Genomic DNA, 56,839 nt, shown 5'->3' with positions numbered 1-56,839 from the left:
CATTGGCCGAGGTCGGCGGAGCATCCTCTGCGAATTCCTGACTCGCTCCACGTTCGTGCGATCGATTCTGCGTGCGAATTGCCATGCGACAGCGTTTCGAACCGTTTCGCGGTATTGTCCTTTATGGACATAATGGGCCGGGTGGCGGGGAAGAGTGCCGGAACCGAGCAGCTTCCTACAAAATCGCGGCGTCTCGTCGACGCCCTGTCGTCAGCGCGGTGCACCGCCGGTTACCGATCGCGGGCCTCCTATCCCGGAGACGGCGCAGAAGTACCTCACCGTCGAAACGCTGGCCACCCTGAAAGGGCATTTGCACCAGCGATATCAGCGACTGCTGGAGTTTCAGTTCGAAACCGGGCTGCGACCGGAGGAGCTGATCGCGATGCACGCCGACCAGATCGACGGCGCGTGGCTGACCGTGTCGAACGTCTACCCCGCACGCCGGCGGAAAGGCGTGCCGCAGCGTGATCGTTTTTCCGTCGCCGCGCGCGCACTTTGCGACGCCGCGCGCGGACGAGCTTGCGCTGTGGAAGCGCTTCCGCGAGGGCCGGCCTGGAGTCGATGAGCCCATCCACAGCACGGCGCGGCTTCGCGACGCACGCGGCGGATCGCGGCGTCCACCCATTCGTGATCCAGGCGATCATGGGGCCACAAGAAGCTCAGCCAGACGTCCGACCACTTCCAGCGGTCCGACGCGTCCCGGCGTCAGTTCCTTGCGGCAATGGGCGATCCTGCGCCGCCGGCGGGCGTGGGGCAAGCCGGCGGGCGTGGGGCAGACCGTGGGGCAGAAGTCGCCGGGACGACCCTGGACGGCACTGGATCAACCGGGACCGAAACGGCCCCCGTGACCTCGCGAAACGCTGAATGACACTGGTCCGGCGTGGACGCTGCCGGACCAACGAAAGTCGCAGGTCAGCGGAGTTATCCTACAACGATGAGGTTGTTCTCCCCGCGCCGTTTCGGCGTCGTGCTGGCCGTCGCGGCCGCACTCGTCCCCCTCGGCAGCACCGGCGCCGGTGCGGCGCCGCCCTCCGGCACCGGCACGGACCTCCGCGCCGCCGCGAGCACGCTGTCCGTGCCCGACATCGACGACGTCCGCGGCAATCTGACGCTGCCGGCGAACGGCCCGGACGGCACGAACGTCGCCTGGACGTCGTCCGCGCCTTCGGTGATCACCCCGACCGGTGAAGTCACGCGGCCGCCGGCCGGCGCCGCGCCCGCGAGGGTCGTCTTGACCGCGAAGGTCAGCCTCGGCCGCGAGAGCACCGCGCGGCGGTTCACCGCCACCGTGGTCCCCAAGCCGGCCCCGCAACCCCTGGCCGGCTACAGCTTCTTCTACTTCACCGGCGAAGGCACCTCCAACGGCGAGCAGATCTACTCGGCGCTCAGCAAGGGCAACGACCCGCTGAACTGGGACGAGCTCAACAACGGCCAGCCGGTGCTCAAGTCGAGCCTCGGCGAACTGGGCGTGCGCGACCCGTTCATCCTGCGCTCCCCCGACGGCGACAAGTTCTACCTGCTGGCCACCGACCTGCGGATCTACGCCGGCCGGGGCTGGGACGCCGCCCAGCGCAGCGGCAGCCGGGCGATCATGGTCTGGGAGTCCACCGACCTGGCGCACTGGTCGCGCCAGCGCAGCGTCCAGGTGTCCCCGCCGACCGCGGGCAACACGTGGGCGCCGGAAGCCTCCTGGGACGCCAAGCGCGGGACGTACGTCGTCTACTGGGCGTCGAAGCTCTACGCGGAGAACGACCCGAACCACACCGGGGACAGCTACAACCGGATGATGTACGCGACGACGCGCGACTTCGTCACCTTCAGCGCGCCCCGGGTGTGGAACGACCCGGGCTACTCGGTGATCGACTCGACGGTCATCAAGAACCAGGACACCTACTACCGCTTCACCAAGGACGAGCGCGACAACACCTCGTCGACGCCGTGCAGCAAGTTCATCACCGAGCAGAAGGCCACCGATCTGCTCGACCCGCACTACGGCTTCGTCGCCGACTGCATCGGCAAGGCCACGGCGACCAGCCCCGGCCTGTCCGCGGGCGAAGGGCCGACCGGGTTCAAGTCCAACACCGAGAACAAGTGGTACCTGTTCATCGACGAATTCGGCGGCCGCGGCTACGTCCCGTTCGAGTCCACCGACCTGAACTCGGGCAAGTGGACGATGTCGACCGGCGCGCACCTGCCCGCGTCGCCGCGGCACGGCACCGTCCTGCCGGTCACGCAGGCCGAGATGAACCGGCTCAGCGCTCCCCCGGCGCCGGTCAAGTCCGACGCGAAGGGCCTGGTCGCGCACTGGCCGCTCGACGCGAAGGCGGGCACGGTCGCCACCGACACCACCGGGCACGGCTACGACGGCGCCCTCGCCGGTGACGTCTCCTGGGCCGGCGGCGCGCTGGCCTTCGGCGGCAAGAACGGGCACGTCCAGCTGCCGAACAACCTGCTCACCGGCGCGGCCGCGGCCACCGTGTCGGCCGACGTCCTGGTCGATCCGAACCAGCAGACGCCGTACTTCCTGTGGGGCCTGGGCAACACGGCCAAGGACGGGACCGGCAACGGCTACCTCTTCACCACCGGCGGCACCGCGAGCGGCGGGTTCCGCGGCGCCATCGCGACCGGCAACTGGACCACCGAACAGGCGGCGGACTCCGGCGGCGGGCTGCCGCGCGGGGTGTGGAAGAACGTGACGCTCACGGTCGGCAACGGCGTCGAGGTGCTCTACCTGGACGGCGTCGAAGTGGGCCGCAACGCGAACGCCACCATCAAGCCGTCGGACCTCGGCGGCGGTGTCACGGCGGCGAACTACCTCGGCCGGTCCGTGTACGCGAGCGACAAGACCTTCACCGGCAAGATGAAGGACGTGCGGCTCTACGACCGGGCGCTGTCCGGGCTCGACGTCGCCACGCTCCCGTCGAACAGCACCGCGATCCGGTCGGTGCAGCTCGACGCGCTGAAGACGCCGGCCGTCATCGACTCCGGGGCCGGGACGGTCGTGCTGCCGGTCAAGCCGGGGACCGATCTGCGCCGGCTGGCGCCGCAGTTCGGCCTGGCGCCGGGCGCCACCATCAAGCCGGACAACGGCAGGCCGGTCGACCTGACCCGGCCGCGGCAGTTCACGGTGACCGGCGCCGGCGGCGAGCGTCGCGTGTGGACGGTCGAGGCGCACGAGGTGCGCAGCCCGGTCCTGCCGGGCTACAACGCCGACCCGAACATCGTCGCGTTCGGCGACACGTACTACCTGTACCCGACCACCGACGGCTTCGACGGGTGGAGCGGCACGAAGTTCTCGGCGTGGTCGTCGAAGAACCTCGTCGACTGGAAGGACGAGGGGGTCATCCTCGACCTCGGCAAGGACGTCGGCTGGGCCCACAAGAACGCCTGGGCGCCGACGATCGCGAAGCGCAACGGGAAGTACTACTTCTACTTCTGCGCCGAGGCCAAGATCGGCGTCGCGGTGAGCGACTCGCCGACCGGCCCGTTCGTCGACTCCGGCAAGCCGCTGATCGCGAAGAACCCCGACGGCGGCCAGGCGATCGACCCGGCCGTGTTCGTCGACCACACCGGAAAGCCGTACCTGTACTGGGGCAACGGCAACGCCTACGTCGTCCCGCTGAACGACGACATGGTGTCCTACGACCCGGCGAAGATCACCCGCTTGGACGGCCTGACCGACTTCCGCGAAGGCCTGTTCATGGTGGAGCGGAAGGGCACGTACTACCTCAGCTGGTCCATCGACGACACCCGCAGCCCGGACTACCGCGTCGGCTACGCCACGGCGCCGAGCCCCACCGGGCCGTTCACCAACCGCGGCGTGATCCTGAGCAAGGACGCCCACCTGGGTGTCCTCGGCACCGGGCACAGCTCGATGCTGCAGGTCCCGGGCACCGACGACTGGTACCTGGCCTACCACCGCTTCGGCATCCCGGGCGGCGACGGCACCCACCGCGAGACGACGATCGACAAGCTGACGTTCCGCCGCGACGGCACGATCGCCCCGGTCGTCCCGACGCTGGAGAGCGTGCGGCCGCAGCGGATCCCGTGGCACTGCGGGGCCGTCCGGGCGAGCTGACCCGGAAGCCGATCACTCGAACCGGTGAGACGGAGATCACGAGCGGTGGCGTTTACCCCGGCCTGACCGGGGTAAACGTCCACCGTTCGGTTGCTTCAGCCGCGTCCGCCCCAGGAGTCGTTTGATGACCAGTGTCCTGACCGACAGTCTCGGGAATTCGCGTCGGCTCCCCCGGCCGCGCCCCCGTCCGGTCACGGCCGACACGCTCGCGGAGCTCGCCGGCCTCGCCTCGCTTGCCGAGCTCGCCCGGCGCTCCTCGCCGTCCCTCATGCACCGCGCGATCCTCGCCGGTACCGCCCCCGCCACGGTCGCGGCGGCCGCGAAGCTCGACGTGGCCGAAGCCCACATCCGCTGGCACGAATGGGCCGACACGGCGGTCGGCCGCGACGAGTACCTCCGGGTGCACACCGCGTTCGCCGAGGCCGTGATCGCGGGGCACGACGCCCTGGAGGAGGAACTGTGACAACCGGCGAAACGACCCTGGCCGACCTCGCCGCACTCGGCGACGCGGCTTCCGCGCTGCTGGCGGAGCTCACCGAGCAACTGGCGACGGCTGCGTCACGGCGCTAGGCACGCCTCCGGCGCTATCGTTCGAATTTGAACACCGGGTACCGTGGTGGCATGGGTCGTCCGCGGTGGCTGAGCGCCGAGGAGAAGCGCGCCTGGACCGCGTTCCGCACCACCGCCACCCTGCTCCACCAGCGGATGGACCAGCAGCTCAAGCGGGACGCGGGCCTGTCCCACCTGCAGTACGAGATCCTCGCCCGGCTCAGCGGGGCCCCGGACGGCGAACTGCGGATGGCCGAACTCGCCTGCGCCGTGTCGAACTCCAAGAGCGGCCTGACCTACCAGATCGGCCAGCTCGAGCAGGCCGGACTGGTGCGCCGCCGCGCGTGCGAGAGCGATCCCCGTGCCGTCTACGCCGTCCTCACCGACGAGGGCACCGCCCTGCTTGAGGGAGCCGCACCCGGGCACGTCGCCCTCGTCCGCGAGCTGCTGATCGACGTCCTCACCCCGGAACAGCTGCGGGCGCTGGCCGACGGGCTCGGCGAGGCGAGCCGCCGGATGCTCGCCGACGGGGACACTTCCGCCGGCTGCCTCTGAGGACCGCCGCGGGTGCGCAAGTGGTCCGCCCGGCGCGACGACGACCGCGACCAGCGTCCGCCACCCGAAGGAGAGTGACCTGCGTCACTTTCGTCGTCGATCACCGGTGATCCCGGAACCCGCCGGGCGCCGCCCGGGAACAGCAGACGACACTGGCTGACCCGAAAGGCGGGCGATGACCCCGGACGACACCGACACCGACGACGACGCGAGCGTGATCGCGCGGTCGCGGCGCGAGCCGAGCCTGTTCGCGGTCATCTTCGACCGCCACTCGCGGCACATCCACCGCTACCTGGTTCGGCGCCTCGGCCCCACGGCCGCGGACGACGTCCTGGCGGACACGTTCCTGATCGCCTTCGACAAGCGGGCGAAGTTCGATCCGGCCCGGCCCGACGCCCGGCCGTGGCTGTACGGCATCGCCACGAACCTCGTCTCGCGGCAGCGCCGGACGGAAGTGCGCGAACTGAAACTCCGGCTGGCCGTCGGCCCGCCGCCCGCCGAAGAAGGGCACGCCGACCGGGTCGCCGACCAGGTCAGCGCCCAGGCCCTCGTCGCGCGGCTGGACCGGGCGCTGGCCGCGCTGCGTCCCCGCGAACGGGACGTCCTGCTGCTCGTCGCCGCGGAAGGCCTCGGCTACCAGGAAGTCGCCGAAGCACTCGACATCCCCGTCGGCACCGTCAAATCGCGGCTCAGCCGGGCCCGCGGCCGCGTCCGCGCCGAACTCGGCGCCCTCGACTACGTGAAGGAGACCTCCGCTCATGGATGAACTGGACCTGATCCGCGACCGCGCGGAAACCGTCGGCTTCGCGCCGGCCGGTCACCTCGCCCCGGCCCGCGAGCGGCTGCTGGCCGCCGCGCGCGGCGAACGGCGGCACCGGCCGCACCGCTGGTTCTGGATCGCCGGCGCCTCGATCGGCCTGGCCGCGGCGATCACCGCCGTCGTCGCGCTCGCCCCCGCCGACCAGGTCGGCATCGGGACCGGCGTGGCGCACGCCGATCCGGTCAAGGTGCTGACCGCGGCGGCGAGCGCGGTCCTCAAGGAACCGGTCAAGCCGCCGCGCCCCGACCAGTTCCTGTACGTGAAGACGGAGTCACCCGACCACCACGTCCGCGAGGTCTGGTTCTCGGTCGACGGCACCCGCGACGGCCTGATCGGCACCACCAAGATCGGTGGCTGCCGCGACGGCAAGGCGCCGAACTACGGCACCAACGACCCGCGCAAGGAAGGGATGCTCGAGGACTGCGCACCCAGGCCGGTCTACCGCACGGACCTGCCGACGACGGCCGACGGGATGCTGGCCTACCTCAACGCCCGGGTCAGCGACCGGAAGGGCGAGGTCAACTCCATCAGCAAGGACGTGTACAGCCTCGCCGACGAGCAGGTCCTCCAGCCCGCGTCCTACGCGGCGCTGTTCGCGGCGGCGGCGAAGGTGCCCGGGGCCCAGGCCCTGGACCACGTCACCGACGGCGCCGGCCGCCCGGGCGTCGGGATCACGTGGCGGGATTTCCCGGGTTCGACACCCGGCTCGAAGCCGTTCGTGCTCGTCTTCGACGCCACCACGTACCAGTTCCTGGGCACGCCGGACAGCGCGGTGACGGTGAAGACCTACGTCGACCAGGTGGGGCAGCGCCCCTGACGGGCGCGGCCCGCCGGGACTCGGTGTGCGTCCCGGCGGGCCGTCCGTTACGGCCATGATCCGTAACGCACCGACAAGGCTGCACCCATGGCGGCAGCAGGCGAAGCGGCGAACGAAAAGGCCCGTCCGCGGCCCGGTGGCCGTCCCCGCGACGCCGCGCTCGACGAAGCGATCATCCTGGCGACGCGCGAGCGCCTGGTCCGCGACGGCTACTCGCTCATGACCATCGGCGACATCGCGGCGGAAGCCAAGGTCAGCCGCCCGACGCTGTACCGGCGGTGGCGCACCAAGTTCGAGCTGGTCTCATGGGCAACTTCGCCGGCGAAGCGATCCGCACGCCCGAGCTGCTCGGCATCCTCCGGGAGCACGCCGTCGAACCGCGGGTCACGCTGGTCGAGAACGTCCTGACGCAGCTGCAGGACAGCGGTGCGGTCCAGGACGGCATCGACAAGCACACGATCGCGACGCTCTGCTTCGGCAGCTACTTCGCCGCCTTCCACCGGGGCGAGAGCCGGGACGCCATCCCGGAAGCGGTCGTGTCGGTGCTGTGGCCGGCGATCGCCGCGGAGAAGCCGGGCCGCCGGCGCCGGTGACCTTCCCCGGCGACCGGGACTTTCGCCGCGCTGACCAGCGCGGACGCGTCCAGGCGCCGATGACCGGCGTCAGCACGCAACCAATCCGGGCTTTCACCCGTGCATTAATAGTGTGAGGACCTCTTCGGAACGACGACGACGGCTCTTCCGGTTGCGGGCGATGGGGGTGGCGGTGCTGGCCGGAGCCGGTCTCGCGTTCGCCCACGCCGCGACCGGGGCCACCGTCGCGGGACCCGTCATGGCCGCGGCGGCCGGCGGGCACAGCCTGCCCGACCCCGCGGCCCCGGCCCTGGCACCGGTGACCACGTCCGCGCGGCCGGCGCCCACCCCGATCCTGCCGTTCAACGCGAAGCTGACGTCCGACGACATCCCCGTGCCGGGCGGCGGCGTGCGCAACGGCGCCTGCAGCGGCGCGCTGGTCGCGCCGCAGTGGATCGTCACCGCCGGGCACTGCTTCCACGACCTGAAGGACAACCGGATCGGCGGGCGGCCGCCGTACACGATGACGGTGACCGTCGGACGGCTGAAGGACACCGATCCCGGCGGGTACACGACCGAGGTCGTCGACGTCCGGCAGTCGCCGGTGAACGACCTGGCGGTGGCGAAGCTCGCGGGCCCGATCGGCGACATCGTCCCGGTGGCGCTGGCTTCGGCCCGGCCCCCGATCGGGAAGCAGCTCCAGTTCGCCGGCTGGGGTTCGCACTCGGCGACCGTGCTCGGGCCGTCCGACCACCTCAAACGCGGGCGGTTCCGGGTCTCGGGCATCGGCCAGGCGACCCTGGAAGCCCAGCCGGTCGGCACGCGCACGGTGGAGAACGGCCCGTGCCCCGAGGACTCGGGCGGCCCGTTCTTCGTCTCGGACGACGACCGGACCGGGACCCTGGTGGCCATCGTCAACACCGGGCCGCCGTGCCCGCAGCCCGGCGCCGAGACGATCGCGCGGGTGGACGTCGTGGCGGACTGGATCCGCGAACAGACCGGCTGACCCGGCCGGGTCTCACCGCCTCCGCAGGGCAGCCAGTTCTTCGGCGATCAGCAGGTCCGGGTCGAATTTCATGCCGCCGAAGTGCCCGGCCAGCTCGAGCGAGAGCACGCCGTGCAGGCGGGTCCAGAAGGACAGGGCCCGGTGCAGGGCCGCGGCCGGCGCGGGATGGCCGTCGGCCCACTCGCGGTGCGCCTCGAGGTGCACGTCGAACGGAGTCGGCGGCTCGTCATCCGGCTCCTCGGCACAGGCGTCGATCAGCACGGCCATGATCTCGCCCGAGATCGCGGTGGTGTCGCCCGGTGCGTGGTAGCCGGGCACGGGCGTGCCGTAGACGAGGAAGTACCGCTGGGGGTCGCTGCGGGCCCAGTCGCGGATGGCGTCCGCCAGCCCGGGCAGCCCGGCCCCGGCGCCGCGGGCGGCCCGGACGGAGTCGGCGAGGCTGCGGTAGGCGTCGCGGATGAGCGCGGTGATCAGCTCATCACGGCCGGCGAAGTACCGGTACAGCGCCGGGCCGCTCATGCCCACCTGCTTGGCGATCGCGTTGAGCGAAAGCGCGGGCACCCCGGCCGCGGCGATCTGTTCCCACGCGTGGCGCTTGATCTCCTCGCGCACCTGGGCTCGATAGCGCTCCCGCGGGCTCTCACTCATGGTTAGAAGGTATCACGTTTCCTATTGACACTCACAGCAGCGTTGTTATACCTTCTAACTATCACAACAAGCAGTAACCACGAGGAGGACACCTTGACCCCCACCCGGCTGCGTTCCGCACTGCTCGCGGTTTCCCTCACCGCGGGCCTCCTCGGCACCGCCACCCCGGCCGGCGCCACCCCGGCGCCGTCGCTGACCTGCCAGGGCGTGGGCGTCGACCCCGGCCCGATCCACTACCGCACCGAGACACTGATCAAGGCGCCACCCGGCGCGGTCTGGCAGCTGCACACCGACGTGGCGGGCTGGCCCGCGTGGCAGCAGGCCGTCACCAGCGCGAGCCGGCTCGACCCCGGGCCGCTGCGGCCGGGCTCGCGGTTCCGCTGGACCACACCGGCGCCGCCGACGCCCACGACGCCCGGGACCACCCTCGCGATCACTTCGACGGTCGAGCAGAGCCGGCCCGGCCGGTGCGTCCGCTGGACCGGGCCGGCGATCGGCGACGGGCTGCGCATCGACCGCGGGGTGCACGTCTGGACCTTCACCCCAGTGCCGGCCGGCGTGTTCGTCCGCACCGAGGAGAGCTGGCGCGGCGAGCAGATCGAGACCGACCCCGCTACCGCCAACCGCTACCTGGCCGCCGGCCTCGACGCCTGGGTGGCCGCCCTCAAGACCACCGCCGAAGCCCGCTCGTGCGACCGCTGAACCACCCGAACCGATCCGAGGAGAAGACGATGACCCTCACCGCCCCGCACCCGCACCGCACCTCGACAGCCTTGGTCGTCGCGGCCTGGAGCGTCCCGGTCATGGTGGCCGGCCAGTTCGCCCTGCTGGCCGGCGTGCCCATCGTCGTCATGCTGGTCAGCACCCTGCGCCGGCGCGCACACCGCCGGTGGGCCGTCGCCCTCACCGCGGTGTACGCCGCCGCGCTGGTGCTGTGGCGGGCCGGGCCCGACAGCGCGCCGAGCCTGTCGAAGTCCCTGAGCCCCGCCGCCACCGCGCTCTTCGCCGCGGCCGGCGTCGTGGTCGCGGTCGCGGTCAGCCGGCGTGCTCGATGACGAACGCCGTCAGGAAGCCGATGGTGGCGAGCAGGCCGGTGTAGAGCTCGGTGCGTTCGAACGCCTCGGGGATCATGGTGTCGGCGATCATGGCGAGGATCGCCCCGGCGGCCACCGCCGTGATCGCGGCGACGGTCGCGGGGGACGCCGTCCGCAGCAGGAGGTTCCCGAAGAGGGCCGCGGCCCCGCTGGCGACCGCGATGCCGCTCCAGACGCCGAAGACGTACCGGGCACTGCGTCCGGCGGCCTTCATGCCGGCGGCGCTGGACAGGCCCTCCGGGACGTTCGAGATGAACACCGCCGCGAGCACGGTGACCCCGATCCCCCCGCCGCCGAGCAGGGAAACGCCGAGCACCACCGATTCCGGAATCCCGTCGAGCAGTGCGCCGACCGCGATGGCCGCCCCGCTGCCCGCGGTGTCCTGTTCGGACGGTTGCTGGTCGCCGGAACGCTTGCGGTGCCGGGCACCCCGGCGCGCGAGGAGCACGTTGATCGCGACGTACACGACGGCGCCGCCGAGGAAGCCGCCCGCGGTCGGCCCGAGCCCGCCCGACCGCTGCGCCTCGTCGACGAGGTCGAAGGCCAGCGCGGAGATCAGCACGCCGGCCCCGAAGGCCATGATCCCGGCCACCACCCGCCGGGACACCCGCACCCACCACGCGACGGCGGCGCCGAGCACCAGCGCCACCCCGCCGACGAGGCCCCACAGCCCCGCCTCCACCCATTGCGGCACGAGAGCCACCTTCCGCAGACACCGAGATCATCGATGAGGGGACTACCCACTACCGCCGGTGCGGACACCACGCCTTGTCGTCCGGGTGGCCCCGGTCGCACACCGGGCCACCCGCGCGGCCGGGGTTCGGGGGTCGGGCTCGGCCCGAACGGCGGTGTGGCGCGCGTCACGGAATGCCCGGTGGTCCCGGGCGCTACAACGAGGAGAACGTTCGTCCACAAGGGAGGGCCATGTCCGCCACCACCACTCCGGAAGAGTCCGTCGCCGTGCCCGAGCTGGAGGACTTCGACTTCCCGCTCACCGACGGTGCCGCCTGCCGCATCGACGACCCGGACTGCGAAGCCTGCCAGTGAAATCAGGCTCCGGCCACGGCGCGGTCCGCGCGTGGCCGGAGCCTGAAGGCTGTGGGGCGCTCAAGGGGCGCTAAAGGTGCATGGCCAGCCACAACGCCATCCAGGCGACGCACGCCAGCGCACCACCGACCCCGAAGGCGAGCAGCACCCGGCGCAGCCCCGCGACGACCCCGGCCCGGCCTGACATTTCGGTGATTCCCGCTTCGACCATGGTCTGGAAGTGCCCGCCTCCGGCACCGCCAAACATCGGGCTCCTCACGACTCGCCCATCACCAGGCCCTCGATCGTGTGCTTCTGGGTGATGGGCGACAGGACGTCGACGACCGGGCAGTGCAGGTGCGCGCGCAGCGATTCCGGGAGTGCCGCCCAGAACTCCCGGGTCACCGCGGTGTCGTGCCGGGCGTCGTTGCCGGCCCCCGGCGCGTCGAGGCCCAGCACCAGGACCGGGCGGGCCTTGGCCGAGTGGTTGGCGGTGCCGCGGTGGACCGTCAGCGCCGAGCGGATCGAGATGTCGCCCATGGCGGGGAACTTGCGCTTCGCGAGCTCGCGGTAGCGCGGATAGGCCGCTCGCGGCGGGAACATGCCGTGGTCGAAGGCGCCGCCGTCGTCCCAGTGCGTGCCGGGCGCGATCTCGAACGGCCCCATGTCCGGCTCCGTGTCGACGGCGGTCACGTTCACGGCCAGCGACGTCAGCTTGCGGTCGCGCGCGGTTTCGGCGGGCATCGGGAAGTCCCGGTGCCACGGCTGGTCGACCGCGCCGGCGAGCGGGACGTCGAAACCCACCTCGACGATCCGGTACTCCGGCCCCAGCACCGCCTCGGCGACGGCCGTGATCCACGGGTGGCCGGCCAGGTCGGCGAAGCCGCGCAGCTGTTCCGGGTGGATCTCGACGTAGAAGCGGTTCGGGCCGCGGCCGACGGCGCCGCCCGGCCGGGCGCGAGCCTCCGCGAACGCCGTGTCGATGTCTTCGCCGAGCTGCCGGACCCACTCGCGGGGGAACGCCCGGGGCAGGCCGACGATGCCGTCGGAGTACAGGCGATCGGTGAGCGCCGCGAGTTCGGCCGCGGGCAGCGGGGCGGGGACGGTCTGGTGCGCGGTCATCCTGGCCTCCTGAAGGGCACGACGGCGTGGCAGCTCAGTTTGCAACGTGGCATGCCACGTTGCAAGAGGTACGCTGCGCCGGTGAACCCGAAACTGCGTGACGTGGCCGAGCACGCCGGCGTGTCGGTGCGCACGGTGTCCAACGTGGTCAACGGGTTCCGCTACGTGGCCCCGGCGACCCGGGAGCGCGTGCAGGCGAGCATCGACGCACTCGGCTACCGGCCCAACCTGGCCGCCCGCACGCTGCGGCGTGGCCGGACCGGGCTGGTGGCACTGGTGATCCCGGAAATCGACTCGCCGTACTTCGCCGAGCTCGCCGCCCGGACCGTGCGCATCGCCGGCACCCGGGGCCTGACGGTGCTCATCGACCAGACCGACGGCGACGCCGAGCGGGAAACCGAACTGCTGCACGGCCGGCGCAGCCAGCTCGTCGACGGCGTCCTGTTCAGCCCGTGGGCAGTGGCGCCCGCGGAGCTGGCCGCACGCACCGACACCGTCCCGCTGGTGCTGCTCGGCGAGCACGACGGCACCGCCGGCGTCGACCACGTCGCCATCGACAACGTCGCGGCCGCCCGCGAGGCCACCCGGCACCTGCTGGCTTCGGGGCGCCGTCGCGTCGCGGCGCTGGGCATCCAGCCGAGTTCGCTGAACGCGACCGCGCGCCAGCGCCTCGCCGGGTACCGGCAGGCGCTGGCCGAGGCGGGCCTGCCGGCCGACCCGGAGCTCGAAGTGCCGGTGCGGCGCCTGCACCGGGCCGACGGCCACCGGGCGATGCTGCGGCTGCTGGAGCTGGACCGGCCCCCCGACGCCGTCTTCTGCTTCACCGACGAGCTGGCGCTGGGCGCGGTGCGGGCCGCCGCCGACCGCGGCGTCGCCGTGCCGGAATCCCTGGCCCTGGTCGGGTTCGACGACATCGAAGACGGCCGGTACAGCGTGCCGGCCCTCACCACGGTGTCCCCCGACAAGGACCGCATCGCCGAACTCGCCCTCGACCGCCTGGCGCGGCAGGCGGTCGACCCGGAACCACCGCGGTCCATCGTCGCGCCGCACCACCTGGAAGTGCGCGAGACGAGCTGAGCGCGGCGGCGGCCGCCGCTGCTACGCAGAGCGTTGCCCCGGACGTTCACGACAGCGCCCACCATCGCCCTTCACCGTCGCCATCTCCGGGCGGCGGTTGGACCGCGGCCGGCGGGGTAGCCGGGACGGCATGCAGAGAGCCCATCGTGATGAGGACCCGGCCCCGCCGCACCGCGCGTTGACGGCCGTCGAAGAGGCGGGGGTGCTCGACGCTCCGGCCACCGCGCTCGCGCACCGGCTGCGCGGCGCGGCGGCGAGCGTGCCCGGCCGGGTGCTGCGCGGCCGCTGGCTGGGCCACCCGCTGCACCCGCTCGTGGTCACCGTGCCGATCGGCGCGTGGGTGTGCTCGGCGCTGTTCGACCTGCTGCCCGGCCAGGAGGAGGCGGCCCGCCGGCTGGTCGCCACCGGCCTCGCGGCCGCGCCGGTGGCGGTGGTCCTGGGGCTGTTCGACTACGCCGACCTCGACGAGCGGCAACGCCGCGTCGGGCTGGCCCACGCCGCGGGCAACACGGTGGCGATCGCCCTCTTCGGCGCGTCCTACGCCGCCCGCGGCCGGGGCCGGGTGGCCCGCGGCCGGATCCTGGGCGCGCTCGGCCTGGCCGTGACGAGCGCCGGCGGCGCGCTCGGCGGGCACCTGGCCTACGCACAGGGCGCCGGGTTCTTCCGCTGGCAGCGGGCGCGATGAGCGGCTACCTGGCCAGCTGACTGCGGGACCAGCCGGCCCTCGACGTCACCTGGCGAGAGCCGGCCCGCCGCGCCCGCGACCGCGTCGCCGAGGACGTGCGGCGGCTCGAGGTCCGGCCGAACCCGGCGAAGGTCGCCGCGGCGGTTGCCGCCGAACGCGGCGAGGAGGCTTTCCGCTCCTGACCACGGCTCGATGCGGTGGTCGCCGGGTTCGTGAGTGTCGACTGCCGCGGCGCTGCTCAGCACGGCGGCCCGGACCTACACTCTCCGCATGGGTGCCCGTTCCCGCCGAAGCGCCGGAAATCTGCCGGCGGAGCTGACCAGCTTCGTCGGCAGGCGGCATGAGCTCGGCGAAGCGAAACGCCTGCTCACCACGGCCAGGCTGGTCACGCTGACCGGCGCGGGCGGCGTCGGCAAGACGCGGCTGGCGCTCCGGATCGCCGCCGACGTGCGCCGGGCGTTCCCGGACGGCGTGTGGCTGGTCGAGCTCGCCGACCTGGGCGATCCGCACCTGGTGCCGATCACCGTGGCGACGGTGTTCGGCCTGCGCGGCACCAGCGACCAGGCCACCGGGCTCGCCGAGCACCTCGAAGACAAGCAGCTGCTCCTGGTGCTGGACAACTGCGAACACGTCGCGAACGAGTGCGCGATGCTGGTCGCGAAACTGCTCGCGGTCTCCGGCGGTCTCCGGGTACTGGCCACCAGCCGGCACACGCTGCACGTGGAGGGCGAGCACATCCTGCCCGTCGAGCCGCTGCCCATCCCGCCTGCCGACGACCCCGGCGCCGGCCCGGTCGAGGCGGTCACGCTCTTCACCGACCGGGCGGCCGCGGTCTCCCCCGGCTTCGAGCTCACGCCGGACAACCGGGCGACGGTGGTCCGGATCTGCCGTCGGCTGGAGGGTATCCCGCTGGCCATCGAGCTGGCCGCCGTCCGCCTCCGCGTGCTCTCGGCCGACCAGCTCCTCGAGCGGCTCGACGACCGGCTCGGCCTGCTCGCTTCGCGCCCGCTCGCCGCCCAGCCCCGCCGGCGCACCCTCGAGGCGGCGATCGACTGGAGCTTCGAGCTGTGCACACCGGGCGAACAGCGCCTGTGGGCGCAGGCGTCGGTGTTTCCCGGCGGGTTCGACCTCGACGCCGCCGAGCAGGTCTGCGCGTCCGGGGAGGCCGACAGCGGCAGCGCGCTGGACGTCGTCACGGGGCTGGTGGACAAGTCGGTCCTCAGCCGCCGGAACGGCACCTTCGGGCGGCACGCCTGGTACCGCATGCTGGAGGCCGTCCGCGACTACGGCGGTGCCAAGCTGGCCGCGGAGGGCGACGAGGCAGGCGTCCGGGCTCGGCAGGCCGAGTACTACGTGGACCTCGCGCGGCGCTACCGGGCCGAGGGGTTCGGCTCGCGGCAGTCGGAGTGGCTCGGCCGCCTCCGGCGCGAGCACGCCAATCTCCGGACTGTGCTGGACCACTGCCTGTCCGCCCCCGGACGAGCGAGCCAGGCGCTGGACATCGCGGCTTCGCTGTGGAACTTCTGGTACGGCGGCGGCCTCGTGCCGGAGGGGTGCGGCTACCTGCGGCGCGGGCTCGATCTGTGCGGTGACCGCACGCTGACCCGGGCCCGGGCGTTGTACGCGATGGCGTTCCTCGCGATCCAGACCGGCGCGCCGCACGCCGAACTGCTGGCGGAGCTGGCCGAACTCGCCGAAGAGTTCGACGACGAACGGCTCCGGGCGGGCCACGCGGAGTGCGCCGGCATGGCCACGTTCTTCACCGGCGATCTGACCGGCGGTGCCGAACTGCTCGAGCGGGCCTTGGCCGGGTACCGCACGGCCGGTGACGCGCTGCTGGTGTTCGACACGCTGATCCTGCTCGCCGCCGCGCGCTTCTTCCTCGGCGATCCGCGCGGCGCGGCCGCCGCGGAGGAGGCGCTCGCCCTGGCCGACCGGCACGAGGCACGCTGGTCCCGTGGCTACGCGTTGTGGGCGGTCGCGATCCACCGCTGGCGGGCGGGCGCGCCCCGGGAGGCAGCGGATCTGCTGCACGAGGCCATCGCCCTGCGGCTGCCCGACCGCACGCTGCTCGCGTTCCTCGTCGAGGCCCGGGCGTGGTGCCATTCCGCCGAAGGGGCGCACGACCGGGTGGCCCGCTTGCTCGGGGGCGCCGGCGCGGTCTGGCGGCTCAGCGGCGCACGTGTCGGCGAAATGAGTCCCTACCAGGGCGTTGACGAGCAGTGCGCCGCGCTGGCCCGCAAGGCACTCGGCGACGAGCCATTCGACGCGGCCTTCGCCGAGGCGGCGGCCTTGGGCCTCGACGAGATCATCCGGTACGCGCTGCGTGAGAAGCCCGCTGCGGAAGCGGCCGGCAAGGCAGCCGAGCCCGGCGGGCTGACCCGGCGGCAGCGGGAGATCGCCGAGCTGGTGGCGCGGGGCATGAGCAACAAGGAGATCGCGGCCACCCTCGTCCTCAGCGGACGGACCGTGGAGGGGCACGTCGAGAACATCCTGGTGCGGCTCGGTCTCACCTCACGCACCCAGGTGGCGTCGTGGCTGGTGGGGCAACCCGGGCGGCCCGCGTAGCCATCCGGGTAGTTTCCCCGGTGCCCGACGGCGGCATCCGGACGATCCTTTCTCCCACGACCGCATACCGCGTGGAGGAGGAGGACGAGGTGTCCATCGATTCGGCGCCACAGACCTGTCCCGCCTGCCGGCGGCCGACGGTCCTCGTGTCCCACGCCTGGGGACGCCAATGGGTGCACGTCGGCACCTGGCGTCCGCAGTGCGGTGTCCCGTCCTGGGCGGCGCAACCAGGGGAAAGCCGACCCCGGCCGGTGCCCGACCCCGCCGCGTAGGCCACTCGAACCAGCCGGGTCGCAGTCACCACTTCGCGTGGCCCGGCCGAGCGTGGTGGGGCCGGGCGATCCCCTCCCCCCAAGATCCCCCGGTCCCACCACGCTCACTCCATTTCTTCGCCACGCGGCCCGGTCCGCCACGCAGCTCCTTTTCCGGAAACCCGCCGCCGCGTTCCCGGGCTCGGCTTCGAAGCCGAAACCCGTTGTGACGCGCGGGAACCGGTCCTAAACTGGAGAACTGCGATTCAACCTCGAGCCCTCCCCTGTCACCGCTTCGCGGGAGGGTGGTTCGCGACCATGCCTTCGGCCGATCGCCCGCTTCCGGGCCGGCTGATCGTGTCGCGGTCCCACGGCGACCCCGCCGTCGTCTCGCTGGACGGCGAACTCGACAGCCGAACCGTGCTGATCATGGCGCGTGCCGTCGCGCAGAGCGTGGCGCAGGATCCCGTGCCCGAAGTCGTCGTGCTCGACCTCGCCGGGCTCACCGCGCTGACCGCCGCCGGGCTGCGGGTCGTGCTGCACGCCCGCGATCACGTCGCCCGCTGCGGGAGCACGCTGCGGATCACCACGCCCCGGCACCCGGGTCCGCGCCGGACGCTGCAGTCGTCACGGCCGTACGCCACCTTCGACGTCTACGCCGATCGCCGGGCCGCTCTCAACGCGGGTGACCGGCGCTCGTTCCTGGAGTTCGTCCACCGGATGTGGGCGCCCGGCGACTGAGCCCTGTTTACCAAAGGTAACTTCTGCCGCCTCCTTGACTTTACCAATGGTCACGAGGAAGGTACTGGCCACCTGATTCGTCTAGACCAATCGGCGCTCCCCGGTACAGCACCCCCAGGAGGCGACCCATGTCCCGCACCACCCGGACCACCACAGCAGCCTTGACGAGCATCGCGATCGCGGCCGCGACGGCTCTGATCCTGTCCGGCGGCGCCGACGCCAGTGCGGCGCCCACGGCGGCGGCCGGCTGCGGCGTGCTCTTCGACGACTTCCACTACACCGCACCGACCGACGCGGCGTTCGGCAGTGCCGGCTGGACCACGCGCAACGACGTCGGCAGTCCCGGCGTCCCCGGCGCGCGGTGGCTCACCGGCAACATCACCTTCCCGTCGGTGAACGGCGAGCGCGTCGCCCAGCTCGCCGCGACCACGGACGGCAGCGCGGCCGGCACGACCCACGCGGAGCTGTACCAGAACCAGTTGCGGTTCTTCGAAGGCACGTACGCCAGCCGCGTCCGCTTCACCGACGCGCCGGACAGCGGGCCCGACGGCGACCACGTCAACGAAACCTACTTCACGATTTCCCCGCTGCGCCACGACCGCGACCCGCTCTACAGCGAGCTCGACTTTTCCGAGTACCTGCCCAACGGCGGCTGGGGCGGCTCGACGGCGAACTACCAGACCAGCTGGTACACCTACTGGAACAACCCGACGTGGGACGGGCTGCGCACGTCCACCGCGCAGAACCGCAGCTTCGCCGGCTGGCACGACGTCGTCACCCAGGTTTCCGGCGGGCACGTGAAGTACTACATCGACGGCGTGCTCACCGCGGACCACACGACCGACGCCCAGGGCAACCCGGTGTACCCGCGCACGCCGATGTCGATCAACTACAACATGTGGTTCATCGACACCGCCGGGCACACGAGCGGCACCAGCGCCTACACCGAGCAGGTGGACTGGACGTACTACGCGGGCAACCAGGTCGTCTCGCCCGCCGACGCCGTCGCGAAGGCCGGGCAGTACCGGTCCGGCGGAACGTCCCATGTGGACACCGTCGGCGGCTGCACGTCCCCGACGACCCCGCCGCCGACCACGCCCACCACCCCGACGACGTCTTCTCAGCCCGCCGACTGCTCGACGGCGCCGGAATGGGACTGGGGCACGGTGTACCTCGGCGGGCAGCGGGTGCAGCACACCGCCCACCTCTGGCAGGCGAACTGGTGGACCCAGGGCTCCGAACCCGGGCTCACCGCCCAGTGGGCCGACCTCGGCCACTGCTGAACCGTTGCGCCGCGGCCCGTCCCCCAGCGGGCCGCGGCCCGCCGCCTTCCCAGGAGTTCCCGCACCCTCGCCACCGCACTGGCCGTCGCCGCCGTCGCCGCCGTGACCGCCACCAGCCCGGCCGCCCGGGACCGCGCCGCGCGGCCCGGGCTGCGCACCACCGCCGAACTCCACCCGTGGTTCCTCGGCGAGCTGCACCGCGTGTCGCCGGGCAAGCGGTGTGCTGGGACGAGACCGGCCACGCCGCGGGCCGGCTCCCCGCGGAGGTGGTGGTCACCGCCTGGCGCGACGCCGCCCACGGCGCGCTCGCCGTCGCCCGCGGCCACCAGGTCGTCATGGCGCCGCACACCGCGACCTACTTCGACTACCGGCAGAGCGAGGACCCCGGCGAGCCACCGCGCGGGCCCGTGACGACCCTGGAAGACGTCTACCGCTTCGACCCACTGGCGGGCGGGCTCCCGGTCGCCGCCGGTACCGGGCCGGGCGTCCTCGGCACCCAGGCCCAGCTGTGGACCGAGCACGCACCGACCCCCGGCCACGTGCGGTACCTGGCGTTCCCGCGGTTGTGCGCGCCGGCCGAGCGGGCGTGGTCGCCGCCGGGCCGCGGTTATGCTGACTTCCACCAGCGCCTGACCGGGCACCTCGACCGGCTCCGGGCGCTGCACGCCCTGCCGAAGGAGCGCATCCGGTTCGCCGGCGCGCTCGGAGTATCCGGGAAGACGGTGCCTTGACCGCTGCGCCATCCGGGGCCGCACCCCAGCCCGGGGGCTCCACCACCCGGAGCTCCCGCAAAGAAGCGGTGACATCCGGGGCTCCGCCCCAAGCCGGGGGCTCCGCCACCCGCAACCCCCACAAAGAAGCGGTGACATCCGGGGCTCCGCCCCAAGCCGGGGGCTCCGCCACCCGCAACCCCCGCAAAGAAGCGGACGAGCCGGCGGACCGGCCGCCCACCGTGAAGCGCGACCGGGTCCGGCGGCACCTGCTGAAGGTGATCGAGACCGCCGGCCCCGGCACCGGGCTGGCCTCCGAACGCGACCTGGCCGCGGAGCTGGGCGTCTCCCGCCCGACCGTGCGCGCGGCCATCGACGAGCTGACCCGCACCGGGCTGCTGGTGCGCCAGCGCGGCCGCGGTACGTTCACCAGCCCGGAGAAGGTCACCCAGGAACTGGCGACGGGACTCGCGGTGCCGCCGGCGGAAGGCCACTGGACCAGCCGGGTGGTCGCATTCGCCACCGCGCCGGCGGCGCGGTCCCTGGCCGCCGGGCTGGACCTCGAACCGGGGACGCCGGTGCTGCGCGTCACCCGGGTCCGGCACGTCGACGACGAACCGATCGCGATCGAACGCCTGGCGCTGCCCGCTTCCCTGGTCCCCGGGCTGCGGCCGGCGGACCTCGAAACGGGCAACTTCTACCGGTTGCTGCGGGACCGCTTCGGGATCGCCGTGCAGGACGCGGTGCAGACGATCGAGCCCGCGGTCACCGATCCGGACCAGGCCGAGCTGCTGGAAATCGCCGTGTACGCCCCGGTTCTGCACATCGAACGGCGCACCCGCGACACCACGGGCCGGATCGTCGAACTGACCCGGTCGGTCTACCGCGGCGACCGCTACCGCATCACGTCGAAACTCCGCTTCGACGACGAATCCGGTTAAATAGAGGACAATAGATCTTCATCGGCCCGAAATCGGGCGGATTGGGCGACCACGCGTTACCCGATCGAGTGACCCGCGCGCAGCATCCGGGTGACAGATGGCCATAAAACCCCTCGTCACACCAGATACCAATCAGCTTTCCCGGCCGGGAATTGCGCTGTTCGACTCGCCTTTTCGGCGCCCGGGTGAGAGCACTACAACACACTGCCGAGGCGGCATAGGATTTTCCCTCGGCCGGGAAAACGATTCCCGCGCTTTTCCGTCGAAAAGAATCGAGGACCATTCATGCGAAGACGCATGCTGGGGGCGCTGCTGCCCCTGGTGCTCGCCGCGGCCACGGCTGTCCCGTTGCCCGCGGCCGCCGACCCGGCGGCGGTCTCGGCGCTGACGAAGTCCGTGCAGGGCACCGGTTCGCCCGCCGCGCACGGCGCGACCGCGAACTGGGTCGTCGGCTACGAAGACCACGCCACCACGACCGGATCCGCGACCATCACCGACGCCGTCGGCGCGGGCCAGACCTACCAGCCCGGCTCGCTGCACGCGCCGCCCGGCTGGACGCCGGAGTGGTCGACCGACGGCAGCACGTTCGCCGGCAGCGAACCGGCCTCCGGGGTGACCGCCGTCCGCGCGGCGAACCCCATCGCCGGTCCCGACGCGACCCAGCTGTCCGGTGCCCTCACCCCGCCCGTGCAGGCGGTCACCACCGCCACCGGCGGTGACGGCTTCTCGCCGATCCTGTACCGCACGCCCAGTGGCGCGCTGCAGGCCTGGAACATCTACCACCACCTGGGGGCCACCTCGCCGAAGGTCGTCTGCACCGACCTCGCCACCGGCACGCGGTGCCCGGGCGGCCCGTGGCCGAAGGTGCTCAACACCGCACCCGGCCCGCTGGGCACGCTGGGGGCCGGGGACATCGCCACCACCATGGTCGAGCAGTACGTGCGCGACCCCGCGACGCCGGCGAAGGTCTACTACCCCGCCGTCACGGCGGCTTCCGTCGGCGTCGCGTGCCTCGACATGGCCGCCTCGGCCAACTGCGGGTACTGGGCGCTGGCCGCCACCGGCGGATCGCCCGCGGTGAACAGCATCACCGGGCTCGTGGAAACCGGCGGCAACCTGTACGGCCTGATCAGCAGCGGCGCGGTGGTCTGCTGGACCATTGCCACGCAGAGCGCCTGCGGCGGCCAGCCGTACGCGCCGATCGCACCTCCCATCAGCGGTAACCCGTACGTCTACGGCGCGCTGGACGTGGTGGCGGGCAAGGTGTTCGCGGCGTCGTCGAACCCCAACACCGGGCAGCAGCCGTCGCTGGGCTGTTTCGACCCGGCGACGGCCACGCCGTGCGCGAACTGGGCGTCCTGGCGGCCGACCGGACCGGCGGGGAACTTCACCTACAACGCCTACACGGCGTTCAGCACGGCCGGCGCCCCGATCGGGGTGTGCTCGTCGACGACCGGCGGCACCAACGTCACGACGTGCTACGCCCTCGACGGCTCGGCGCTGCCCGCACCGCCGGGCGCGGCCGCGCTGCCGAACGGGACGTACGTCTTCAACCCGGAGGTCGTCACCGACCCCGGCGGCCACGTGCGCAGCTACATCCCGGTCTGGAACGGCGGTATCGCCGGTGCGGCGCTGTGCCACGACTGGACGACGGGAGCGGCGTGCGCGGGGCTGCCCGCCCGGATCACCCACCCGTCGGTGAACGGCGGCGCCACGCGGGACTACGGCTACACGTACGACCCGCCGTCGGGCTGCCTGATCGGCCTCGGCGACGCGGGTGTGCTGTTCTCGATGGACCCGGCCACCGGCGCGACGCCGTGCGTCCGCTCCGGCGGGCAGGTGACGCTGAAACCCGGTGACTTCTACTGCGACGGAGGTTCGCACGTCCAGGGCTACACGGCGGCGCGGCTGACGGGCGTCGACCCGGCGAACGTCGACTTCGCGGCGTCCCGGGTGACGGTGGTCGACCAGGACGGCGCCGTGGTGCCGACACCGGGCTTCGCCCCGGACGGCTCGGTCGACCTGACCGGCGTCTCGGTGGCGGCGCATCCGTCGATCACCGTGACGACGGCGCTGGTCCTGCACAGCGCGGCGGGCTTCAGCGGCTCGCTGGTGGTCGACTTCGCGGGTGACGCACCGCAGCTGTGCTTCCGCACGACGCTCGCCACGGACTGCGCGGTGACGTCGGTGGCGAACACGGCCACCGGCACCGACACGACGGGCACGTTCTCGTCCAACACGGTGACGCTCCCGGTGGCCCCGGGCACGTCGTGCACCCCGAAGGTGACCGTGGAGAAGGAGATCTGCACGGCGGTCCACCCGGCCCAGTGCGGCCCGGGCGGCGCCGGACCTTGGGCGAAACAAGCCCCGGTGGGCCTGCTCGGGGTGCTGGCCGCTTCGGCGTACTGGCGGATCACGGTGACGAACCAGGGTCCGGTGGGGATCACGTCCGCGCAGGTGGTGGACACCGTGGAGCCGTCGTGCCAGACGGGTCCCTTCACGCTCCAGGCGGGCCAGACCAAGCAGGTGTACTGCGCGACGTACGCGTTGCTGAACCTGTTCCCGATCACCAACAAGGCGAAGGTGAGCTACATGCCGGTGAACGTCCCGCCGGGGACGCCGCCGTCCACAACGGACTGGTCGTCGGCCAAGGCGTGTTCGCTGCTGTGCGGTCAGTAGGGAGGTGAGATCGGCGGCCCGCGGTTTCCCGCGAGCCGCCGTCACGCCGGGACGGCGTCTGCCGTGACCGGCTCCGGCTCGGCAGCCTTCGGCGAAACCGCCGGCGCCAGCAGGACCGCGCACAGCGGCACCGCCATCGCGATCGCCGCCAGCACGAACACCGGGAACAGGAACGAGAACACCTCCGCGCCCGCCGGATCCGGGGCGTTCACGTCCATGGTCATCCGGACCGCCGCCATGCCGGTGTAGTGCATGCCCGTCACCGCCGCGCCCATCACGAAACCCGCGAGCAGCCGCAGCGAGAGCCGGTCGAGGAACACCGCGAACCACAGCGCCGCCGTCGCCGCGACCACCGCGATCACCACCGACAGTGCCACCAGGCCGCCCTGGTAGCCGAAGTCGCCCTTCACCCGCAGCGCCGACATTCCCGTGTAGTGCATGACGTTCACCGCCAGGCCGGTGAGCACACCGCCGGCGGCGAGGCGCCACCAGCCGAACTTCGCGCGGCCACCCACCACCACGAGCCCCGCGAACACCGCCGTCACCGAGAGGACCGCCGACAGGATCGTGCGGAAGATGTCGTAGCGGACGGGCATCCCGGGGGTGCTGAAGCCGAGCATCGCCACGAAGTGCATCAGCCAGATGCCGACGCCGCCGATCGAGATCGCCGCCAGCACCAGCCACCGCCTGCGGTGCCGGGGATCCGCCGCGTGGCGGGCCTGGACCGCGCACGCCAGCCCGAGCGCGCAGCCGACCACCGACGTCAGGTACGCGAGCACGAGCAGCCAGTGCCCCAGTGCGAAATGCTCCATGGCGAGTCCTCTCTACAGGTCGCGCAGCCCGTGCAGCACGCGTTCCATCAGGTCGTGGCGTTCGTCCCAGCTGGAGGTGTCCGACAGCGTGTCGCGGACGATCACCAGGTCGTTCTCCATCAGGTCCGACACGAGCACGCGGACCACGCCGAGCGGCAACGCCAGCAGCGCGGCGATCTCCATCAGCGACCGCGGCCGGACGCACAGCTCGCTGACCTCCGCCAGCGCGCTCGACGTCTGGTAGGCGGCTTCGGCCCGGCCCGCCGCCGTGGTCTCGACCAGCGCTTCGATGGCGATCTCCACCGACGGCGCCGTCCGGCCTTCCGTCCACGCGTAGGGGCGGGCGAGCGCCGGGCTGCGGCGCGGCTCGTCCCCGTACGGGGCGGACGGCGGGTCGTCGATCACCGGTGGTCCTGGGCCACCGGCATCTCGCGCGCGGGCACGTCGACCTTCTGCCCCACCCGCTCGACCAGCATGGTCATCTCGTAGCCGACCAGCCCGATGTCGCAGCCGGTCGAGGCGAGCACGACGAGGTTCGAGCCGTCGCCCACGCTCATCAGCAGCAGGAACCCCTGCTCCATCTCGATCACCGACTGCACCACCCGCCCGGCGGTGAACAGTTCCGCGGTGCCCAGCGACAGGCTGGACAGCCCGGCCGCGATCGCGGCGAGCTGATCGGCGCGCTCGCGGGGCAGGGCGTCGTCGGCGGCCACGAGCAGCCCGTCGGCCGAGACCAGCACGGCGTGCGCGATCCCGGAGACGTCCTGGACGAACCCGTTGACCAGCCAGTTGAGCGTCGCCGTCCGTTCGGGCGGCACGGCGGAACCGGGGACGGCCAGTGTCCCGCGGAGGGACCGGGCCGTCGGTTCGGCGCCCGGGCGCCGAGGGTGCAGTTCCGTCATCGCGGATCCACTTCGTCCTTTCCGGATTCTTCGGCGCGCGCCGCGGTTTCCTGCCGGGCAGCGCGCATGCCCTGGTAGTGACGGGAGAGGCTGCTGCGCACGGCGGCGGCGTCACGGAACGCCCCACCGGCCTGCGGCTCGCGCCCGCGCGGCACGACCGCACCGGGGGCGAGCTGGGCCCCGGGCCGCCGGGTCGGCAGACCGGCCTCGGTGAGCCGTTGCGCGGCGGCGGGCTTGAGAGCGCTTTCGGCGGCGTGCCGCATGCGGTCGGCCGGGGTGTCCCACTCGCCCACGACAGCGCTGCCGGGCCGGGCGGCGGGCTTTTCGGCCGGGGCGGGCCAGTCGTGGGTGTGGAGCGCGAAGTCGGCGGGCACCGCCGACGCGGTGAGGTGCTCGGCCGGGACGGTGTCGGGCCGAGCGATTTCGGCTCGAGCGCCGTCGGCTCGGGCGGCTCGGTGTGCGGCGGGGGTCTCGGCGCGGCCGGGCCAGCCCGCTGCTTCGGCGAGACCGGGCGAGTCCGCAGACTCGGCCGCGGCAGCTCGGTGCGCAACAGGCGCTTCGGCTCGCCCGGGCCGGCTCCCTTCGGCGAGACCGGCCGGATCCACCGCGGTGCCCTGGTGCGTCGCCGGGGTTTCCGTGGGCGAGCCGGGGTCCGGATCCGCCGGCTCCATCGGCTCGGCCCGCTCCCCCGCCGCCGGCCACTCCGCCGGTGCGCCGTTCCGGCGGGCCACCGGCTTCGCTGTCGGCTCGGTGAACCAGCTCGTCACGACCTGCTCGAAGATCGGCGTCGACGCCTGCGCCGGCACCACCGGGGGCCGGGGGTGACCGTTGCGGCTCGCGCCCGAGGGTGTCAGGCGGCCCGCGCCGATCGGGCGGGCCAGGTCCGCGAGCACCAGTGCGCCGGGGACGTGGACGCTCGCCGTCACTCCCGCGTGGCGCGCCGCCGTTCCGGTCGCGCGCAACCGGACCGTCACCCCGTGCAGCGCCGCGAGCCTGCCGACCACGAACAGCCCCATCCGGCGGGTCGTCTCCGGGCCGACCGTCCCGGCCGCCGCGAGGCGGTCGTTCACCGTCGTGAGCTCGGCCGGGGTCAGGCCCAGCCCCTGGTCGACGACCTCGATGAGCAGCCCGCCGTCGGCGCCGCGGTCGGCCGTCAGCGCCACCTTGTGCTCCGGCGGGGAGAACCGCGTCGCGTTCTCCAGCAGTTCGGCGAGGATGTGCACCACGTCCGCCGCCGCCTCGGACTGCACCGAGCTGCGCGGCGCGTTGCCCAGCGCCACCCGCCGGTAGTCCTTGACCTCCGACGTCGCCGCGCGCAGCAGGTCGCGCGTCGGCACCGGTTCGCGGCCGTGCCGGACCGGGCGGCCGCCCGCCAGGACGTGCAGGTTCTCGCCGTTGCGGCGGAGCCGGGTCGCGATGTGGTCGATCCGGAACAGCTCGTCGAGGCGGCGCGGGTCCTCTTCCCCCGCTTCGAGGTCCTCGATGATCGACAGCTGCTGCTCGACCAGCGACTGGCTCCGCCGCGACAGCGTCATGAACATTTCGCTGACCTGCTTGCGCAGTTCGGCCTGTTCGACGGCGAGCCGGACGGCCTGGCGGTGCATGTCGTCGAACGCGCGGGCCAGCTGCCCGATCTCCTCCTCCGTCCGGATACCGGAGCCGGGCACCGCGCGCCAGTCGACGTCGCGGCCCTCCCGGACCTGCCGGACGGTCTCCGGGAGCTGTTCGTTCGCCGCGCGCAGGGCGGCCGCGCGCAGCCGGCGCACCGGCGTGACCAGCGACCGCACCACCAGCAACGCGATCGCGAGCGCGCCGAGCAGCGAACCGAGGACCAGCGCCGTGTCGCGCAGCGAGTCCGCCCTGGCCCGGTCGGCCGCGCCCGAGACGTCGCCGGCCAGCTTCGCCGCGACGTTGTTCAGCACGGCCGTCACGCCGGTGGTCTCGGCGGCGATCGAGGGGGCGAACGACGCGAGCAGCGCGCCGCCGGTCCCGGACTCCTCCAGTGCGTCGATGCGGGCGTCGGCGGAGCTCGTCGCCGTCTTGAACCGGGCCAGGAGATCGCCCGTGAGCTGGTGTTCCGCCTGCTCGCCGAGCACCTCCTGCTCGGCGGCGGCCTGCACGACGGCCGGGCGCAGCGAAGCGTCGTCCGGGCTGTTCCGGGCCGCCCGCGCGTAGGTCTCCTCGGTGGCCAGCTCGGCCCGCAGGTGCACCAGCAGCCGGGCCGTTTCCGCGCCGGCCGCGGTTTCACCGCCGGCGTCGGCCGGGACGAACGCGGGCACGAGGTCGCCGAGGGTGGCGATGATGTCGTTGTAGCCGGCGGCTTTCGCGCGGACGTCGCCACCACCGGCACCGGCCGCGCGGATCCCGGCGAGCTTGCCCAGCGCGGTGTTCAGCGCCCGGCCGGTGTCGGCGGGCAGCGGCGAAAAGCCGGCGTCGCGCTGGATCGCGGCCACCTTCGCGTCGACGGCGGCGGTCAGCGTGTCCGGCGCGCCGGCCGGGACCGCGACCGCGGCGACCATCTCCTCGCCCAGTGACGCGGTCAGGTCGATCGTGTCGTGCAGCACCGGCAACCGGTCGCGGGCCGCACTGAGCGCGGTGGCCCGGTCGAGTTCGCCCTGGATCCGGATTTCCGCGAGCGCCACCGCGACCAGGACCGGCAGCAGGAGGACGACGCTGATCTTGGTGCGGACGCTCCAGTGCGCCGGCCACCACGCGGAGTCCGCCGGACGGCGGGGCGTGGATCTGCTTTCGTGCATGGCGGAACCGCTCGATTCCCAGCCGCGCGCACGGCTGACGTCGAACTCGGACAGGACGAGGGGGCCCCAGGGCCGACCACGGACGCCGGTGTGCGGACCGGAACCCGGCTCCCGGACCGGGGAAGGCGTGGCGTTGATCGAACCGACCAGCAGGCAACCCCACGCCCGGCACCCTTGTCAACCCTGTGCCGCGGCGTTTCGGAAGGCCGCGATCGAATTGATTCTGATTCGCACCGCCGGTTCACGCATAGTGTTCCCGCGGTCGCTGCTTGCACAACGTACAAGCGCGTTCACGCAGCTCCACGGGGCTACCGGCCGACGAAGGGGCCGCGCGTCGACCTGGCGGCAGAATTACCGACAGCAGTCACCGGACGAATTCGTGGCGAAGCCCGGCATTGTTCGAATGGTGTGTTATTAATTCCCACCTCGGCCGGGTGAGTGTCCCGGGCGCCGGGTGCGGCAGAATCCGCGCGGTGATCGATGTGGACGAAGACGCCGGTGCCGCGGCCGCGCGCGGCAAGCGGGTCGGCTGGGTGGAGCTGTACTTCGACCTCGTGTTCGTGTTCGCGGTGGGCCAGGTGTCGCACGGCATCGTGGCCGACCCGCACTGGGCGCGGATCGTCGCCGCACTCGGGCTCTTCGCCACGCTGTGGTGGACGTGGATCGGGTTCGCCGTGCTCTACAACCGCCGCGGGGACGACAGCCGCGCGGCCGACCGGCTGTTCGTGCTCGCCGGCACCATCCCGTGCGCCATCGCCGCCACCCAGATGCACCACGTCTTCGAAGGCCACGCCGCGATCTTCGCGGCGGCCATGGCCGCCGTCCGCGTGATCCTGGCGGCCGCCCACCGCTGGCCGGCCCGGCCCGGGCTGGACCAGCGCCGGATCAGCACGGGCTACGCGGCTTCGGCGGCCCTGTTCGCGGTCTCGGCCGTGCTCCCCACGAGCTGGTGGCTCTGGACGTTGGCACTGGTGCAGGAGGCCGGCTTCCTGCTGCTGGGCGGCCGGCGCCGGCCCCGCCGCGGTGAGCGGCGGGAGCGGCCGACGCGGGAGACGCGGCTGCGGGACCTGCTCGACCGGCCCCGCGACCCGAGCCTGGCGGTCGACTCCGCCCACCTCGCCGAACGCTTCGGGCTCTTCATGATCCTGCTGCTCGGCGAGCTGGTGATCACGATCGGCACCGCGGCGCTCGAACGCCCCGCCGACGACGTCGCCTACTGGTCGGCCACGACCGGCGGGCTGGTGCTCGCCGGCGCACTGTGGTGGATGTACTTCACCTCGGCCGCGGAGATCTACGAGCGCCTGCTCGGTCTCTCCGGCGGCAACCCCGGGCTGGCCTATTCGCTGTACGCCGGCGGCCACCTCGCGCCGGCCTTCGCGCTGCTGCTGATGGCGGCCGGGGTGGACCTCTCGCTGCACGAGCCCTCGCCGCCCGCGTCTGCGTGGCTCCTCACCGCGGGCCTGGCGATCTACATCGCCGGCACCCGGGTGTCCGCGGGTGCCTCCGCCCGCTGGTACCAGGGCGCGGCCCGGGTCGCGTCGCTCGTCGTGACGGTGAACCTCGCGTACCTGGGCCGGATCCTCCCGGCGCCCGCGGTGGTCGTGGTGGTCGCCGTCTGGGGGGTCGGCATGACCGCGGTCAGCACCGTCGTGCGGCGCCGGGACGTCGAGCGACTCGGCGACGACCCCCTGGCGTTCCTGCTGCGAGGCGGTGACGCGGCCGGGCGGTGAACGCTCAGCGCGGGCCGCGCCGGTCCAGCGGCCCCCACTCCCGGGAACCCTGCTCGTCCACCAGGCTGCGGGCTTCCCGCAACACCTCGTCCGCCACCCACGCCAGCGGCTCCACGTCCACGACCAGCGGCTCGTTGTCCGGCCCGCGGGCGATCTCGCGGCCGCGCAGCACCCACGGCCGCACGCCGGGGCCGCGCAGGTCCTGCAGGTGCTCGTAGTCGTAGAGGCGGCGCGCCAGCCACAGCCGCAGCGACCGGTCGTGCCACCACGGCTCCAGCCGCAGGGAATTCGCCGACAGCCCGGGCAGCGAAATCCCGGTCAGCCCGTCGCGGCTCGTGCGAGAATCCGCCAGGTCGATCTCCGGGCCGCGGGACCAGCGGACGTACAGGTCGTCGCCGCGGTCCGCTTCGAAGAGCCGGGTCAGCTCGGCCAGGTCCTTCACCGTGGGCAGCATGATCACGCGGTACCCGGGCGGCGATCGCCTAATCTAGCTGGTCAGGATCTGCGGCGAGAGCACCTTCAGCATCGCGTTGGTCCACTTCAGCTGCCTCAGCGTCCGCGGGTGGCACCGGCTCGCCAGGTCCCGCAGCTCGGTGTCCCTGGCCGCCTGCGCCGCCTGCGCGAGCAGCTCCCAGTCGAGCGACACGCCCGCCGCGCGGCGGTGCAGGCGCCGCAGGTCCGCCAGCAGGAGCACGCCCGGTTCCGGACGGCGGCCGCTCAGCTCGGACAGTGCCGTCCGCAGCGGCTCCAGGGGGCCGGGGCCGGGGACGTGCTCGCCGAGGTCGAGGCCGTGGGCCCGGCCGGCGCGGGCGAGATCGCGGACGTGCGCCGCCGACCAGCCGGCGAGGTCGCGGGCGAGGTGGTGGATCTCGTGTTCCGCGTGGTGCCGTTCGGACGTCTTCCGCAAGTCCCTGGCCAGCGCCGTCTCCGCGCGGTGCAGTTCCCGCAGGACGAGGTCGAGCTTCATCGGACGACCTCCTCGTCGACGGCCGCGGGCACCGGCTCGGCGACCGGGGCCGCCACGGCGCCGACCCGGCGCAGCGCGGCCGCGGCCGTCTTGAACAGCGGCTGCTTGGACACCGGGTCCCAGTCGGTGAAGGTGAGCTCGTTGGCCGCGCGATCGCCGTCCTTGCCCGCCGGGTGGTCGACGTCCCAGTAGCCGTAGTGGAACGGCAGGAACAGCACGCCGTCGCGGATGCCGCCGACGCGGACCCGGGCACGGACGGCACCGCGCGGGGTCGAGACCTCCGCGAGGTCGCCTTCGGCAAGCCCGGCGGCGGCCGCGTCCCGCTCGGACACCTCGAGCCACACCTCCGGCGCGGCCGCCCGCAGCTGTGGGGCGCGGCCGGTCTTCGTGCGGGTGTGGAAGTGGTAGAGGGTCCGGCCGTTGATCAGGTGGAACGGGTGGTCGTCGTCCGGCGTCTCGTGCGGCGGGAAGTACTCGGCGGCCTTGAGCATGGCCTTGCCGCCGGGGTTCATCGCCTGGTACTCGACCGGGTCCAGGGGTGTTCCGGTGATCAGGTCCCGGCCGTAGTCCTCGCAGTAGTCCGGCCGCGCCGGGAACTTGCCGTCGGTGTAGAGCCGTTCCGTCCCGTTCGGACGGTCGGCGGTGCAGGGCCACTGGATGCCGCCGGCTTCGCGCAGCTTCGCGTAGCTGAGGCCGCTGTAGTCGCACGGCCGCCCGGCCGACGCGCGTTTCCACCCCTCGAACGCGGTTTCGGGGTCGTGCCACTGCGGGAACGGTTCGCCGTCCTTGTCCCGGAAGTCCATTCGCCGCGCGTAGTCCAGGAAGATGTCGAGGTCCGCCCGCGCCTGCCCGGGCGGCTCGACCGCCTTCTCGGACAGGTGCACCGTGCGGTCGGCGTTGGTGAACGTGCCGGTCTTCTCGCCCCAGATGGCCGCCGGCAGCACGACGTCGGCGAGCTCGGCGGTCTCGGTGCGGAAAGCGTCCTGCACGACCAGGAACAGCCGCGGGGAGTCCAAAATGGACCGGATGCGGTGCAGCTCGGGCAACGAGACCGCGGGGTTCGTGGCCGACACCCAGAGGAACCGGATGGAGCCGGTCTCCGCGTAGCGCAGCATCTGCATCAGGTGCGTCGGCGGCGCGAAGTGCGGGACCCGGTCGACGTCGACGTTCCACACCGACGCCAGCTCGGCCACGTGCGTGTCGTTCGCCCAGTTGCGGAACCCGGTCAGGTCGCCGTCGGCGCCGCACTCGCGGGTGTTCTCCGCCGTGGGCTGGCCGTTCATCTGCAGCACGCCGGCGCCGGGCTTGCCCAGCATGCCGCGCAGCAGCACGAGGTTGTTGACCTGGACGGCGGCCGCGGACGCCTGGTGCGACTGGTAGAAACCCTGCAGGACCGTGCACAGCAGCCGCTCCGCCGTGCCCAGCAGCCGAGCGGCTGCCCGGATGTCCGCGGCGTCGAGACCGCAGATCTCCGCGGCGCGCTCGGGCGGGTACTCCGCGGCCATCGCCGCGACGTCGTCGTAGCCGATCGTGCAGCGCTCGACGTATTCGCGGTCGGCCCACCCGTGCTCGATGATCTCGTGCAGGATCCCGTTCATCAGCGCGACGTTGGTCCCGGGCAGCGGCGCCAGGTGCAGCGTCGCCGCCCGGGCGACCGGGGTGTCGCGCGGGTCGACGCAGAGCACCGCCGGCGGGTTGGGCCCGGCGAGCCGGTCGAGGACGCGCGACCACAGGACGGCCTGCGTTTCGGCCATGTTGTGGCCGAAGAGGGCGATGACGTCGGCGTGATCGACGTCGGTGTAGGACGACGGCTGGCCGTCGCAGCCGAACGACTCCTTCAGCGCCGCGGCCGCGGTCGCCGTGCAGAGCCGGGTGTTGCCGTCGAGGTGGTTCGTGCCGAGGCCGCCGCGGGCGATCGCGGCGAGCGTGTGGTACTCCTCGGCGAACAGCTGGCCGCTGGTGTAGAACCCGAGCGCGCCGGGCCCCTGCTCGTCGAGCAGTTCCTTGCTGCGCCGGACGATCAGCTCCATCGCCTCGTCCCAGCTCGCCTCGGCGAGCTCCCCGTTCTTGCGCACCAGCGGCGTGGTCAGGCGGTCCGGCGAGGAGTTGGCCTGCCAGCCGAAGAGGTCCTTCGGGTCGAGGCGGCCGTGGTTGACGCGGTCGCCGGCCCGGCCGCGGACGCCGGCGATCCGGCCGTCCTTCACCGCGATGTCGAGACCGTCGCCGTTGGAGTGCAGCACCGCGGCACTGCGGACCCAGCGGTCGACGTCGTCCGGCCGCAGGCCGTCGGCGAGGTGGCTGTCCACCCGGACCGGCCACGGCTCCCCCGGCCCGTAGGGCGTCCTGGTCCCCCAGGGCTCGGTGATTCCGTCGCGCTTCCCCACTGCAAGGACCTCCGATCACGACTTGAGCGGCGCTTGGGTACCCGCTCTCCACGCGCGCAAACCTTTTTGCCGCGAATCTAAGTTGCGTGACGCAAAAGTGAACGCGAATCCGATTCGTCCGCTTCGACCGCTCCGGCAAACCGCTTCAAAGCGGTGATCGCGGCCACGCGCGCCGCGGGGTCGAGCCGGTGCAGGACGCCCGCCAGCACCCGGCGGCGGTCGCGGTCGACGCGGTCGACCAGCTGACGCCCCGGTGCGGTCGGCGCGAGCAGCGTCTCCCGCCGGTTCAGCGGGTTGGGGGCCTTTTCCAGCAGGTTCAGCGCGACCAGCCGATCACACGCCCGGGTGACCGAAGACGGGTTCATGGCCAGCTCGCGCGCCACCCGGCCCATGGTGACCGGCGTCCGGTCGACCACCACCCGCAGCGCGCGGAACTGGGTCAGCGTCAGCTGCTCGGTGTTCCGTTCGACGGTCGAATCGGCGATCGTCACCATCGCGCGCAGCACCGCCAAGGCCGCGTCGATGCCCTCTTGCTCCACCCACGTTTGCGTCACGCAAGTATGATAGACGGTCAAAGCGGGTACAGCGCATCGTGAGCGCCCATGGCGACCACGGAAGGAGGCGTCCGCGCCGGTGAAACCGGATCCCGGGCACGCCGAGGCGGCGGCCCTGCGCGACTACGTCGAGACCGTCGCCGAGCTGCTGCGCGTCGAGCCGGCCGCGTCGTGGAGCGAACCCGGCAGCCCGTCGGCCGCCTACATCGCCCTGGCCGACCGGCACGCGGGCCGGTTGCTGATGCTGCAGTGGGCCGCCGACAGCGGGTGGTGCCTGGCTGTGGAACCGGACGGCGCGGAAGAGCCGTCGGTCCTGGTCCGGTGGCCCGAACCGGCGCGGCCACCGGCCGCCGTGGTGGCTCGCCGGGTCCACCAGGCGCTCACCGAAGCGGCACCGTACGGCAAAGGGAGTATTCATGAGCCAGACAGTCGGTGACTACCTGCTCCAGCGCCTCCGCGAGTGGGGCGTGGACCAGGTCTTCGCCTATCCGGGCGACGGCATCAACGGGATCGTCGCCTCCTTCGGCAAAGCGGACGACCAGCCCCGGTTCGTGCAGGCGCGGCACGAGGAAATGGCCGCGTTCTCGGCCGTCGGCTACGCCAAGTTCAGCGGCAAGGTCGGCGTCTGCATGGCCACCTCGGGCCCCGGCGCCATCCACCTGCTCAACGGGCTCTACGACGCGAAGCTCGACCACGTCCCGGTGGTCGCGATCGTCGGGCAGACAGCGCGCAGCGCGATGGGCGGCAGCTACCAGCAGGAGGTGGACCTGCAGGCGCTCTACAAGGACGTCGCGAGCGAATACCTCGTCGAGGTCAACGTCGCCGAGCAGCTGCCGAACGCGCTCGACCGGGCGATCCGGACGGCCGAGTCGTCCCGCTGCCCGACGGCCCTGATCATCCCCGCGGACCTGCAGGAGGAGGAGTACACCCCGCCGCAGCACGCGTTCAAGCAGGTGCCGTCCAGCCCGCCGGGCACGGCGTGGTCGCGGCCGGTCCCCGCGGAGCAGGACATCGAGGCGGCGGCCGAGGTGCTCAACGCCGGCGAGAAGGTCGCCATCCTCGTCGGGCAGGGCGCGCGCGGCGCGGCGGAGGAGGTCCGCCAGGTCGCCGAGGTCACCGGTGCCGGCGTGGCGAAGGCGTTGCTGGGCAAGGACGTCCTGCCCGACGACCTGCCGTGGGTGACCGGCTCGATCGGGTTGCTCGGCACCCGGCCGAGCTACGAGCTGATGCGCGACTGCGACACGCTGCTGATCGTCGGCTCGAACTTCCCGTACAGCCAGTTCCTGCCGGACTTCGGCCAGGCCCGCGCGGTGCAGATCGACCTCGACGGCCGGTTCATCGGGATGCGCTACCCGACCGAGGTCAACCTCGTCGGCGACAGCGCGGCCACCCTGCGCGCGCTGCTGCCGAAGCTGGCGAGCAAGCCGGACCGCTCGTGGCGCGAGACGATCGAGAAGAACGTGGCTTCCTGGTGGGAGACCGTCGAGAAGGAAGCCGCCGTCGACGCCGACCCGGTGAACCCGATGGCCATCGTGTCGGAGCTGTCGAAGCGGATTCCGGAGAACGCCATCGTCACCGCGGATTCCGGCTCCTCCACCAACTGGTACGCGCGCAATCTCCGGATGCGCGGGGAGATGCGCGGCTCGCTGTCGGGCACGCTGGCGACGATGGGCCCGGGCGTGCCGTACGCCATCGGGGCCAAGTTCGCCCACCCCGACCGGCCGGTGATCGCCCTCGTCGGCGACGGCGCCATGCAGATGAACGGCCTCGCCGAGCTGATCACCATCGCTCGCTACCAACACCTGTGGAGCGACCCGACCTGCGTGATCTGCGTCTTCCACAACAACGACCTCAACCAGGTCACGTGGGAGCTGCGGGCGATGGGCGGCGCGCCGAAGTTCGAGGAGTCCCAGACGCTGCCGGACATCGATTACGCGAGTTTCGCCCTGTCCCTCGGGCTGGCCGCCGTCACGGTCGACAAGCCGGACCAGCTGGCCTCGGCCTGGGACACCGCGCTGACGGCGGGCAAGCCGGCGGTGCTGGACGTCCGCTGCGACCCGGACGTGCCGCCGATCCCGCCGCACGCCACCTTCGAGCAGGTCAAGTCCGCCGCCCAGGCCGTGCTGAAGGGCGACCCCGACGCGCTGCACCTCGTCGCCCAGGGCGTCAAGACGAAGCTGCAGGAGTTCCTGCCGGGCGGGAAGCACTGATGACCCGGCAGCCGCCACGGGTCGAGCGGGTCGGCGCCCGGGCCTACCGGGTGCCGACCCCCGGCCCCGAGGCCGACGGCACGCTGACCTGGGACGCGACCACGATCGTCGTGGTGCACGTCGAAGGCGGCGGGGTCACCGGGCTCGGCTGGACCTACGCCGACGCGGCGTGCGTCCCGCTGATCGAAGGAAAACTGGCCCCGGTGGTCACCGGCCGCCCGCTGAGCGACGTGCCGGCGGCGTGGACGGCGATGCAGCGGGAGATCCGGAACCTGGGGCGGGCCGGGCTCGTGTCGTGCGCGCTGTCCGCCGTCGACATCGCCCTGTGGGACGCCGCCGCCCGGTGGCTCGACGTACCGGTGAGCCGCCTGCTCGGGCGGGTGCACGAGAGCGCGGACGTCTACGGCAGCGGCGGGTTCACCACGCTGTCCGGCGACGAACTCGCCGCGCAGCTGAGCCGCTGGGTGCACGAACTGGGCATCCCGCGGGTGAAGATCAAGATCGGCGAGTCGTGGGGCGGCGAGACCGGCCGCGACCTCGACCGGGTGGCGGACGCGCGCAAGGTGATCGGCGACAGGGCCGCGTTGTACGTGGACGCCAACGGCGCCTACTCGGCCGGGCAGGCCCGCCGCATCGCCGAGCGGCTCCTGGAGTGGGACGTGACCTGGTTCGAGGAACCCGTCTCCAGCGACGACCTCGCCGGGCTCGCGGCCGTCCGCTTCCCGGGTGGCCCCGACGTCGCCGCCGGGGAGTACGGCTACGACCTGCCGTGCTTCGCGCGGCTGCTGCCGGTCGTCGACTGCCTGCAGATCGACGTCACCCGCTGCGGTGGCTACACGGAGTGGCGCCGGGCCGCCGCACTGGCGGCCGCGGCCAACCGGGACGTCTCGGCGCACTGCGCGCCGAACCTGTCCGCGCACGCCGCGGTGGCCACCCCGAACTTCCGGCACATCGAATGGTTCGCCGACCACGAGCGGATCGAGCAGCGGTTGTTCGACGGCTGCCTCGACCCGGCCGGCGGCCGCGTGACGCCGTCGATGGCCGCGCCGGGGCACGGCCTGGCTTTCCGCGCCGAGGCGGCGGCCGAGTACGCCCGCTGAAGGAGGATCCGCGATGGGACAGATCCAGCTCCCCGATCCGGTGGTGCGCCACACGGATCACGAAGAAATCGACACCAGCGCGCTCGCCGCGGCGCTGCGCGAGCAAGTCGACGGCGAAGTGCGCTTCGACCGCGGCACGCGCGCGGCGTACTCGACCGACGCGTCCAACTTCCGGCAGGTACCCCTCGGCGTCGTGCTGCCCCGCACGCCGGACGACGCGGTGGCGGCGATCGCGGTCGCGCGCGAGTTCGGCGCCCCGGTCCTGTCCCGCGGCGGCGGCACCAGCCTCGCCGGCCAGTGCACCAACACCGCCGTCGTGCTCGACTTCTCGAAGTACTGCCACCGGCTCGAGTCCGTCGACGCCGAGGCGCGCACCTGCGTGGTGCAGCCGGGGATCGTGCTCGACGACCTCAACCGGCAGCTGGCGGACACCGGCCTGCGGTTCGGGCCGGAACCGGCGACGCACATGAACTGCACGCTCGGCGGGATGATCGGCAACAACTCCTGCGGCGCCACGGCCCAGCGCACCGGCAAGGTCGTCGACAACATCGCCCGCCTCGAGGTCCTCACCTACGACGGAACGCGCTTCTGGTGCGGCGAAACCACCGACGAGGAGTACGCCGAGATCGAACGCCACGGCGACAAGCGGGCCGCGATCTACCGGCAGCTGCGGCGGTTGCGCGACGAATACGGCGACGAAGTCCGCCGCCGGTACCCGGACATCCCGCGGCGCGTGTCGGGCTACAACCTCGACTCGCTGCTGCCGGAACACCACTTCGACATCGCCGGGCTGCTCGTCGGCAGCGAGTCCACCCTGGTCACCGTGCTGCGGGCCGAGCTGGAACTCGTCCCCGTGCTGCCCGAGCGGACGCTGGTGGTGCTCGGCTACCCGGACATCGCCACCGCCGCCGACGCCGTGCCCGCGGTCCTCCCGCACGAGCCGGTGGCCCTGGAAGGCGTCGACCACAAGCTGATCCGCGATCAGCAGATCAAGGACATGAACCCCAAGGCCCTCGGCGAGCTGCCGCACGGGCGCGCGTTCCTCATGGTGCAGTTCGCCGCCGGCACCCACGAGGAAGCCGAGCAGCAGGCGCACAAGATGCTCGACGCCCTGCACGGCACCGAGCACGAGGCCGACGTCGAGTTCCTCGACGACCCGGCCCGCGAGCACGAGCTGTGGCAGGTCCGCGAAGCCGGGCTCGGCGCCACCGCGCACCTGCCGGGGCGGCCCGACACCTTCGAGGGCTGGGAGGACTCCGCCGTCGCGCCGGACCGGCTCGGCGAGTACCTGCGGAAGCTGACCGCGCTGTACGAAGAGTTCGGCTACGCCGGCGACACGGGCCCGAGCCTGTACGGCCACTTCGGCCAGGGCTGCGTGCACACCCGGATCCCGTTCGACCTCTACAGCGCCGACGGTGTCGCCACCTACCGCCGGTTCATGGAACGCGCCGCCGACCTCGTCGCCGAGCTGGGTGGATCGTTCTCCGGCGAGCACGGCGACGGCCAGTCCCGCGGCGAACTGCTGCCCAGGATGTTCGGCGCCGACCTGGTGACCGCGTTCGGCAGGCTGAAAGCCGTCTTCGACCCGGGGAACCGGATGAACCCCGGCAAGGTCGTCGCGCCCTACCGGCTCGACGAGAACCTGCGCCTCGGCGCCGGCTGGGCGCCTGCCGACCCGCAGGACCTGTACTTCCGGTTCCCCGACGACGGCGGCTCGTTCGCCCAGGCCGCCAACCGCTGCGTCGGCGTCGGCCGGTGCCGGCAGCACACCACGAGCGGCGGGCAGGTCATGTGCCCGTCGTACCAGGTGACCGGTGAGGAGGAACACTCCACGCGCGGGCGGGCGCGGCTGCTGTTCGAGATGCTCGACGGCCACGGCGACAGCCCCGTCGGCGACGGCTGGCGCTCGACCGACGTGCGCGAAGCCCTCGACCTGTGCTTGGCGTGCAAGGGGTGCAAGACCGACTGTCCGGCCAATGTGGACATGGCGACGTACAAGGCGGAGTTCCTCGCCCACCACTACGAAGGGCGCCCGTGGCGGCGCCCGCGGTCGGACTTCACGATGGGCTGGCTGCCGGCGTTCGCCCAGGTCGTGGGCCGGCTGCGGGCCGGTCGCGTGGTCAACGCCCTGACGCACGCGCCGGGGCTGTCCCGGCTGGCGACGCTCGCCGCGGGCGTCGAGGACCGGGAAGTCCCGTTGTTCGCCGGGGAAACGCTGCAGCAGTGGTTCACCCGGCGCGGCCCGGCCGGCACCGGCGCCCGCGGAACGGTGCTGCTGTGGCCGGACACGTTCACCAACTCCTTCCACCCGCACGTCGGGCAGGCCGCCGTCCGGGTCATGGAGGACGCGGGGTGGCGGGTGACGATGCCGTCGGCGGCCCTGTGCTGCGGGCTGACGTGGATTTCGACCGGCCAGCTGGGCGTCGCGAAGCACATCCTGGCGCGCACGGTCCGGGAACTGGCCGCGCACCTGCACGACGGCGGGCTCGTCGTCGGCCTGGAACCCAGCTGCACCGCGGTGTTCCGCTCCGACGCGGCCGACCTCTTCCCCGGCGACCAGGACGTCCGGCGGCTGCGCGCGCAGACCGTCACCCTCGCCGAACTGCTCACCGAACACTCCCCCGGCTACCGCCCGCCCCGGCTCGACGCGAAGGCGATCGCGCAGGTCCACTGCCACCAGCACGCCGTCATGGGCTGGGACGCCGACCGGAAGCTCCTCGAAGCCGCCGGCGTCGACGCCGAGCACCTCGACTCCGGGTGCTGCGGCCTGGCCGGCAACTTCGGGTTCGAGAAGGGCCACCTGGAGGTCTCGGAGGCGTGCGCCGAGCGGGTCCTGCTCCCCCGCGTCCGGGACGCCGCGCCGGACACCGCCGTGCTGGCCGACGGCTTCAGCTGCCGCACCCAGCTGCACGAGCTGGACAGCGGCGGCCGCGAAGGGGTCCACCTGGCGGAGCTGCTGGCCCGGGGGCTCGGCTCGCCGCCGGAGACCCCGCGGCGGGGGAAACGGACGGCGGTGGCCGCCGCACTCGGCGCCGCGGCCGTGGGAGCCGCCGCCCTGGGCACCGCCGTGGCGCGGCGGGCCCGATGACGCGCCGGGTCGCCGCCGCGCGGATCGTGTGGGGCGGCGGGGTACTGGCGGCTTCGCGGTACCTCCCGGTGCCGCGGAAAGTGGTGCTGGCACTGGGTTTCCGGCACCTCGCGCAGGGCGCGGCCGTCCTGCGGCGGCCGGACGGGGTGGTGGCCCGGCACGGCTGGACCATCGACGTGGCGCACAGCGTCAGCATGCTCGGCCTGGCCGCGGTGTCCCGCCGGTGGCGGGCCGCCGCGCTGGCGAACGCGGTGACCGCGGCCGTCTGGGCCCGCGCGGCCCGCATCGGAGAACGGAGAAAAGCATGACCGGACAGGACAACCAGGTCGTCGTCGTGACCGGGGCCAGTGGCGGCATCGGCCGCGCCGTCGCCCGGGCCTTCGGCGCCCGGCACGCCCGCGTCGCCCTGCTGGCCCGCGGTGAGGGAGGGCTGGCCGCCGCCGCCGAAGACGTCACCCGAGGCGGGGGGACGGCGCTCGCGATCCCCACCGACGTCGCCGACTTCGACCAGGTCGACGCCGCGGCCGAGCGGACCGAGAAGGAGCTCGGCCCGATCGACGTGTGGGTGAACGTCGCGTTCACGTCGGTGTTCGCGCCGTTCGACGAGATCGAGCCGGACGAGTTCCGCCGCGTCACCGAAGTCAGCTACCTCGGCTACGTACACGGCACCCTGGCCGCGCTGCGGCGGATGAAGCCGCGCGACCACGGCACGATCGTGCAGGTCGGCTCGGCCCTCGCCTACCGCGGGATCCCGCTGCAAAGTGCTTATTGCGGCGCGAAGCACGCCATCCAGGGCTTCAACGAGGCCCTGCGCTGCGAGCTCCTGCACGACGGCAGCCACGTCCGCACCACGATGGTGCAGATGCCGGCGGTCAACACGCCGCAGTTCTCGTGGGTCCGGTCCAAGCTGCCGCACCAGGCGCAGCCGGTGCCGCCGATCTACCAGCCGGAGGTCGCCGCCCGCGCGGTGCTGCACGCCGCCGGCCACCCGCGCCGGCGGGAGTACTGGGTCGGGGGCAGCACCGCCGGCACCCTCGTCGCGAACGCCGTCGCCCCCGGCATCCTCGACCGCTACCTCGCCCGGACCGGCTACCGGTCCCAGCAGACGAGCGCGGACAAGCCGGACCACCAGCCGGAGAACCTGTGGACCCCGGCCGACCGCGCCCGGGACTTCGGGGCCCACGGCCAGTTCGACGGCAAGGCGACACCGCGCAGCTTCCAGCTGTGGGCGAGCCGCCACCACGGCCTCGTCGCCGCCGGCGGGAGCGCGCTTGCCGCGACGGCGCTGGCCGTGTGGCGCCGGACCCGGTCGTGACGGCTCGGACCGCGCAGCCTCGCCCGGCGGACATCGGCCGAAAGGACGAGGGCCCGGCAGGCGAACCGCCCCTTCGGCCGAGGTGACGGCGCCGTCCCTGCCCCTAGCTTGGTCGGCAGCTGGAAGCGGCCCGGGGAGGGATCATGAAGTTCACCGCCAAGCGAGCCGTGGTGTCCGCGGTCGCGGCCGGGGCCGCCGTGGTGGCGATCGGCGCCACTGTCGTCGCCACCGCGGCGGATCCCGTCGCCCCCGAGGTCGTCGTCGCGACCCCGGCCGAAGCCGGGCACGAGAACGAGGGCAAGTACACCGCCGGGGACTACGTGCTCCACGTGCACGAACTGAACGACGACGGCGAGGGCATGAACACCGCCATCGGACCCGGGACCACGTACTACTCGAAGACCCTGCACGGCGCCGGCACCTGGCGGCCCACGGTCGTCAAGTTCTCGGCCGGCCGCGACGCCGACGCGCCGATCGTGTTCGCCTACCCTGTCCCCGCGCCGGGCCGGATCGTCGACTGCGCGGCCTCCGGGACCGAAGCCGCGCCGCAGGTGCGCTGCGAAACCAAGCCGGCCCGCTGACCCCTCGCGCCGGTGCCCCCTCCGGCGTCACAGCCCCAAGGCGCTCACCAGCAGCGCGGCCACCGCGGCGCGGTGCGCGGGGCTGTCCTGCCACCGCAGCCGGCGGCCGGCCTCGACCACCACACCGAACCCGGCGTGCACCAGCACGCGCGCCTGGCGCGCGTCGAGTTCGGGACGGGCTTGGCGCAGGTGCTGCTCCCAGACGGCGATGTGCTCGCGCTGCGCCTCGACCAGCGGGCGGCGCAGGACGTCCGGCAAACCGGCGATTTCGGCGTTGGCCACGCTGTTGAGGGCGCTGTGCTCGAAGCTGTACGCCACGTACGTCGCCGTCAGGGCGCTCAGGGCGTCGTGCGGGCCGGTCACCCCGTGCAGGTTGTGGTCGACCGCCTGGGCCAGCAGGCCCGCCGCCTGCAGGCACGCGGCCGCCAGGATGTCGGCCTTGCCGGGGAAGTACCGGTAGAGCGCGGACGGCACCAGCCCCACGGCCTCGGCGATCCGGCCGTTCGTGACGGTGGCGAACCCGTCCCGTTCGAACAGCGGGACGGCCGCCGCGAGGATTTCCGAACGCCGGGTCCGGGGCACCGGCGGGGCCGGGACCTCGACGAACCGCGCGTGCGCCGCGACGGGGCCGGTGGCGGCCACCCGCCGGGCCGCGGCCTGCAGCAGGTCCCCGACCCGGCGCCGGCCGATCGAGTTGTGGTGGGTCGTGACCGACCCGATGGCCCCCAGCGCCGCCACGGCCCGCAGGTGCTCGCCGGGCCAAGGGTGCTCGCGCCGCACCGCCGCCGCCACGCGCTCGACGACATGCGCGAACTTCGCCGCGAGCAGCCGGCGGTCTTCGCGCTCGAGGTAGCGGGCCTCCCAGCGGTACACGCCACCGGTCTCCCGGTGCGCGACGGTGACACCGGTGACGGCGGCGAAGGTCTCCGCCAGGGACGCGTCCGGGGGTACTTCGGCGAGCGCGGCGACGAGCCGGTCCGCCATGACGTTCGCGCACTCGGCGAACAGTGCGTACTTGTTCGGGAAGTGCCGGTACAGGGCGGCCGCGGTGATGCCCACGCGCGCCGCGATCTCCTCCATGGACGCCGCGTGGTAGCCGCGCTCGCTGAACACCGCGGCGCCCGCCTCGACGATGAGCTGCCTGCGGTTGCGGGGCCGGACGGCCGCGGCCGGCTGGGCGGTCACCGCGGCCGCCGGAGAGTCGTGCGCGAGGCCATGCGTGTCAGTCAACCACAGGCAGCCCGGCTCTTGCCGACCCACGAATCAGCTTCTATGTTAATGAGAAATCTCCTCTCAAGTACCGCTCACGACCAGCCTGACCGGCTACTGCCTACCAAGGAAGCTAGGTAAGTAAATGAGCAATCTCAGCAGGAGAAACGCCCTTTCGCTCGGCGTCGCGCTGGGTCTGGTGGGCGCGGCGAGCGTCGTCCCGGCCTGGGCGTCGACGGCCGCGGCCGACCCCTGGTGGGTCTGGGACGACGAAGTGGACCGCCTGATGGCGGGCGTCCTCGACACCGGCGGGGTCCCCGCGGTCAACACCGCGCTGCGCTCGTGGGTGAACAACGGCGACGCCCTGCCGGGCGGCCTGCCCGCCGACCTCGCCGGCTACCTCCAGCGGGTCAACCGGTTGCCCGCCTGGGCCGACGCCGGCAAGCTGCGCCGCGCCGCCGACTTCAACCGGCGCAAGGACACCTACCTGTTCCTGCTGTACGGCCTCGGCAGCGGCATCATGAGCACGGTGATCCCGCGGGAGGCCAGGTCGGTCTACTGGTCCGCGGGCGGCGCCGCCATGCAGGACCGCGCGGCCAAGACGTTCACCTTCGGCTACGACCTGAGCGAAGCCGGCGCCTTCGAACCGACGGGCCAGTTCGTGGTCACGGCGAACAAGACGCGGCTCGTGCACGCCGCGGTGCGCCACCTGCTGCCGCAGTCACCGCACTGGCGGGCGGCCGCCGACGAGCAGGTGCCGATCAGCAACGGCGACATCCTGGTGACCTTCCACAGCCTCGGGACGTTCGTGCACCGGAAGCTGCGCGACTGGCACGTCCCGATGTCGGCCGCGGACGAGGACGCCTTCCTGCACCAGTGGCAGGTCGCCATCCACCTGCTCGGCGTGCGGGACGAGTTCATCCCGCAGACGTGGGCCGCGGCGGACGCGCAGTCGGCCCAAGTGCTCACGCCGCTGCTCGCTCCGACCGCCGAGGGCAAGGAACTGGCCGCGGACCTGCTCGGCCTGACCGCCCAGGTCGACCTGGGCGTCACGCGCGGATTCCTGAACGAGTTCGTGCGGTACGTGCTCAGCGACGAAGTGGGCGACTGGCTCGGTTTAAAGCGCGACTACGCGGCCGCGGCACTGGTCCGCACCGGGTGGCCCGCGTACATCGCCTTCCGGGAAGGGCTGCTGCCCATCGCCCCGGCCGGGTTCTACCTCTTCGACCAGTTCGTGCGCGCGCTCGCCATGCTGTTCCTGAACCGGGGCACGTCCCCGGCGAGCACGCCCATCACGATCCCCACCGCCAACCGGCCCGGCGCCTGAACGCACCCGGCCGGGCGACGAGCCGGCTCCGCGGCCGGTTCGCCGAACGGCGTACCGGCCGCGGAGCGGTGATCGTGCGGGAGACTCAGCGATAGCCGGCTGCGACGACGTTCGCCTGGACCGCGCTTTCGGTCGCGTCCGAGGGGTAGCCCGCAACCATCGCCCCTTCGTAGAACGTCCCCGCGCTCAGGTTCGCCCCGCCGCCGGGTTTGCAGCAGTCGCCGCCGCTGCCCAGGATGATCGCCCCCTGCTTCTTCATCGGGCTGTAGCCGCCGGGGAGGCCGCCGTCCCACATCGTCGTGAGGCCGCCCGACTGGGCGTTGCTGCCCTTGAGCGCGAACCGGGACGTCCCGTTGTTCTTCAGCATCGCCGTGACGAACTTGCTCGGCAACGCCCGCTGGTTCGGGTTCCACTGCTGGCTGCCACCCGGGTACAGCCCCCACTCGAGGTCGGCCTGCACCCACGGACCCGAGCCCTGGCACCCGCCGAACCAGCACTCCGTGCCGAAGTTGATCGCGTCCATCGCGCCGGCCGCGTCGGCCTTCCGGGTCGTCTCGCTGTTGCCGTAGTCGAAGCAGCAGCCGCTGTTGACGTGCGTCCCGCTGGTCACCATGTACATGCCTTCGGGAGCGCTGCCGGTCGGCACGCCGGTCAGGTGGCCGTCGCGCCAGTAGCTGTTGCCGGGGTTGATGAAGAGGGAGTACGCCTTCGTGCCCCCGACCGTGAGCGACTCCGAGGTCGCCTTCGCCGGGCTGCTCTGGTTGGAGCCGGGGACCGTGGCCGATCCCTGGTACCACAGGTCGTTCCCGCGGCCGGACTGGTCGTAGACCACCGTGACGACGCAGGACGTGCCGGCGCAGAACGCGTCCTGCGCGGCCGCGTCGGCGTTGCCGCCCGCCGCCAGGACACCGACGTTCCTTGTCGTGTTGTCGGACGAGCGCCGGACCTGGTAGAGGCTGCCGGCGTAGGTGCCGTAAAGAGCCCGGACCGTGCTGTGCGCGGCGACGCACGGCGTGCCGCCGGAAGCGTAGATGTCGCAGGGCGCCGTGCCGGTCGGGGGCGGCGGGGTCGTCGCCACGCTCCACTGCTGGTTGCTCTGACCGTGGCAGGTCCACAGGACGACCGCGGTGCCGTTGGCCGTGCCCGCGCCGGTCACGTCCAGGCACAGCCCCGACTGGCTGCCGCTGATCGTCCCGTCGGCGTTCTGCCGCCACTGCTGGTTCGCCCCGCCGTGGCACGACCAGATGATCGCCGCCGTGCCGGGCGACGTCCCGTTGCCGGAGGCGTCCACGCACCGCGTGCCGCCCATCGTCCGCAGCTCACCCGCCGCGGTGAATTCGTACGCCTGCCCGGGCTGGTTCGAGCAGTCCCGGATCTCCAGCGCCGTTCCCGGTGCATCGGTGCCGCCCTTGACGGTCAGGCACCGTCCCGACGCCGCGCTCGCCAGCTGCGTCGGCGCCGCCGAAGCCGGCACCGCACCGGCCAGCGCCGTCACCACCATCGCGGCCACCATCACGATCACGCGCACGGACACGCTTCCTCCTCGGGTCGTCCGTCCTGGCTGGACAGCAGCATCATGCCGACTTCCGCGGCACCAGCTCGGTGTCGAGCACGGTGCACCGGCGCGCGGGCGCGCCGTCGATCATCGCCAGCAGTTCCGCGGTCATCCGGGCGCCCATTTCCTCGACCGGCTGGCGCACGGTGGTGAGCGGCGGGTCCGTCCAGCAGCTGATCGGCAGGTCGTCGAACCCGACGAGGGCGACGTCACCGGGTACTTTCCGCCCTGCGCGGCGAAGTGCGCGCAGGGCCCCGACCGCCATCATGTCCGAGGCGGCGAAGATCCCGTCGATGTCCGGCCGCCTGCTGAGCAGCCGGGACGTCGCGTACTCGCCGGACGCCTGCCCGAAGTCCCCGCACACCACGAGGCTCTCGTCGTACCGGCCGGCCCGCGTCATCGCCTGCCGGTACCCGAGCAGCCGGTCCACCCCGGCGGTCATGTCCTGCGGCCCGGCGACGGTCGCCACGGTGTGGCGTCCGCCGTCGAGCAACCGCTGGGTGGCCAGCCGTGCACCTCCTTCGTTGTCCGCGTCGACGTACGGCAGCCGGCCCGCTCGCCCCTCCTGGACCGGCCGGCCGCCGCACACCACCGGAATGCCCAGCCAGTCGAGGTCGAGCGGCCGGCGGCCGTGCATGCCGACGATCAACGCGCCGTCGACGTGCCCGCCGTCGAGGAACCGCACCACGGGAGCCTGGTAGTCCTCCGTGGCCGGCACGGTGAGCAGCACGAGCTGCACGCCCACCGAGGCCAGTTCCCGGCCGACCCCGGCGGCGATCCGCGGGACGTAGGGATCGGTGAACAACCGGGGCACTTCCTCGCACACCACCAGCGCGACGGACCCGGTGTGCCGGGTGCTCGCCGCCCTGGCCGCCCGCTGCCGGGCGTAGCCCAGCGCCAGCATCGCGGACTCCACCTGTTTGCGCCGTTCCGGGCTCACCCGGGGGAATCCGTTCAGCACGCGGGAAGCGGTGGCGATCGACACCCCGGCCGCCCGCGCGACGTCGGCCAGGGTGGGACGGAAGCCGCTGGACGGCTCGGCGATCGACATGGCTCAGGCGCGCTGGAGCTGGAATCGCTGGTTCGGATTCCCGGTGAACGTCCACTGGGAAATCCGTGCGCCGTCGGCGGTCGAGACTCCCCAGACGTCCAGCGCCAGGCCGCTCAGCCGGTTCACCAGGCTCACCGCACCGCTGCCCTGGTCGACGACCCGCCACTGCTGGGCGGTGGCGTTGGTGTCGGCCTGCTGGCTGATGTCGGCGCCGGTGTTCGCGTTCGCCGCCTGCAGCACGAGTCCGCTGTTGCGGGCCCGGACCCGGTAGTAGCCGTCACCGGAATCGACGAAGTCGAACTGCTGGCTGAGGCCGCCGTTGGCCGACTCCTGCTCGATGAGCGCCCCGGCCGCCGTCGACGCGCCGGTGATCCCCATGAGCTTGCTGCTGTGCTGGGCCACCAGCTTGTAGTTGACGCCGGTCTGGACCGGCGAGGTCGGCTGGGTGGAGGAGTCGAACTGCGTGATGAACTTCCACACCTCGCCCGAGGTCCAGGTCTGCCAGCCGTCGCAGGTGCAGCCGTCCCGCGGGCCCGGGTCGTGCCCCGCGCCGTCGAACGCGGCCCAGACCACCGGATAGCCGGGTTTGCAGCCGGAGTACGCCGTCACGATGTGGGTCAAGCTGCCGTTGGCCGGCTCCGGCGGGTTCTGCGGGGTGCAGCCGTTGTTCCGGACGAACTGGTCGCGCAGCGAGCGTCCCGAGGCGATGGGCAGCACGTTGTCGCGGAGGCCGTGCAGACCGATGTAGGCGACGGGCTGCGTGCCGCCGCTGCAGCCGCTGAGGTTCGCGCCGGAATAGACGGCGACCGCTCGGAAGACCGTCGGCCGGGCGCAGGCGAGCGCGTAGCTCATCGCGGCGCCGTAGCTGAAGCCGCCGGCGAAGACCTGGGACGTGTCGACGCACAGGGCGCTTTCGAGCTGCTTCAGCATGTCGTCGATGAAGGTGACGTCCTGACCGCCGGGGTTGGCCCAGCCGTTGCCGTTGCCCTGGGGCGCCACGAAGATCGTGCCGTTGCCGGCGTTGTCGGCCAGCCGCCGCAGCCCGTAGTAGGACCAGTTGTAGCCGTCGGTCCCGCCCGAGTCGACGTCGTTCGCGGTGCCGCCGCGCCAGTGGAGACCGACGAACAGGCGGTAGGAGTGGTTGTTGTCGTAGTTGGCCGGCACCCGCAGGATGTAGCTGCGGTTCTGGCCGCCGCTGGAGATCGTGTGGTTGCCGCTCGTCAGCCCGGGGGCCTTCCCGCAACCCGCGGTGCCGGCGGCCGCGACGGCCGGGCCGGCCGCGGCGGGGGCGGGCGCTGCCGCCTGCGCGGTGCCGCTCGCGACCAACGCGAGCACGGCTCCGAGCACGGCGGAGGCGAACCGGGATCTATGCCTTGCCATCACAGGGCTCCCTCTGTCTTCGGACGTCGTTGTCCTCCGGGGTCGGGGGAACCCCGGAGCAGAATGGTCCACAATGGAACGATCACCGGTTTCCCGGGATCGGGATGTTCAGCGCCCGAAGAGCCGCCGCTGGATCTCCCGGCGGTAGTCCTCCAGGGTGTTGTCGAGGTGGACGGCGGCGGCCTGGGCCGCCGCGTCCGGGTCGCCGTCGCAGATCGCCTGGTAGATCGCGCGGTGCTCGTCGACCGCGCCCGCCGCGTGCCCGCCGATCCCGCCGGACATCCCGATGATGTTCGACTGGCGTTGCAGGCGGCGGGCCTCATGCACGGCCGCGACGAGGAACTGGTTGTGGGAAGCGGCGGCGATCCCGGCGTGGAAGTCGTCGTCGCCCCGGTCGAACAGCATGGTCTGACCGGTCAGGTGGCCGTGCCGGCAGGTTTCGGCGGCGGCCTCGATCGCGCGCAGTTCCGCCGGGGTCGCGTTGGCCGCCGCCAGCCTGCTGGCGGCGGTCTCCTGGATCCGGCGGAATTCGAAGAGCATGTAGACGTGGTCGAGATCGGCAGGGAGGAAGAACCCTCCCCACCGGGAAGCGCCGAGCATGCCCTCGTCGTCGGAGACATACAGCCCACGTCCTTTGTGCGCTCGCACCCGGCCGATCGCCGAGAGGATCTTGACGGCCTCCCGTACGACGGTCCGGCTGGTTCCCATCCGTGCCGCCAGTTCGTTCTCGGTCGGCATCCGGTCGCCGGGCCGCAGCTCCAGTTCGGCGATCAGCCGCAGGATCTGCTCCGCCACCACCTCATAGCCGGGGCGGTACGGGACCGGTGGTACTACTTCCTCGTCACGGGTCACTCGATGAGTATGACTCAGTAACTCCGGCAGCACCTTACCTCGCCCACCCGGCATCCGGTCAATCTTTGTCAGGACGAATTGAAAATTACACCTCGGGCGCCCGCAAGAGGGGCGAGACGGAGCAATGAGCATGCCTATTGCTTGACGCCGGGGGGGCGCGCTGCTCTCATAGATCACCGAGCCACCAACGGAAAACCGCCGGCTGATGTCGAAACTTTCGATAGCCAGTCGGACCGGCCTCGCGAATGAGTCAGACACATCCTGCACCGGTCCACCCGGCCGGCTTACCGACGGGTGCCACGACGAAGTGGAGTAGCTGATGAGGGGCAGGAGACACGCGGCCGTCCTCGCCGGGGCACTGGCCATGGCGATCGCGGGGTGCGGCAGCGGCGGCGGTACGGCGCCGGCCCAGAACAGCTTCACACCGGCACCCCAGACCGGCGGAACCCTGACGGTGTGGGTGGATTCGACCCGCATGGCCGCCGCCCAGCTGTACCAGAAGCAGCACCCCGAGGAGAAGCTGGACATCGTCAGCTACGACGGGGACGCCAACGGTTCGAACTACCTCCAGACCAAGGTGAGCCTGTTCAACCGGACCGGCAACGGCTGGCCGGACGTGGTGTTCAGCTCCCAGAACAACGAAGTGTCCTGGGCCAGGCAGGCCAACTTCACCGCGCCGCTGAACAAGGGACTGCTCGACAAGTCCATTTTGGATGGCTGGGCGCCGGGCGCCAACGATCCGTGCACGGTGGAGGGCACGGTGTACTGCCTGCGCAACGACCTCTCCCAGACCGTGCTCTGGTACAACACGGCGCTGATGAAGCAGTGGGGCTACCAGGTACCAGCGACGTGGCCGGAGTACCAGGCACTGGGCCAGAAGGTGGCCACCGAGCACCCTGGCTACCTGGTCGGGGCGGCGGGCGACACCTTCACGCCGGAGATCTACCTCTGGGCGAGCAAGTGCGGCGCCAACCGGATCACCGGGCCGAAGGCCGTCACGGTGAACGCGACCGAGCCGAACTGCACCCGGATGGCGCAGCTGCTGGACACGCTGGTCAAGGCCGGCAGCATGTCGACCAGCAGCGTGTTCAGCTCCGACTTCGACAAGAACTCCGCGGACAAGATCCTGATGATGCCCGGCCCGTCCTGGTACGGCGGCTCGCTGTTCAAGGAGACTTTCAAGACCCCCGCCGGCCAGGTGGCGGTCGCGCCGATGCCCCAGTGGCCGGGCGACCCGGCACCGTCGGTGGGCAACGTCGGCGGCGGCACGTGGCTGGTTTCCGCGCACAGCCACAACCTCAAGGCTGCCACGGACTTCCTGACCTGGGTGACCACCTCGGACGACTACCAGGGCAAGCTGGCGCCCGGCTACCCGGCGCACCAGGCGGCCGCGAAGACGTGGCTGGCGAACCAGGCGGCCTCGGGCTACTACTCGGGCGACATCGCCGCGCCGCTGCAGGCCGCGGCCGGCCAGGTCTGGTCCGGCTGGGGCTACGGCCAGTTCAGCCAGGAGGCGATCTGGGCCGCCACCGTGACCCCCGGCCTGACGGCGGGCAAGACCATCGTGTCGCTGCTCCCGGCGTGGCAGACCGCCATCGAGAACTACGCCCGGTCCACCGGCTACGAAGTCAAACAGCAATGACCGCGCCGGTGGCCGGGCGACGGCGCGCCGGCCGGGCGGGCTACGGTTTCGTCGCCGCCTACCTGGTGCTGCTGATCGCCTTCGGCGTCGTCCCGACCGGCTACGCGATCTCCTTCGCGGTCACCGACGCGGGCGGTGGCTTCACCGGGCTGACGAACTTCCTGACGGCAGCCCAGGACTTCCGGTTCGCCGCGGCCATCGGGCACGTCGCGCTGTACCTGGTCTTCTGGCTCGCCGCGCTGGTGGTGTTCGTGGTGGGGCTGGCCCTGCTGCTGCACCGCCTCGGCGGCCGCCCCACCGGCCGGGCCCTGCGCTTCCTCTACTACATCCCGGGTGCCCTCGCCGGCGCGGCGAGCGTCCTGGTGTGGCTGTTCATGCTGGACCCGGCGGTCAGCCCGGCCGGGTTCCTGCTGCGCGGCCTGGGTTTCGACACGTTCGGCCAGGTCGTCGCGCTCGAGCACCTGCCGGTGCTGTTCACGCTGATCGCGTTCTGGACCGGCGCGGGCGGCTGGATCGTCGTGCTGTACGGGGCGTTGAACACCATCTCCCCCGACGTCCTCGAGGCGGCGCGGATCGACGGCGCCGGGGCCTGGCAGACCGCGTGGCGGATCCAGATCCCGTTGCTGCGCAAGTGGATCGTCTACATGGTGATCCTCACCTTCGCCGGTGGCACCCAGCTGTTCGTGGAGCCGCAGCTGCTGTCCCAGGCCAGCGTCGGCGTGGCCGGCCGGGACTACTCACCCAACCAGCTGTCCTACGACTTCGCCTTCCAGAACAACGACGTCGGCACCGCGGCCGCCATCTCGGTCGAGCTGCTGGTGGTCGGCCTGGTCGTCGCGGCCGTGTTCGTGACCCGGTCGAGGTTCTTCGATGCCGATTGACCTCGAGCGGCCTTCCGCGCCGGCCCGCGCCGCGGCCCCGGCGGCGGCCCCGCGCCATCCGCGACGGCGACGCCGGCCGCCGAACCCGCTGCCCGGCGTGGTGCTCACGCTGTTCGTGCTGTTCTTCGTGCTGCCGGTGCTGTGGCTGCTGCTCGCCGCGACGAAGACCGACGACCAGCTGGTGCACGGTCATCCGCTGTCCTTCGGTTCCTGGCAGGCGCTGGGCGCCAACTGGAAGGCGCTGACCGCCTACCAGGGTGGCGCGATCTTCGAGTGGCTGGGCAACTCGGCGCTCTATTCGTCCTTCGCGCTCGTGATCACGCTGTTCGTGGCGGTGCCCGCCGGGTACGCGCTGGCCAAGACCGCGTTCCGCGGCCGGCGCGCGCTGCTCGTGACGACCCTGGTCGTCATGCTCATGCCGAACGCCACCCTCGTGGTGCCGCTGTTCCTGGAGCTCAACACCGTGCACCTGATCGGCACGATGTGGTCGATCGTCCTGCCGTACGCGTTCTACCCCTTCGGCGTGTACCTGGCCTACATCTACTTCACCACCGCTCTCCCGGAAGACCTGCTCGACGCGGCGCGGCTCGACGGCTGTTCGGAGTTCGGCGTGTTCCGCCGGGTCGCCCTGCCGCTGGCCACGCCGGTGGTCGCGCTGGTCGGGTTCTTCAGCTTCGTGGCCAACTGGACCAACTACTTCCTGCCGTACGTGATGCTGCCGGAGAGCGGCCAGTTCCCGGTCCAGGTCGGTCTCGGCACGCTGCTGAACGACGTGCCCCAGTTCAACCCGACCGTCGGCGGGCTCGCCGTCGAACGTCCGGTGCTGGCGCTGGCCACGCTGCTGGCGATCACCCCCGTGCTCGTCGTCTTCCTGTTCTCCCAACGGTTTCTCGTCACCGGCATGCTCGCCGGCGCCACCAAACACTGATCCGCCCACGCGAACGGGAGGACGCCAGGGATGGACCCCGCGATCACGGCCTCGGTGCCGCTGCTGGAACCGCCGGGCTGGGCACTGGCTCAGCGCGGCCTGTTCGACCTGCTCGACCGCGCCTGGCGCGCGTTCGACCACGGCTTCACCGGCCCGGACGGCCGGCTGGCCTACCGCGGCAGGCTCTCCACCCGTGACGGGGTGGACGACTTCTACGAGACCTTCTTCAACTGGCCGCAGCTCTACCTGCTCGGCGGGGCCGACGACCTGCTCCCCGCGGCCGAGCGGCACTGGGAAGGCGTCACCCGCCAGCTCACCGAGCTGGGGATGCTGCACGACGAGTACGAGCGCGGGTACGACTGGTTCCACCAGGGCGAAAGCCTGCTGCTGTTCTACTTCCTGTGCCTGGCGGCGCCCGATCGCTGGACCGAGCGGGCGCGGCGGTTCGCCGACCTCTACGTCGACCCGGCGCACGGCAACTACGACCCGGCGCACCGGATCATCCGCCGTCCCCACAACGGCAGCGACGCCGGCCGGGAAGGCCTGTTCGACGGCGACTCCTACCCCTGGCTGCCCGAAGAAGCCCGGATGTACGGCTTCCCCCTGGACTGGGTCCTGCCGCCCGGTACCGAAGAACCCCCGCGCGAGCACGATCCCCGGCTGGGCGACCAGCTGCGCCGGCGGGTGGGTGTCGGCGACACCGCGGTCAACCTGGCCACCACCGGGCTGGTCCTCAACGCGCTGATGCTGACCGGTGAGTCGCGCTACCGGGACTGGATCGCCGAGTACGTCGGCGCCTGGTGCGCCCGCGCGGCCGCCAACGGCGGGATCATCCCGGACAACGTCGCCCCGGACGGCCGGGTGGGCGGGCTGCTGGAGGGCCGCTGGTACGGCGGGCACTACGGCTGGTCGTGGCCGCACGGCTGGTACAGCGTCGGGCAGGCCGCCACCGTCGCCGCCCTCGCCGCGGTCGCGGCCACCGGCGACGAATCCTTCCTCGACCTCGTCCGCCCGGCCCTGGACGAGGTCATCGCCCAGGGCAAGGTGATGACCTTCGCCGAAGCGGACTCGAGCCTGCAGTCCCGCTGGACCGTCCAGCTCGGCGACGACGTCCGCGCGCCGACGCTGCACGTCCCGTTCCGGTACGACGACCGCGGCTGGTTCGACCACAACCCCATGCTGATGGCCGTGCCCACGGCGTTGTGGCACCACTCGGCCGCCCCGGCCGACCGGGAGCGGATCGAGCGGCTGCGCGCGGCCAGCGGGTACGACTGGAGCACCGTCCGGCCGTTCCGCAGCAAGGAAGAAGGCGGCCACGAAGAACCCTGGCTCGCCTTCCTGGCCGGCGACGACCCGGCCTACCCGGAGCGCATCCTCGCCGCCGCGCAGGCCCAGGTCCGCCACCGGCTGGCCCGGATGGAGCGCCACCTCGGCGAGGACGTCGCCGAGGCCGACATCCACCTGTGGCAGCAGAGCAACCCCGTGGTCACCGAGGCGCTGGTCCAGCTGACCTGGGGTGGCCCGCAGGTGCTCTACAACGGCGGCCTGCAGCAGGCTCGCGTGCGCTACTACGACGCGGCCGCCCGGCGGCCCGGCCTGCCGCCGTCGGTGGCCGCGCTCGTCTCCGGCATCGACCCCGAGGCGACCGTCGTCGACCTCGTCAACCTCGCGCCGTCGACCGACCACGAGGTGATCGTGCAGGCCGGGGCGTTCGCCGAGGACACCATCCGCACCGCGCACCACACCGTCTGCGACGACCCGTCGTGGATCGGCGGTCTCTACGACTACGGGCACACCGAACCCCGGGTCACCTCGGCCACGATCCGCGTCGACGGGCCATGGCTGACCGTGCGGCTCCCCCGCTCCACCACCGTCCGGCTCACGTTGGCCCTCGACCTGCGCACCAGCCCGCCGTCCTACCGCACCCCCTTCGACACACCGTAACCGTCCCCGGAGAGGTCCCCGCCATGCCGTCACGCACCAGATCCGTGGCTGCCGCGATCGCCACCGCCCTCGTGGTGACCGCGCTCGCCACACCACCCGCCCACGCCGCCACCGTGACGATCGCCGTCGCCCCGAACGGCGACGACGCCAATCCCGGCACCGCCGACCAGCCGGTCGCCACCCCGGCGAAGGCCCAGCAGCTGGCCCGTGCCCAGTCGGCGGGCAACGACGTCGTCGTGCAGCTCGCCGGCGGCACCTACCGGCTGGCCGCCCCGCTGCGGTTCACCAGCGCCGACTCCGGGCAGAACGGCCACACCGTCACCTGGCAGGCCGCGCCCGGCCAGACACCGGTCCTCTCCGGCGGGTCCCAGGTCGCCGGCTGGTCGGTGCAGGACGCGGGCCAGAACATCTGGGTGGCGTCGGTACCGCAGGGCGCCGACTCCCGGCAGCTGTTCGTCGACGGCGCGCTCGCCCCGCGCGCGGCGATCACGATCTCCCGCAACGACGTGCAGTTCACGACGACCGGGATGAACATCACGAACTCCGCGCTGAACTACCTCGCCACGCTGCCGCAGCAGAACCGGATCGAGGTGGAGAGCCAGAACTCGTTCACCGACCGGTACGCCCCCGTCGACCACGTCAGCGGCTCGACGATCACCATGCAGCAGCCCGCGTGGAACAACAACAACTGGGGCTACGACACCCTCGCCAAGCCGTTCGGCGGTGGCCAGCTGTTCTTGGAGAACTCCTACTCCTTCCTCAAGAACACCGGCCAGTGGTACCTGGACCCGCAGGCCGGGAAGCTCTACTACAAGGCACCCGGTGGCTGGGTGCCCGGCAGCCACGACGTCGAGCTCCCGCGGCTGACGTCGCTGCTGCAGCTGGCCGGCAGCTACGACAACCCGGTGCGCGGCATCGCCTTCAAGGGCCTGAACTTCGAGCACACGACGTGGCTCACGCCGAGCACGTCGGTCGGGTACGCGAACCAGCAGACCGGCACGTTCCTCCCGGCCGCGGCTCCGATGCCGGGTGACTTCCTGACCTCCTGCCAGTCGGGCTGCAAGCAGTTCGAGGGGGCCCGCAACGGCTGGGCCCAGGCGCCCGCCGCCGTCCAGGTCTCGGCCGCCACGGGAATCACCTTCAGCGGCAACACCTTCACCCAGCTCGGCCAGGTGGCGCTCGGCATCGGCAACGACGCGAACGCCCACGCCGCCGGCATCGGCCTCGGGGCGTCGTCGATCACCGTCGACCACAACACCTTCACCGAGAACTCGGGCGGCGGCATCATCGCCGGCGGCGTGCGCCCCGACGCGCACCACCCGTCGAACGCCGCGATGACGAACAAGGACATCACCCTCTCGTACAACACGGTCAGCCGGGTCGCCCTCGACTACCGGGAGATGGCCGGCATCCTGTCGACCTACGCGACGCACACCGTGATCACGCACAACGACGTCTCCAACCTCACCTACGACGGCATCGACGTCGGCTGGGGCTGGGGTGCCAACGACCAGGGCGGCGCCCAGGACTACCGCAACCGCGGCCTGTACGACTACCAGCCCGTCTACAGCACGCCGACGACCCTGCGGGACACCGTCGTCAGCTACAACCGGGTGCACGGCACGAAGAAGCTGATGCACGACGGCGGGAGCATCTACAACCTCTCCGCCAACCCCGGCAGCTCGATCGACCACAACTACGTCTACGACAACAACCGCACGGTCGGCCTGTACCTCGACGAGGGCTCCCGGTACGTGACCGTGTCCGCCAACGTGATCCAGGACTCCGGGGTCTGGGCGTTCACCAACGCCAACGGGTCCAACAACACCAGCGACAACACCTTCAGCGGCAACTGGCTCAACGGCGGCGCGACCCAGGTGGCCACCGGGCCGCCGCACAACAACGTCCTGACCGGGAACGTCCAGGTCAGCGGGACGAACTGGCCGTCGGGCGCCCAGCAGGTCATCGCCGCCGCGGGTACCGGCGGCAGCGGACCCGGCCCGGCCGCGGGCCCGGTGCGGGCGGTGGGCGCGAACAAGTGCCTGGACGTCAGCGGCGTCTCCACCACACCCGGCGCCGCGGTCCAGGTCTGGGACTGCAACGGCGGCACCAACCAGTCCTGGACCCGGACCAGCGCTGGTGAACTGAACGTCTACAGCGGCGACAGCACCCGGTGCCTCGACGCCTCCGGCCAGGGCACCAGCCCCGGCACCAAGGTCGTCACCTGGAACTGCAACGGCCAGAGCAACCAGCGGTGGCAGGTCAACGCGAACGGCACGATCACCGGGGTCCAGTCCGGGCTGTGCCTCGACGTCACCGGCTCCGGCACCGCGAACGGCACCCTGATCCAGCTGGCCACCTGCACCGGGGCGAACAACCAGAAGTGGACCCTCGGCTAGCGCCCCAATGTGGCCTTCGGTGCGTCTAACGCACCGAAGGCCGCCTTGGG

General features: G+C 72.3%; 51 protein-coding genes. 34 read left to right on the top strand and 17 right to left on the bottom strand.

Going from position 1 to position 56,839, the window contains the following annotated elements; all coding sequences use genetic code 11:
• The first annotated feature begins 154 nt into the window (after positions 1 to 154).
• From AB0F15_RS11305 to AB0F15_RS11265, 9 genes are all read left to right on the top strand, one after another.
• Complete coding sequence (locus AB0F15_RS11305; RefSeq protein ID WP_360268755.1) at positions 155 to 565, top strand: hypothetical protein; 411 nt, start codon at positions 155 to 157, stop codon at positions 563 to 565.
• 369 nt (positions 566 to 934) lie between these two features.
• The gene (locus AB0F15_RS11300) at positions 935 to 4,078 is read left to right on the top strand and encodes a family 43 glycosylhydrolase (protein ID WP_360268752.1); all 3,144 of its coding nucleotides are present in this window, start codon (positions 935 to 937) and stop codon (positions 4,076 to 4,078) included.
• 124 nt (positions 4,079 to 4,202) lie between these two features.
• Positions 4,203 to 4,541, top strand: coding sequence for a hypothetical protein (locus tag AB0F15_RS11295; RefSeq protein WP_360268750.1), 339 nt, complete (start codon positions 4,203 to 4,205; stop codon positions 4,539 to 4,541).
• 158 nt (positions 4,542 to 4,699) lie between these two features.
• The gene (locus AB0F15_RS11290; protein ID WP_360268747.1) at positions 4,700 to 5,182 is read left to right on the top strand and encodes a MarR family transcriptional regulator; all 483 of its coding nucleotides are present in this window, start codon (positions 4,700 to 4,702) and stop codon (positions 5,180 to 5,182) included.
• 175 nt (positions 5,183 to 5,357) lie between these two features.
• The gene (locus AB0F15_RS11285) at positions 5,358 to 5,948 is read left to right on the top strand and encodes an RNA polymerase sigma factor (RefSeq protein WP_360268744.1); all 591 of its coding nucleotides are present in this window, start codon (positions 5,358 to 5,360) and stop codon (positions 5,946 to 5,948) included.
• Positions 5,941 to 6,819, top strand: coding sequence for a CU044_5270 family protein (locus tag AB0F15_RS11280; protein WP_360268741.1), 879 nt, complete (start codon positions 5,941 to 5,943; stop codon positions 6,817 to 6,819). The genes AB0F15_RS11285 and AB0F15_RS11280 overlap by 8 nt, the downstream gene beginning before the upstream one ends.
• Positions 6,820 to 6,906: 87 nt before the next feature.
• Entirely contained in the window at positions 6,907 to 7,227 is a 321-nt protein-coding gene (locus AB0F15_RS11275) for a helix-turn-helix domain-containing protein (RefSeq protein ID WP_360268738.1), read from the top strand.
• Complete coding sequence (locus AB0F15_RS11270) at positions 7,125 to 7,412, top strand: hypothetical protein (protein WP_360268736.1); 288 nt, start codon at positions 7,125 to 7,127, stop codon at positions 7,410 to 7,412. The genes AB0F15_RS11275 and AB0F15_RS11270 overlap by 103 nt, the downstream gene beginning before the upstream one ends.
• A 112-nt stretch (positions 7,413 to 7,524) precedes the next feature.
• On the top strand, positions 7,525 to 8,397 hold the full coding sequence (locus AB0F15_RS11265) for a trypsin-like serine protease (protein ID WP_360268733.1): 873 nt from the start codon (positions 7,525 to 7,527) through the stop codon (positions 8,395 to 8,397).
• Positions 8,398 to 8,409: 12 nt separating this feature from the next.
• On the opposite strand, the gene AB0F15_RS11260 is transcribed toward AB0F15_RS11265, so the two are convergent.
• Positions 8,410 to 9,045 carry a TetR/AcrR family transcriptional regulator gene (locus AB0F15_RS11260; RefSeq protein WP_360268730.1) on the bottom strand — a complete coding sequence of 212 codons (636 nt, stop codon included), beginning with the start codon at positions 9,043 to 9,045 and terminating at the stop codon, positions 8,410 to 8,412.
• 93 nt (positions 9,046 to 9,138) lie between these two features.
• Here AB0F15_RS11260 and AB0F15_RS11255 point away from each other — a divergent pair, with 93 nt between their 5' ends.
• Both AB0F15_RS11255 and AB0F15_RS11250 read left to right on the top strand, forming a co-directional pair.
• Positions 9,139 to 9,747: an SRPBCC family protein gene (locus tag AB0F15_RS11255; RefSeq protein WP_360268727.1), complete on the top strand. Its 609-nt coding sequence runs from the start codon at positions 9,139 to 9,141 to the stop codon at positions 9,745 to 9,747.
• Positions 9,748 to 9,776: 29 nt separating this feature from the next.
• Positions 9,777 to 10,100, top strand: coding sequence for a hypothetical protein (locus tag AB0F15_RS11250; protein WP_360268724.1), 324 nt, complete (start codon positions 9,777 to 9,779; stop codon positions 10,098 to 10,100).
• On the opposite strand, the gene AB0F15_RS11245 is transcribed toward AB0F15_RS11250, so the two are convergent.
• On the bottom strand, positions 10,081 to 10,833 hold the full coding sequence (locus tag AB0F15_RS11245; RefSeq protein WP_360268721.1) for a ZIP family zinc transporter: 753 nt from the start codon (positions 10,831 to 10,833) through the stop codon (positions 10,081 to 10,083). The two genes, AB0F15_RS11250 and AB0F15_RS11245, sit on opposite strands and share 20 nt — an antisense overlap.
• Positions 10,834 to 11,063: 230 nt before the next feature.
• Between AB0F15_RS11245 and AB0F15_RS11240 the strand changes: the two genes are divergently transcribed.
• On the top strand, positions 11,064 to 11,186 hold the full coding sequence (locus AB0F15_RS11240) for a hypothetical protein (protein ID WP_255410490.1): 123 nt from the start codon (positions 11,064 to 11,066) through the stop codon (positions 11,184 to 11,186).
• Between the two features lie 70 nt (positions 11,187 to 11,256).
• On the opposite strand, the gene AB0F15_RS11235 is transcribed toward AB0F15_RS11240, so the two are convergent.
• Positions 11,257 to 11,433: a hypothetical protein gene (locus tag AB0F15_RS11235; RefSeq protein ID WP_360268719.1), complete on the bottom strand. Its 177-nt coding sequence runs from the start codon at positions 11,431 to 11,433 to the stop codon at positions 11,257 to 11,259.
• A gap of 8 nt (positions 11,434 to 11,441) precedes the next feature.
• Positions 11,442 to 12,287, bottom strand: a complete 846-nt coding sequence (locus AB0F15_RS11230; protein WP_360268716.1) for a phytanoyl-CoA dioxygenase family protein — start codon at positions 12,285 to 12,287, stop codon at positions 11,442 to 11,444.
• Positions 12,288 to 12,368: 81 nt separating this feature from the next.
• Here AB0F15_RS11230 and AB0F15_RS11225 point away from each other — a divergent pair, with 81 nt between their 5' ends.
• The 8 genes from AB0F15_RS11225 to AB0F15_RS11190 all read left to right on the top strand — a co-directional run bounded on the left by AB0F15_RS11225 (position 12,369) and on the right by AB0F15_RS11190 (position 23,222).
• Entirely contained in the window at positions 12,369 to 13,364 is a 996-nt protein-coding gene (locus AB0F15_RS11225; protein ID WP_360268714.1) for a LacI family DNA-binding transcriptional regulator, read from the top strand.
• Positions 13,365 to 13,494: 130 nt separating this feature from the next.
• Positions 13,495 to 14,049, top strand: a complete 555-nt coding sequence (locus AB0F15_RS11220) for a DUF2231 domain-containing protein (protein WP_360268711.1) — start codon at positions 13,495 to 13,497, stop codon at positions 14,047 to 14,049.
• Positions 14,050 to 14,319: 270 nt separating this feature from the next.
• Entirely contained in the window at positions 14,320 to 16,617 is a 2,298-nt protein-coding gene (locus AB0F15_RS11215; RefSeq protein WP_360268708.1) for a LuxR C-terminal-related transcriptional regulator, read from the top strand.
• 569 nt (positions 16,618 to 17,186) lie between these two features.
• On the top strand, positions 17,187 to 17,609 hold the full coding sequence (locus tag AB0F15_RS11210; RefSeq protein ID WP_360268706.1) for an STAS domain-containing protein: 423 nt from the start codon (positions 17,187 to 17,189) through the stop codon (positions 17,607 to 17,609).
• Between the two features lie 128 nt (positions 17,610 to 17,737).
• On the top strand, positions 17,738 to 18,892 hold the full coding sequence (locus AB0F15_RS11205; RefSeq protein ID WP_360268703.1) for a glycosyl hydrolase: 1,155 nt from the start codon (positions 17,738 to 17,740) through the stop codon (positions 18,890 to 18,892).
• Positions 18,893 to 19,068: 176 nt separating this feature from the next.
• Entirely contained in the window at positions 19,069 to 19,623 is a 555-nt protein-coding gene (locus tag AB0F15_RS11200) for a family 20 glycosylhydrolase (RefSeq protein ID WP_360268700.1), read from the top strand.
• A 131-nt stretch (positions 19,624 to 19,754) separates the two neighbouring features.
• Positions 19,755 to 20,543, top strand: a complete 789-nt coding sequence (locus AB0F15_RS11195; protein ID WP_360268698.1) for a GntR family transcriptional regulator — start codon at positions 19,755 to 19,757, stop codon at positions 20,541 to 20,543.
• 285 nt (positions 20,544 to 20,828) lie between these two features.
• On the top strand, positions 20,829 to 23,222 hold the full coding sequence (locus AB0F15_RS11190; RefSeq protein WP_360268695.1) for a hypothetical protein: 2,394 nt from the start codon (positions 20,829 to 20,831) through the stop codon (positions 23,220 to 23,222).
• 41 nt (positions 23,223 to 23,263) lie between these two features.
• Here the strand turns inward: AB0F15_RS11190 and AB0F15_RS11185 are convergent, their stop codons facing one another.
• From AB0F15_RS11185 to AB0F15_RS11170, 4 genes are read right to left on the bottom strand one after another with little or no spacing between them, the layout of a single operon-like run.
• Positions 23,264 to 24,034, bottom strand: coding sequence for an MHYT domain-containing protein (locus AB0F15_RS11185; protein WP_360268692.1), 771 nt, complete (start codon positions 24,032 to 24,034; stop codon positions 23,264 to 23,266).
• 12 nt (positions 24,035 to 24,046) lie between these two features.
• On the bottom strand, positions 24,047 to 24,439 hold the full coding sequence (locus AB0F15_RS11180; protein WP_360268690.1) for a DUF742 domain-containing protein: 393 nt from the start codon (positions 24,437 to 24,439) through the stop codon (positions 24,047 to 24,049).
• Complete coding sequence (locus tag AB0F15_RS11175) at positions 24,436 to 24,936, bottom strand: roadblock/LC7 domain-containing protein (RefSeq protein ID WP_360268687.1); 501 nt, start codon at positions 24,934 to 24,936, stop codon at positions 24,436 to 24,438. Before AB0F15_RS11175 ends, AB0F15_RS11180 begins: the two co-directional genes overlap by 4 nt.
• The gene (locus tag AB0F15_RS11170; RefSeq protein ID WP_360268684.1) at positions 24,933 to 27,692 is read right to left on the bottom strand and encodes an ATP-binding protein; all 2,760 of its coding nucleotides are present in this window, start codon (positions 27,690 to 27,692) and stop codon (positions 24,933 to 24,935) included. The genes AB0F15_RS11175 and AB0F15_RS11170 overlap by 4 nt, the downstream gene beginning before the upstream one ends.
• Before the next feature lie 473 nt (positions 27,693 to 28,165).
• Here AB0F15_RS11170 and AB0F15_RS11165 point away from each other — a divergent pair, with 473 nt between their 5' ends.
• Complete coding sequence (locus tag AB0F15_RS11165) at positions 28,166 to 29,422, top strand: low temperature requirement protein A (protein ID WP_360268682.1); 1,257 nt, start codon at positions 28,166 to 28,168, stop codon at positions 29,420 to 29,422.
• Positions 29,423 to 29,426: 4 nt separating this feature from the next.
• Here the strand turns inward: AB0F15_RS11165 and AB0F15_RS11160 are convergent, their stop codons facing one another.
• From AB0F15_RS11160 to AB0F15_RS11145, 4 genes are all read right to left on the bottom strand, one after another.
• A complete protein-coding gene (locus tag AB0F15_RS11160) occupies positions 29,427 to 29,876 on the bottom strand; it encodes a DUF6098 family protein (protein WP_360268679.1) in 450 nt (149 codons plus the stop codon).
• A gap of 33 nt (positions 29,877 to 29,909) precedes the next feature.
• Positions 29,910 to 30,389 carry a hypothetical protein gene (locus AB0F15_RS11155; RefSeq protein WP_360268677.1) on the bottom strand — a complete coding sequence of 160 codons (480 nt, stop codon included), beginning with the start codon at positions 30,387 to 30,389 and terminating at the stop codon, positions 29,910 to 29,912.
• Positions 30,386 to 32,773: a molybdopterin-dependent oxidoreductase gene (locus AB0F15_RS11150; protein WP_360268675.1), complete on the bottom strand. Its 2,388-nt coding sequence runs from the start codon at positions 32,771 to 32,773 to the stop codon at positions 30,386 to 30,388. The genes AB0F15_RS11155 and AB0F15_RS11150 overlap by 4 nt, the downstream gene beginning before the upstream one ends.
• Positions 32,774 to 32,850: 77 nt before the next feature.
• The gene (locus AB0F15_RS11145; RefSeq protein WP_360268672.1) at positions 32,851 to 33,327 is read right to left on the bottom strand and encodes a MarR family transcriptional regulator; all 477 of its coding nucleotides are present in this window, start codon (positions 33,325 to 33,327) and stop codon (positions 32,851 to 32,853) included.
• A 79-nt stretch (positions 33,328 to 33,406) separates the two neighbouring features.
• Here AB0F15_RS11145 and AB0F15_RS11140 point away from each other — a divergent pair, with 79 nt between their 5' ends.
• The 7 genes from AB0F15_RS11140 (at position 33,407) to AB0F15_RS11110 (ending at position 41,621) form a co-directional block, all read left to right on the top strand.
• Positions 33,407 to 33,763, top strand: a complete 357-nt coding sequence (locus AB0F15_RS11140; protein ID WP_360268669.1) for a DUF6292 family protein — start codon at positions 33,407 to 33,409, stop codon at positions 33,761 to 33,763.
• On the top strand, positions 33,744 to 35,537 hold the full coding sequence (locus AB0F15_RS11135) for a thiamine pyrophosphate-requiring protein (protein ID WP_360268667.1): 1,794 nt from the start codon (positions 33,744 to 33,746) through the stop codon (positions 35,535 to 35,537). The genes AB0F15_RS11140 and AB0F15_RS11135 overlap by 20 nt, the downstream gene beginning before the upstream one ends.
• On the top strand, positions 35,537 to 36,637 hold the full coding sequence (locus tag AB0F15_RS11130) for an enolase C-terminal domain-like protein (RefSeq protein WP_360268665.1): 1,101 nt from the start codon (positions 35,537 to 35,539) through the stop codon (positions 36,635 to 36,637). Before AB0F15_RS11135 ends, AB0F15_RS11130 begins: the two co-directional genes overlap by 1 nt.
• Before the next feature lie 13 nt (positions 36,638 to 36,650).
• Positions 36,651 to 39,725, top strand: a complete 3,075-nt coding sequence (locus AB0F15_RS11125) for an FAD-binding and (Fe-S)-binding domain-containing protein (protein WP_360268662.1) — start codon at positions 36,651 to 36,653, stop codon at positions 39,723 to 39,725.
• Positions 39,722 to 40,033 (top strand): hypothetical protein, encoded by a 312-nt coding sequence (locus AB0F15_RS11120; protein WP_360268659.1) that lies wholly within the window; start codon positions 39,722 to 39,724, stop codon positions 40,031 to 40,033. The genes AB0F15_RS11125 and AB0F15_RS11120 overlap by 4 nt, the downstream gene beginning before the upstream one ends.
• Positions 40,030 to 41,040: an SDR family oxidoreductase gene (locus tag AB0F15_RS11115; protein WP_360268657.1), complete on the top strand. Its 1,011-nt coding sequence runs from the start codon at positions 40,030 to 40,032 to the stop codon at positions 41,038 to 41,040. The genes AB0F15_RS11120 and AB0F15_RS11115 overlap by 4 nt, the downstream gene beginning before the upstream one ends.
• Before the next feature lie 143 nt (positions 41,041 to 41,183).
• Complete coding sequence (locus tag AB0F15_RS11110; RefSeq protein ID WP_360268654.1) at positions 41,184 to 41,621, top strand: hypothetical protein; 438 nt, start codon at positions 41,184 to 41,186, stop codon at positions 41,619 to 41,621.
• A 27-nt stretch (positions 41,622 to 41,648) separates the two neighbouring features.
• Here AB0F15_RS11110 and AB0F15_RS11105 read toward each other — a convergent pair whose 3' ends face one another.
• Positions 41,649 to 42,806, bottom strand: coding sequence for a helix-turn-helix domain-containing protein (locus AB0F15_RS11105; RefSeq protein ID WP_360269115.1), 1,158 nt, complete (start codon positions 42,804 to 42,806; stop codon positions 41,649 to 41,651).
• A gap of 169 nt (positions 42,807 to 42,975) precedes the next feature.
• Between AB0F15_RS11105 and AB0F15_RS11100 the strand changes: the two genes are divergently transcribed.
• The gene (locus tag AB0F15_RS11100; protein WP_360268651.1) at positions 42,976 to 44,157 is read left to right on the top strand and encodes an oxygenase MpaB family protein; all 1,182 of its coding nucleotides are present in this window, start codon (positions 42,976 to 42,978) and stop codon (positions 44,155 to 44,157) included.
• 85 nt (positions 44,158 to 44,242) lie between these two features.
• On the opposite strand, the gene AB0F15_RS11095 is transcribed toward AB0F15_RS11100, so the two are convergent.
• The 4 genes from AB0F15_RS11095 to AB0F15_RS11080 all read right to left on the bottom strand — a co-directional run bounded on the left by AB0F15_RS11095 (position 44,243) and on the right by AB0F15_RS11080 (position 48,995).
• Positions 44,243 to 45,691, bottom strand: coding sequence for an arabinofuranosidase catalytic domain-containing protein (locus AB0F15_RS11095; RefSeq protein ID WP_360268648.1), 1,449 nt, complete (start codon positions 45,689 to 45,691; stop codon positions 44,243 to 44,245).
• A 40-nt stretch (positions 45,692 to 45,731) separates the two neighbouring features.
• A complete protein-coding gene (locus AB0F15_RS11090; protein ID WP_360268645.1) occupies positions 45,732 to 46,763 on the bottom strand; it encodes a LacI family DNA-binding transcriptional regulator in 1,032 nt (343 codons plus the stop codon).
• Between the two features lie 3 nt (positions 46,764 to 46,766).
• On the bottom strand, positions 46,767 to 48,143 hold the full coding sequence (locus AB0F15_RS11085; protein ID WP_360268642.1) for an RICIN domain-containing protein: 1,377 nt from the start codon (positions 48,141 to 48,143) through the stop codon (positions 46,767 to 46,769).
• 108 nt (positions 48,144 to 48,251) lie between these two features.
• Complete coding sequence (locus AB0F15_RS11080; RefSeq protein ID WP_360268639.1) at positions 48,252 to 48,995, bottom strand: FCD domain-containing protein; 744 nt, start codon at positions 48,993 to 48,995, stop codon at positions 48,252 to 48,254.
• Between the two features lie 319 nt (positions 48,996 to 49,314).
• Here AB0F15_RS11080 and AB0F15_RS11075 point away from each other — a divergent pair, with 319 nt between their 5' ends.
• From AB0F15_RS11075 to AB0F15_RS11055, 5 genes are read left to right on the top strand one after another with little or no spacing between them, the layout of a single operon-like run.
• Complete coding sequence (locus tag AB0F15_RS11075; protein ID WP_360268637.1) at positions 49,315 to 50,637, top strand: extracellular solute-binding protein; 1,323 nt, start codon at positions 49,315 to 49,317, stop codon at positions 50,635 to 50,637.
• A complete protein-coding gene (locus AB0F15_RS11070; protein ID WP_360268634.1) occupies positions 50,634 to 51,518 on the top strand; it encodes a sugar ABC transporter permease in 885 nt (294 codons plus the stop codon). The genes AB0F15_RS11075 and AB0F15_RS11070 overlap by 4 nt, the downstream gene beginning before the upstream one ends.
• Complete coding sequence (locus AB0F15_RS11065) at positions 51,508 to 52,446, top strand: carbohydrate ABC transporter permease (RefSeq protein ID WP_360268631.1); 939 nt, start codon at positions 51,508 to 51,510, stop codon at positions 52,444 to 52,446. The genes AB0F15_RS11070 and AB0F15_RS11065 overlap by 11 nt, the downstream gene beginning before the upstream one ends.
• A 30-nt stretch (positions 52,447 to 52,476) precedes the next feature.
• Positions 52,477 to 54,390: a hypothetical protein gene (locus AB0F15_RS11060; RefSeq protein ID WP_360268628.1), complete on the top strand. Its 1,914-nt coding sequence runs from the start codon at positions 52,477 to 52,479 to the stop codon at positions 54,388 to 54,390.
• A gap of 23 nt (positions 54,391 to 54,413) precedes the next feature.
• Positions 54,414 to 56,789: a ricin-type beta-trefoil lectin domain protein gene (locus AB0F15_RS11055; RefSeq protein ID WP_360268626.1), complete on the top strand. Its 2,376-nt coding sequence runs from the start codon at positions 54,414 to 54,416 to the stop codon at positions 56,787 to 56,789.
• Positions 56,790 to 56,839: the final 50 nt, after the last annotated feature.

The sequence above is a fragment of the Amycolatopsis sp. NPDC026612 genome (genome assembly GCF_040638285.1).
GTDB lineage: Bacteria > Actinomycetota > Actinomycetes > Mycobacteriales > Pseudonocardiaceae > Amycolatopsis.
The sequence above is the reverse complement of the archived record's forward strand: the minus strand, read 5'-3'. Positions and strand labels throughout refer to the sequence as shown.

Bases quoted from the DNA above. Each gene is read 5' to 3' on its own strand.
- AB0F15_RS11235 (WP_360268719.1), bottom strand. From the start codon at position 11,433: ATGTTTGGCGGTGCCGGAGGCGGGCACTTCCAGACCATGGTCGAAGCG.
- AB0F15_RS11135 (WP_360268667.1), top strand. From the start codon at position 33,744: ATGAGCCAGACAGTCGGTGACTACCTGCTCCAGCGCCTCCGCGAGTGG.
- AB0F15_RS11055 (WP_360268626.1), top strand. From the start codon at position 54,414: ATGCCGTCACGCACCAGATCCGTGGCTGCCGCGATCGCCACCGCCCTC.
- AB0F15_RS11205 (WP_360268703.1), top strand. From the start codon at position 17,738: ATGTCCCGCACCACCCGGACCACCACAGCAGCCTTGACGAGCATCGCG.
- AB0F15_RS11240 (WP_255410490.1), top strand. From the start codon at position 11,064: ATGTCCGCCACCACCACTCCGGAAGAGTCCGTCGCCGTGCCCGAGCTG.
- AB0F15_RS11070 (WP_360268634.1), top strand. From the start codon at position 50,634: ATGACCGCGCCGGTGGCCGGGCGACGGCGCGCCGGCCGGGCGGGCTAC.
- AB0F15_RS11085 (WP_360268642.1), bottom strand. From the start codon at position 48,143: ATGGCAAGGCATAGATCCCGGTTCGCCTCCGCCGTGCTCGGAGCCGTG.
- AB0F15_RS11075 (WP_360268637.1), top strand. From the start codon at position 49,315: ATGAGGGGCAGGAGACACGCGGCCGTCCTCGCCGGGGCACTGGCCATG.
- AB0F15_RS11160 (WP_360268679.1), bottom strand. From the start codon at position 29,876: ATGCTGCCCACGGTGAAGGACCTGGCCGAGCTGACCCGGCTCTTCGAA.
- AB0F15_RS11210 (WP_360268706.1), top strand. From the start codon at position 17,187: ATGCCTTCGGCCGATCGCCCGCTTCCGGGCCGGCTGATCGTGTCGCGG.
- AB0F15_RS11270 (WP_360268736.1), top strand. From the start codon at position 7,125: ATGGGCAACTTCGCCGGCGAAGCGATCCGCACGCCCGAGCTGCTCGGC.
- AB0F15_RS11175 (WP_360268687.1), bottom strand. From the start codon at position 24,936: ATGACGGAACTGCACCCTCGGCGCCCGGGCGCCGAACCGACGGCCCGG.
- AB0F15_RS11120 (WP_360268659.1), top strand. From the start codon at position 39,722: ATGACGCGCCGGGTCGCCGCCGCGCGGATCGTGTGGGGCGGCGGGGTA.
- AB0F15_RS11115 (WP_360268657.1), top strand. From the start codon at position 40,030: ATGACCGGACAGGACAACCAGGTCGTCGTCGTGACCGGGGCCAGTGGC.
- AB0F15_RS11295 (WP_360268750.1), top strand. From the start codon at position 4,203: ATGACCAGTGTCCTGACCGACAGTCTCGGGAATTCGCGTCGGCTCCCC.
- AB0F15_RS11285 (WP_360268744.1), top strand. From the start codon at position 5,358: ATGACCCCGGACGACACCGACACCGACGACGACGCGAGCGTGATCGCG.
- AB0F15_RS11170 (WP_360268684.1), bottom strand. From the start codon at position 27,692: ATGCACGAAAGCAGATCCACGCCCCGCCGTCCGGCGGACTCCGCGTGG.
- AB0F15_RS11185 (WP_360268692.1), bottom strand. From the start codon at position 24,034: ATGGAGCATTTCGCACTGGGGCACTGGCTGCTCGTGCTCGCGTACCTG.
- AB0F15_RS11275 (WP_360268738.1), top strand. From the start codon at position 6,907: ATGGCGGCAGCAGGCGAAGCGGCGAACGAAAAGGCCCGTCCGCGGCCC.
- AB0F15_RS11300 (WP_360268752.1), top strand. From the start codon at position 935: ATGAGGTTGTTCTCCCCGCGCCGTTTCGGCGTCGTGCTGGCCGTCGCG.
- AB0F15_RS11250 (WP_360268724.1), top strand. From the start codon at position 9,777: ATGACCCTCACCGCCCCGCACCCGCACCGCACCTCGACAGCCTTGGTC.
- AB0F15_RS11220 (WP_360268711.1), top strand. From the start codon at position 13,495: ATGCAGAGAGCCCATCGTGATGAGGACCCGGCCCCGCCGCACCGCGCG.
- AB0F15_RS11060 (WP_360268628.1), top strand. From the start codon at position 52,477: ATGGACCCCGCGATCACGGCCTCGGTGCCGCTGCTGGAACCGCCGGGC.
- AB0F15_RS11260 (WP_360268730.1), bottom strand. From the start codon at position 9,045: ATGAGTGAGAGCCCGCGGGAGCGCTATCGAGCCCAGGTGCGCGAGGAG.
- AB0F15_RS11065 (WP_360268631.1), top strand. From the start codon at position 51,508: ATGCCGATTGACCTCGAGCGGCCTTCCGCGCCGGCCCGCGCCGCGGCC.
- AB0F15_RS11130 (WP_360268665.1), top strand. From the start codon at position 35,537: ATGACCCGGCAGCCGCCACGGGTCGAGCGGGTCGGCGCCCGGGCCTAC.
- AB0F15_RS11110 (WP_360268654.1), top strand. From the start codon at position 41,184: ATGAAGTTCACCGCCAAGCGAGCCGTGGTGTCCGCGGTCGCGGCCGGG.
- AB0F15_RS11090 (WP_360268645.1), bottom strand. From the start codon at position 46,763: ATGTCGATCGCCGAGCCGTCCAGCGGCTTCCGTCCCACCCTGGCCGAC.
- AB0F15_RS11155 (WP_360268677.1), bottom strand. From the start codon at position 30,389: ATGAAGCTCGACCTCGTCCTGCGGGAACTGCACCGCGCGGAGACGGCG.
- AB0F15_RS11290 (WP_360268747.1), top strand. From the start codon at position 4,700: ATGGGTCGTCCGCGGTGGCTGAGCGCCGAGGAGAAGCGCGCCTGGACC.
- AB0F15_RS11100 (WP_360268651.1), top strand. From the start codon at position 42,976: ATGAGCAATCTCAGCAGGAGAAACGCCCTTTCGCTCGGCGTCGCGCTG.
- AB0F15_RS11280 (WP_360268741.1), top strand. From the start codon at position 5,941: ATGGATGAACTGGACCTGATCCGCGACCGCGCGGAAACCGTCGGCTTC.
- AB0F15_RS11230 (WP_360268716.1), bottom strand. From the start codon at position 12,287: ATGACCGCGCACCAGACCGTCCCCGCCCCGCTGCCCGCGGCCGAACTC.
- AB0F15_RS11125 (WP_360268662.1), top strand. From the start codon at position 36,651: ATGGGACAGATCCAGCTCCCCGATCCGGTGGTGCGCCACACGGATCAC.
- AB0F15_RS11190 (WP_360268695.1), top strand. From the start codon at position 20,829: ATGCGAAGACGCATGCTGGGGGCGCTGCTGCCCCTGGTGCTCGCCGCG.
- AB0F15_RS11215 (WP_360268708.1), top strand. From the start codon at position 14,320: ATGGGTGCCCGTTCCCGCCGAAGCGCCGGAAATCTGCCGGCGGAGCTG.